At 42.8% G+C, this 57,671-nt stretch carries 30 protein-coding genes (2 of these 30 cut by a window edge); 17 read left to right on the top strand and 13 right to left on the bottom strand.

The features are described from left to right. Positions 1-72, bottom strand: partial view of an HPP family protein gene (locus DXB58_RS01145; protein WP_199487901.1) — the 5' portion only. The gene continues 957 nt to the left of window position 1, outside the view; only the first 72 of its 1,029 coding nucleotides appear in the window; its start codon is at positions 70-72; the stop codon falls past the left edge of the window. 146 nt (positions 73-218) lie between these two features. On the opposite strand from DXB58_RS01145, the gene DXB58_RS01150 reads away from it, so the two are divergent. Continuing rightward, positions 219-1,391, top strand: coding sequence for a MalY/PatB family protein (locus DXB58_RS01150; RefSeq protein ID WP_122135631.1), 1,173 nt, complete (start codon positions 219-221; stop codon positions 1,389-1,391). Between the two features lie 368 nt (positions 1,392-1,759). Here DXB58_RS01150 and DXB58_RS01155 read toward each other — a convergent pair whose 3' ends face one another. The 6 genes from DXB58_RS01155 to DXB58_RS01180 all read right to left on the bottom strand — a co-directional run bounded on the left by DXB58_RS01155 (position 1,760) and on the right by DXB58_RS01180 (position 12,303). Further along, complete coding sequence (locus DXB58_RS01155; protein ID WP_199487900.1) at positions 1,760-4,525, bottom strand: glycosyl hydrolase; 2,766 nt, start codon at positions 4,523-4,525, stop codon at positions 1,760-1,762. Beyond that, the gene (locus DXB58_RS01160) at positions 4,522-5,925 is read right to left on the bottom strand and encodes a glycoside hydrolase family 28 protein (RefSeq protein WP_122135632.1); all 1,404 of its coding nucleotides are present in this window, start codon (positions 5,923-5,925) and stop codon (positions 4,522-4,524) included. Before DXB58_RS01160 ends, DXB58_RS01155 begins: the two co-directional genes overlap by 4 nt. Continuing rightward, complete coding sequence (locus DXB58_RS01165) at positions 5,922-6,524, bottom strand: DUF4450 domain-containing protein (RefSeq protein WP_122135633.1); 603 nt, start codon at positions 6,522-6,524, stop codon at positions 5,922-5,924. Before DXB58_RS01165 ends, DXB58_RS01160 begins: the two co-directional genes overlap by 4 nt. Beyond that, the gene (locus DXB58_RS01170; protein WP_122135634.1) at positions 6,475-8,010 is read right to left on the bottom strand and encodes a glycoside hydrolase family 28 protein; all 1,536 of its coding nucleotides are present in this window, start codon (positions 8,008-8,010) and stop codon (positions 6,475-6,477) included. Before DXB58_RS01170 ends, DXB58_RS01165 begins: the two co-directional genes overlap by 50 nt. Positions 8,011-8,058: 48 nt before the next feature. Beyond that, the gene (locus DXB58_RS01175; RefSeq protein WP_122135635.1) at positions 8,059-9,297 is read right to left on the bottom strand and encodes a rhamnogalacturonan acetylesterase; all 1,239 of its coding nucleotides are present in this window, start codon (positions 9,295-9,297) and stop codon (positions 8,059-8,061) included. Positions 9,298-9,426: 129 nt separating this feature from the next. Beyond that, entirely contained in the window at positions 9,427-12,303 is a 2,877-nt protein-coding gene (locus tag DXB58_RS01180; protein WP_122135636.1) for a sugar-binding domain-containing protein, read from the bottom strand. A 242-nt stretch (positions 12,304-12,545) separates the two neighbouring features. Here DXB58_RS01180 and DXB58_RS01185 point away from each other — a divergent pair, with 242 nt between their 5' ends. From DXB58_RS01185 to DXB58_RS01200, 4 genes are all read left to right on the top strand, one after another. Next, positions 12,546-14,903, top strand: a complete 2,358-nt coding sequence (locus DXB58_RS01185) for a family 43 glycosylhydrolase (RefSeq protein WP_199487899.1) — start codon at positions 12,546-12,548, stop codon at positions 14,901-14,903. Between the two features lie 31 nt (positions 14,904-14,934). Next, positions 14,935-17,082 (top strand): beta-galactosidase, encoded by a 2,148-nt coding sequence (locus DXB58_RS01190; protein WP_122135637.1) that lies wholly within the window; start codon positions 14,935-14,937, stop codon positions 17,080-17,082. Positions 17,083-17,141: 59 nt separating this feature from the next. After that, the gene (locus tag DXB58_RS01195) at positions 17,142-18,524 is read left to right on the top strand and encodes a glycoside hydrolase family 28 protein (protein WP_199487898.1); all 1,383 of its coding nucleotides are present in this window, start codon (positions 17,142-17,144) and stop codon (positions 18,522-18,524) included. Between the two features lie 88 nt (positions 18,525-18,612). Further along, the gene (locus tag DXB58_RS01200) at positions 18,613-19,299 is read left to right on the top strand and encodes an SGNH/GDSL hydrolase family protein (RefSeq protein WP_009000444.1); all 687 of its coding nucleotides are present in this window, start codon (positions 18,613-18,615) and stop codon (positions 19,297-19,299) included. 102 nt (positions 19,300-19,401) lie between these two features. Here the strand turns inward: DXB58_RS01200 and DXB58_RS01205 are convergent, their stop codons facing one another. The 3 genes from DXB58_RS01205 to DXB58_RS01215 all read right to left on the bottom strand — a co-directional run bounded on the left by DXB58_RS01205 (position 19,402) and on the right by DXB58_RS01215 (position 26,321). Next, entirely contained in the window at positions 19,402-21,483 is a 2,082-nt protein-coding gene (locus DXB58_RS01205; RefSeq protein ID WP_122135638.1) for a RagB/SusD family nutrient uptake outer membrane protein, read from the bottom strand. 24 nt (positions 21,484-21,507) lie between these two features. After that, complete coding sequence (locus DXB58_RS01210; protein ID WP_122135639.1) at positions 21,508-24,639, bottom strand: TonB-dependent receptor; 3,132 nt, start codon at positions 24,637-24,639, stop codon at positions 21,508-21,510. Between the two features lie 503 nt (positions 24,640-25,142). Further along, positions 25,143-26,321: a phage integrase SAM-like domain-containing protein gene (locus DXB58_RS01215; protein ID WP_122135705.1), complete on the bottom strand. Its 1,179-nt coding sequence runs from the start codon at positions 26,319-26,321 to the stop codon at positions 25,143-25,145. Between the two features lie 399 nt (positions 26,322-26,720). On the opposite strand from DXB58_RS01215, the gene DXB58_RS01220 reads away from it, so the two are divergent. From DXB58_RS01220 to DXB58_RS01255, 8 genes are all read left to right on the top strand, one after another. After that, the gene (locus DXB58_RS01220) at positions 26,721-27,734 is read left to right on the top strand and encodes a fimbrillin family protein (protein WP_158571540.1); all 1,014 of its coding nucleotides are present in this window, start codon (positions 26,721-26,723) and stop codon (positions 27,732-27,734) included. A 55-nt stretch (positions 27,735-27,789) separates the two neighbouring features. Next, positions 27,790-29,406: a fimbrillin family protein gene (locus tag DXB58_RS01225; protein WP_369906962.1), complete on the top strand. Its 1,617-nt coding sequence runs from the start codon at positions 27,790-27,792 to the stop codon at positions 29,404-29,406. A gap of 60 nt (positions 29,407-29,466) precedes the next feature. Further along, the gene (locus tag DXB58_RS01230) at positions 29,467-32,646 is read left to right on the top strand and encodes a TonB-dependent receptor (RefSeq protein ID WP_117937016.1); all 3,180 of its coding nucleotides are present in this window, start codon (positions 29,467-29,469) and stop codon (positions 32,644-32,646) included. A gap of 21 nt (positions 32,647-32,667) precedes the next feature. Then, a complete protein-coding gene (locus DXB58_RS01235) occupies positions 32,668-34,680 on the top strand; it encodes a RagB/SusD family nutrient uptake outer membrane protein (RefSeq protein ID WP_122135642.1) in 2,013 nt (670 codons plus the stop codon). A 46-nt stretch (positions 34,681-34,726) separates the two neighbouring features. After that, a complete protein-coding gene (locus DXB58_RS01240) occupies positions 34,727-37,777 on the top strand; it encodes a SusC/RagA family TonB-linked outer membrane protein (RefSeq protein ID WP_122135643.1) in 3,051 nt (1,016 codons plus the stop codon). Positions 37,778-37,798: 21 nt separating this feature from the next. Then, entirely contained in the window at positions 37,799-39,520 is a 1,722-nt protein-coding gene (locus DXB58_RS01245) for a RagB/SusD family nutrient uptake outer membrane protein (protein ID WP_122135644.1), read from the top strand. Positions 39,521-39,596: 76 nt separating this feature from the next. Beyond that, positions 39,597-41,732, top strand: coding sequence for a hypothetical protein (locus DXB58_RS01250; RefSeq protein ID WP_122135645.1), 2,136 nt, complete (start codon positions 39,597-39,599; stop codon positions 41,730-41,732). 172 nt (positions 41,733-41,904) lie between these two features. After that, on the top strand, positions 41,905-45,255 hold the full coding sequence (locus tag DXB58_RS01255) for a DUF6250 domain-containing protein (protein ID WP_122135646.1): 3,351 nt from the start codon (positions 41,905-41,907) through the stop codon (positions 45,253-45,255). On the opposite strand, the gene DXB58_RS01260 is transcribed toward DXB58_RS01255, so the two are convergent. The 3 genes from DXB58_RS01260 to DXB58_RS01270 all read right to left on the bottom strand — a co-directional run bounded on the left by DXB58_RS01260 (position 45,236) and on the right by DXB58_RS01270 (position 50,606). After that, entirely contained in the window at positions 45,236-46,996 is a 1,761-nt protein-coding gene (locus tag DXB58_RS01260) for an ATP-binding protein (protein ID WP_122135647.1), read from the bottom strand. The two genes, DXB58_RS01255 and DXB58_RS01260, sit on opposite strands and share 20 nt — an antisense overlap. Positions 46,997-47,698: 702 nt before the next feature. Further along, the gene (locus DXB58_RS01265) at positions 47,699-49,333 is read right to left on the bottom strand and encodes a rhamnogalacturonan acetylesterase (RefSeq protein ID WP_199487897.1); all 1,635 of its coding nucleotides are present in this window, start codon (positions 49,331-49,333) and stop codon (positions 47,699-47,701) included. 130 nt (positions 49,334-49,463) lie between these two features. After that, positions 49,464-50,606 carry a glycoside hydrolase family 88 protein gene (locus DXB58_RS01270; RefSeq protein ID WP_199487896.1) on the bottom strand — a complete coding sequence of 381 codons (1,143 nt, stop codon included), beginning with the start codon at positions 50,604-50,606 and terminating at the stop codon, positions 49,464-49,466. 244 nt (positions 50,607-50,850) lie between these two features. On the opposite strand from DXB58_RS01270, the gene DXB58_RS01275 reads away from it, so the two are divergent. The 4 genes from DXB58_RS01275 to DXB58_RS01290 all read left to right on the top strand — a co-directional run. Beyond that, the gene (locus tag DXB58_RS01275) at positions 50,851-52,692 is read left to right on the top strand and encodes a rhamnogalacturonan lyase (RefSeq protein WP_122135648.1); all 1,842 of its coding nucleotides are present in this window, start codon (positions 50,851-50,853) and stop codon (positions 52,690-52,692) included. A 3-nt stretch (positions 52,693-52,695) separates the two neighbouring features. After that, entirely contained in the window at positions 52,696-54,105 is a 1,410-nt protein-coding gene (locus tag DXB58_RS01280; protein ID WP_122135649.1) for a glycoside hydrolase family 105 protein, read from the top strand. 18 nt (positions 54,106-54,123) lie between these two features. Continuing rightward, on the top strand, positions 54,124-54,438 hold the full coding sequence (gene rhaM, locus DXB58_RS01285; RefSeq protein ID WP_004301580.1) for an L-rhamnose mutarotase: 315 nt from the start codon (positions 54,124-54,126) through the stop codon (positions 54,436-54,438). Positions 54,439-54,527: 89 nt separating this feature from the next. Further along, positions 54,528-57,671, top strand: partial view of a two-component regulator propeller domain-containing protein gene (locus DXB58_RS01290; protein WP_122135650.1) — the 5' portion only. It continues 1,146 nt past the right edge of the window; the window shows 3,144 of its 4,290 coding nt (coding positions 1-3,144); it begins with the start codon at positions 54,528-54,530; the stop codon falls past the right edge of the window.

The raw sequence follows: 57,671 nt of genomic DNA on the forward strand, positions 1-57,671 counted from the left end.
CAATGCACTCAAATATCTCTTTCGTTGTTGAATATCGCTAAATAATGATAGCTTTTCCTCTGTTTTGTTCATTATTCTTTTAATGTTTTTGTCTTAATTATATAGTGAATGCAAATATCAGAAAAAAATAGAACATCCAGTGTTTTTGTGCGATAGAATCCGCACGTATTGGAAAAAATGCTACTTTTGTCTCACATAACATAACAACATTATGCAGTATGAACTATAATTTTGATGAAATAATAAACCGTCATGGTACAGATTCCGTAAAATGGGATGCAGTAGAGAATCGTTGGGGACGCAATGACCTGATTCCAATGTGGGTAGCTGATATGGATTTCCGCACAGCTCCTTTTGTCATAGAGGCTTTGAAAAAACGCCTGGAGCATGAAGTACTCGGATATACATTTGCTTGCAAAGAATGGTCGGAGTCTATTATTAACTGGGTGAAGGAGCGCCATGGTTGGGCGATTCGTGAAGAGATGTTGACTTTCACTCCCGGTATTGTTCGCGGCTTGGCTTTTGTGATCCACTGTTTTACGCAAAAAGGAGATAAGATAATGGTAATGCCCCCTGTTTATCATCCTTTCTTTTTAGTCACTCAAAAGAATGAACGTGAAGTGGTATTCAGCCCGTTAGTCCTGAAAGATGAACAATATTATATTGATTTCGACCGCTTCCGTCAAGATATTCAAGGATGCAAATTGCTTATTCTAAGCAACCCTCATAACCCGGGTGGACGTGTATGGACCAAAGAAGAACTGTCTCAAATAGCCGATATCTGCTATGAAAGCGGCACATTGGTTATCTCTGACGAGATTCATGCTGACTTAACCCTGCCTCCATACAAACATCCTACCTTTGCTTTGATTTCAGAGAAGGCACGGATGAACTCTCTTGTCTTTATGTCTCCCAGCAAAGCATTCAACATGCCGGGATTGGCTAGTTCTTATGCAATTATTGAGAACGACGAACTTCGTCACCATTTCCAGACATATATGGAAGCAAGCGAGTTTAGCGAAGGACATCTCTTTGCTTATTTAAGTGTAGCAGCTGCTTACAGTCATGGTACAGAATGGCTGGACCAAGTGGTAGCATATATTAAAGGAAATGTGGATTTCACTGAAATGTATTTGAAAGAACATATTCCTGCTATCAAGATGATCCGTCCGCAAGCCTCTTACTTGATCTTCCTGGATTGCCGCGCATTGGGACTCAATCAGGAAGAACTGAATCGTCTTTTTGTAGAAGATGCTCATCTGGCGCTGAATGATGGAACAACATTCGGTAAGGAAGGTGAGGGATTTATGCGGTTGAACGTTGCTTGTCCGCGTGCTACGCTGGAAAAAGCATTGAAACAGTTGGAGCAGGCTGTAATGGATTTAAAATAGTCTTTTAAGTCCATTCCCCGGTTCGGAAATAGAATCAATCCGTTCAGGGGATGAAGCTATATTTCCTGTCTCACTCTTGCTTTTTACTATTTAATTTTGTATCTTTAGTGCTTCTCATCTTCCCAAAGACAGGTAATCATATTACAAAGTGACCAATATCATCTTATAAGGTGATATTGGTCACTTTGCAATGTGCCTATTGTCCCATTGTAACGGGACGACTTACCGACTGCATAAAAAACTACTAATCTCTGCACTGAAAACCCTTAATCTCTGCACTGAAAACCCTTAATCTTTGCACTGAAAAGTCTTAAGTACAAGATTGAAAAAATAGTTTGTTGCGGTATGATGATATGACAATGCCTCAACTATGGCATCACATTTACCGGAATCAGCCGTACCTCACTATTCAAGCCGGAGGGCAATGGACTCCAATGTCCATAATTGGCCGGACGATAGTTCAAATCAACAATATTGATTTCTTTGAATTTGCGCCACTGCACTCCCTGCCTGTCTAATTCTGCAATTCGATTCGCAGGGAGATTCGTGACTTCTATCTCGATGTGGTTTTTTCCGGGTTTTAAGAACTGGCCTACCTTTAGTTGATAAGGCACTGCCCATGCGCATCCCGCTTCCTGTCCGTTGATGCGGACACGGGCACTTTCGCGTACATCTCCCAAATCAAGAATCCAGTCGTCAGCCTGCAAAGCCGGTAATTCGATGTCTAAGGAATAAACACCGGTTCCCATGTTCGTTTGGGCTGCCGGATGATCGATATGGGTCCATGAACAGGGGCGATCTATATCAAATGTCCCTTGAATTTCCGGTTTGCTTTCGGCGAAGTGTAACTTCCAACCATGATCCAGACGAAGACTGAAAGGTTGCTCTTTGACATACTTCCACGGTTTGGATGCCTGCAAAGGTTGCTGATATGTTTGCAGAATAATTGATTCACCGGATTTTAATTGCAAATAGACTTGTGTTTTTCCGTCTGCCTGTCTTACTTTAGCTTCACCACATTCTCCGGTCATGGGATTGAAGAGAGCGGCTGCGGTTGCATTCGTTCCCAATGTGATCCAACCGTCCACTCCTTTGTTTTGCAAGGAAGAGATGAAATAGTGGTGTCCCGTATCATTCACTCTCCGGATCGCTTGTAGTCCGAATTTGGTTTTCATTTCTTCGGGAGAGATATTGCAGCTGGCCAATGTGCGTGCATAATCCGTTCCTGTGATAATCTTCCCCTTTCCGATTGGAGTAACGGTTGTTTCCGAGAAAGAAACAGCCGGAAGTTGCCGGAGCGTACGCTGGTAACTTTGGCGTTTTTGTTCCAACTGACCGTATCCCGGTACATCTGTCGGATAATTTTCGAGGAATACGATAGTAGCTCCCTGTTTGGCCAGTTCATAAAGATGTGCCAATACATCACTCGGCATTAGGTGTGCAGCAGGCACTACCAATGCTTTGTAGCCTGTTCCGCCCGAAGTAACCAACTGTCCGTCTTTGAAACGTGTACTGCGAATAAAGTTATCGGAAATATAATCCCCGTCATACCCGCTGTTGTTGATGCGATGGATAGCGTCGATAAACTTAGGAGCCAGTTTATCCATGTGGTGTATCGTGAATAATAACAATCGTCCCGGCTGCTCATTCCACATATCATATACCGGAAGATAAATCAGGAAATCATTATCCGGCCGTCCCATTTGCAGAAAACTCTGGCAACGGGTGATATAGTTGAAGAACGAAGGAGCATCACGCCAAATACTGTTTGTCGGACTCATATTGATAGAAGCGTAGAACAACCATCCGGGCCATTCGGCTTCTTTCGGAGAATACGGAGTGCCGTGGAAAAACATGTGATTGACACCGGAAACAAACATCAGATCCATATCCGGTTTGCATTGCGATAAAGAAGTGCGGAAATGCTCCGTCAGCCACGTGAATGTTTCGGAAGAAGTGTACGTCTTTCCTGCAATATGAGCACCTGAAGAAGCATATTTCAGCATAGACAGGTCCGAATCATTCTTTTTAGTTAAAGAATCCTGACGCAATCCTTCGATATGGAATTGCGACAGTCCGAAACCCTCACATTCGGGAATATCCACGGCAGCATAAATATCAATCAGATTGCCGGGCGAACCATGTGCCTGGTTGCGGGTGATACTGCCGTTCTTATGTGCCCAGTCCGTCCACTGGCAGGTAAAGTTTTCCAATAACAAATCGGAAATCGTTTCCCGGTAATCGGATACAATACGTCTGCTGACTTCCGGACGACTTTCGTCCAGAAATTCGGGGAAATGTTCTTCCAGTTTGTATCCCCGGCGACGGGCGAATTGTTCCAGGAAATCGTCTGTCCAATCTGCCTGATACACTTCGTAAGAGTCGTTGAAGAATGTATGGGGATAGCTCGTCTTGCTGCTTTTGAAAGCACGGTCAAAACGGGAAAGATAGTTCTTTACAGCTTTCTTTGAGAGATGGTTCATTACATATCCCTCACCTCCGGGAGCGGCACGTTTCACTTTCTGTCGTGTCTTACCGATATAAAGAGCTACGATTTTCCATTTGCCCGCAGGTGCTTTCCATTGTAGCTTGTCTTTTTTTACGTGGGCGGTCAGGTTGATACATTTACCTTTCTCATCGTAAGCCATCACCCGGCTTAGTACGGAATAAGCCTGTTGCTTAGGGTCGGTCACGTTGATATCTTGTTCAATCTCTTTGCCTCCCTCTAGGTTATATGTCTGGAAGATAGCCTTAGTGGCTGCATCTTCAATACTGACTTCCGGTCCGCCGAAAGGCCATCCGGTTCCGGTATTCATGTCAATCTCGATACCGGTACGCTTTCCTTCCGCCTGTGTATGTTTGAGAACTTCCATCCAGCGGGGAGAGAGAAATTGAATCTCGTTCGCATCATTGCCCTGCACACCATAGATGGGAGTAATTTCTACCGCCCCCATTCCGGTGCGTGCATATTCTTCCAGATTGTATGTCAGGTTCTTTTCGTCTACGGCACTTCCCAGCCACCACCATCTGGCACCGGGACGTGCTTCCACCGGAGCATCCGGCCATTGCTGTGCTTGCATCACTCCGCCTGCGGCAAGCAGGCAGAAGACTATCATTTGTCTTTTATTCATCATTCTTTCGGCGTATTATAATATTCTATGTTTTCTGTATCATCGGTAACAAAGAGTGGCCGTCCGTCCGGCTGTTCAAAGTGGAAACGAACACCGTCGAAGGTAATGTTCCGTGCATGACGGATATAAAATCCTTTGGCGGGAATCGTGCCGAACATCCACGGTTCGGGATATACTTTTTCCTGTTCGGGCGGAACTCGTTTACCATCTTCTTCGCTGTATCCACCTTTATAATAGAGGTGAATATTACGCAAAGTCACATCCTCGATACAGGCTCCCGGTACACCGCTGATGATAGAAGCATACCGGCTGTCGGCACTCCATACATTGATATCGCTGATAAGAATACGTTTCATGGTGCCCACAGGAGTGCCTTCAGGACTGCGCATACGTGCGCCCAACCGGAGGAAAATAGGTGCGTTGACTATATTTCTCATTGTAATATTACTGATTACAATATCTTCCAGATGTCCTCCGTCTACCGTTTCCAATGCCAATCCACGGCAATGTTCAAAGATACAGTTCGTAATCGCAATATTGCGGAAGCCTCCACTACTCTCTGTGCCGAGCTTGATGCGTCCCGTACGGAAACCATGATCGGGAGCCTGCGGTTCGTCCAGCTGCCAAGTGCCGTCCATTACACTGCCTTTGTCAAAGCCGCTGACATAACAATCACTGATCGTCACATTTTCCGTATCTTGGAAGCGTCCTAATCCATAAGAGGCTTTCAATACAATGGCATCATCCCAGGGGGAGTTCACCGTACATTGGCTGATACGTACGTTCCGGCAGCAATCAATATCGAAGCCGTCCCGGTTGGTGTCTACTTTCAGATTCAGAATCGTCAGATGATCCACTCCGGTAGCCAACAGGGCGAAATGCCCGCAATGCAGCATGGATAAATCTTTCAGGGTCACATTTCTGCAATCTTTCAGGCTGATAGCCTTATTGCCTACCCCCGGTAGGCGACTCTCTTCACGGGTCAAGCCTTTGCCGTAGATTAAGCCGGGACCACTGATCGTAATATTCTCCAGTCCGATTCCCCAAATTAAAGAGTTTTTCCAATGGCTGTGACCGAAATCCTGATACTTATTATGTTCATTCGGTTCGGCGGTATCATATCCTTCCTCTTTTCCGGGAAAGGCGGCAATGATACGGGTGCCCTGTTCCAAATAGATATGAATGTTACTTTTTAACCGGATGGAATAACACGCATATTCTCCCGCAGGTAGATATACTGTGCCTCCTCCGGCCTGTGCGGCCGCTTCAATCGCACGATTGATGGCAGGCGAATCAATCGTTTTCCCATTCGCTTTGGCTCCGAAGTCCATTACATTATAAATGGCTGCATGTAGATAGATGCAACCTATTAACAGACTGAATAATAAATAGATCCTTTTCATTTTTTGTCGATTTTGGCAAAAATATCCGGTAACATATAGTAGTTGTAATCCGCTTTTTCATTCTGTTCGTAGAAACAGAAGTAAAGCCGGAAAGGCTTGCTTCCTTCGTTTCGGGAAGAAGCCGGGGAGAGACTGCAACGTCCGGCCAGTACAGGGCGGTCGGTTCGTTTGCCTGATTCGTAAAGCATCAGGGGAGTTGCATCCTTATGTCCGTCACTCAAGCGAATATCATCGGTAGGAGTGACAGCCTGCAGCGTCCGTAATTGCATACTTTCTCCGTAGTAGCAAGTGAAGGCTTGTCCCTCCACGCTGAATACATTGATGTCCGAATCCGGTTGGCAATCGCCGAAACTCCAAAATAGGGCATCGGCTTCCGGAGCAGAGGCGACTTCTACTTCCAGAATAAATCCACAACTATCGGGTAGTGCTTTCCATTGGAAGGATACTCCCTGTATCTTTTCTTTAGGCTTTAGCCAGTGGCTTTCATTTCCTTTTGATATGCCCAACCGGAAAGTGCCGGCAGGTGGCGTCAGTGCTTGTGCTTGCGCATCAATGAGCAAGATTACCAGCAGTACGATGGTCAGGAGATGTCTTAACATAGTTGAAGTTGATATTACTTTGTTCATTCTCTTTTAGTTCAATGACATTCTTTTCTTCCGTCTTTAATGTGATTTCAGACAAGTTGAAATTCTTCGTATAGCAGATTTTGCCCGGTTTGTCGGTCTGCGCTTCGATGGCATAAAGATAGAAATTTTCCAGACGTAACGAGTCATTCCATCCCGAAGCGGAGATAAATTCGTCCACATTTTCCGCTTTTACCTTTGATACGTAGACATTGCGGAAACGCGGATAACCTTTTTCGGGAGGCGTAACCGGAGTCAGCATGATTCTCCAGTGTTCCGGGATTTCTTTCCCTTCATACTCTTTGGGTAAAGTGCTGTAACTGTAACTGGGGTTCCAGTTCAAGTCCGCCGCCAGCACGTGACGGACGTTTTCCGCTTTTACTTCGGTCATATAAATGTTTTCGATTGTTCCTCCGCGGTTCATGGCGCTTTTCAACCGCAGCACGGCGGAGGTGCCGATTGCTTCCAGATTATATCCCAATACATTCCGTATGCTGCCGGAAGTTTCGCTTCCGCAGGTGATAAGTCCGGCACCTTTGCGGGCGATGCAATTGCGTATGACCACATTTTCCGTAGGAAGGTTCACCCGCAGTCCGTCTGCATCCCGTCCCGATTTGATACAGATATTATCATCGTTGCAGTCTACATCGCAGTTTTCGACCAATATATTGCAGGAAGAATCAATGTCGATACCGTCCGTGCTCGGACCGTGTCCACCTATATTGTTGTTGATGGTCAATCCGTCTATCGTGCAATAATCGGAGTAAAGAATCTGACATCCCCAAAAACCGGTACGCATCAGGGTAAATCCTTTCAATGTAATGTCGGAGCTACGTTCTATGAGGATGCCCCGTACCCGTTTACAGTCGTAATCCACAATCCAGCGCAATCCTTTTGCTTCGTATTCTTTCCGCATTTCCCAATATTTATCCCAAAATACTTTTCCCCGGCAGTCCAGCGTTCCTTCTCCGCTGACGGAAGCGTTCTTTTCATTGACAATGTTGATAACTGCCGCGGGCCATGTCATCTCGATTCCTGCAATCCGCGAACGGAATTCGGGATAATGATGAATGGATGGGCTGGCCAGTAAAGTCACCCCTTTGTCCAGTTGCAGGTTGACACCGCTTTTTATGAACAGTGCGCCAGTCTGATAATATCCCGGCTGGAGAACTACCGTTCCTCCACCGCTGACGGCACAACTGTCAATTGCTTTTTGGATAGCTTCCGTGCTAAGCACCGTGCTGTCTGCTACTGCGCCAAAAGAATTAGCGGATAAAATTACATTGTTTCCGGGCATTTGCCGGCTGCCTACACTGTCGGCCCACGACAAATCCGGTTGCTGCGGAACCTGCCCCCATTCAAAGCTGTTGTTTCCTGCCTGTTTGCCCGTTGGGGTGGCGCAAGCTGCTGTCAAAAGTGTGCCTGCCAATAGGAGCAGGGGAAAGATACCTTTGGTTTTCATATTTATCTAATGCCTAATTCTTAATTCTTAATACCTAATACTTATCTCCTAATTTCCGTCCGGTTTCTCTATTTCCGTGAATGGTGATTCGTTCCAGTGGAAACCATTCACATCGTCCGGCTGTGCCGGATTATAGGACGGGTCTATTTTCAGGTGTTTAGCCAGTTCCGGTACGGCTTTCTTCATTCCTTCAATCACACATTGGGCTATTTGATAGGCTCCGTATGGATTGAAGTGGGTGTTATCCTCAAAAGCTTTGGTCTGTCCCGGATAAGTGCCTGCCGGATAGTGTACGAAAGCACGTTTTGACGTTTCTGTTCCCAAAGCTTCATAAAGTGTACGGGTCATTTCGTTGAGATCGATCAACGGAACATTTTCTTTAGCTGCCAGCCAGCGCATGGCTTCCGGATAATCTTCGTGTGTGTCACGGATATGTCCGGTTGCGTCGAAACTCCGGCGTTGGGTGGGAGTGACCAGTACAGGGTATGCTCCCCGCGCACGGGCTTCATCAATAAATGTTTTCAGGCTGGTCATAAAAGAGTAATAGGCTCCTTTACCCGGCCCTTTTTGCTTTTGGTCGTTATGCCCGAATTCCATGAAAAGATAATCTCTTTTCTTTATCTGGCTCAATGCTTTTTTCAAACGTCCTGCGGCAATAAACGTATTGGCTGATTCGCCCGATTCCGCATAATTGGCGATACAAACGTCCGTACCGAAAAAATGAGGTATCATTTGTCCCCAGCTGGCCCATGGCTCGTTGTCCTGGTCGACTACGGTACTGTTACCGCATAGAAAAACGGTAATCACCGACGGATCGGCAGGCTCGATGCTGATACTCTGGCATACAGGTGCATCGCCGTTAAATTCCAGCGTCAGTTTATCGTCCCAGTTCAGTTTGGCCTTTTCGCGGGGTTTGATTCGTACGGATTCTTTTTCGGAAATGCGGGGATTGCGTTTGTTGATGATAAATGTTTCATCTACGAATTGTCCCTTTTTGGTCGCAAGGTTATCAATGAATAGTCGGCGTGACTCGCCTCTTACAGTGGTCACTCCTGCCTGTTTCTTGCTTCCTAGGCGAACGGTTACTTGGTAGTTACCGTCCGGCACACGGACAGAAAAGAAGAAGGGTGCCTTACTGCCTTTTTCGGGAGTAGCGACGAGATCATATCCATATCCCGTCTCCTCACTGTAGCGGGGAGCATCTGCCAACTGGTATGTTTGGGCTTTCTCCTGTGCATGGATATTTGCCGTAGCCAAGAGTAGCAAGCCTATGACCGTAGTTTTCATGTGAATAATATTAATGTATATTGTTTATGAAATTTAGGCACGGATTACACGGATTTCACGGTTTTTAGAATTACGCTTTCTATAGAGCAACAGCGTAATCCGTGTAATCCGTGCCTGATAAATTTCCATTTAGTTAATTTTCGGTTTGAGCTCGTCAGGTGAATCTTTGGTATAAGATTTCACATCTCCCGCCACTTTGGTGAATAATGCCTGAATCAACTCCGGAGCTATCTTCTCTGTCGGACGGAAAGCATCCGAATTCATATAATCCAGTATTGCTTTGTGCATCTGTCGGGCAACGATTCGTTTTTCCGGTTGGGAAGTAATGTCCATACTGGTCATCATCAATTTACCGTTCAAGACCTTTGCTTCGAACAACATGCCGATTTTCCGGCTGATAAACCAGGTATCAATACTTTGAACCGTTGGCTGGAATGTTGCCGGGAAGTCGGTGAATTGCATCACCTGCGCTTTGTTCAGCAGTTCCCACCATTGAAGGTTACTATGATATTCGGTAGGGAATTCGCGGAAAAGAGGGTGATATTCATTCAGGAAAATACCGGTTGTGTGCGGCGGACGCATCTTAAACCAGGAAGTGTTCCAGAATACGGGAGTGAAGTATTGTTTGACTTCTTTGCCGTATTGTATCTTTCCGGCAGCCGTAATCAGCACATTTCCTCCGTCTTGCAACACTGCCAATGCCTTGGCATCCAAGGTGTCGGTGGTATATACTGTTCCTTGTACCAGTTCCACTTGTGCCGGATATACCCAGAAATCCCAGTCGTTTACGGCATCACTGCCTTCGATACGTACTTCCAGATTTAGTTTCTGCGGTGTATTGATTCCTTCCAGAGTCATATCTACACTACCCAGAGAATAAAGATTTCCAATGGGAATGTGATGGGTACCGACAGTTCCATGAGCATATATTTTTCCGAATTTATCCTTAATGGTATATACTGTTTTTGCACTTTTCAAGGGAGCAGCTCCGAAATGAGATACTTCAATGTCGGCATGGAATGTTTCATTGTTGGCATATACAAATTTAGGAATACGGGCCAAAGGTACGGTCGGACTGCAAAAGCGTCTGAACTGTTCTGCGTTGATATATCCTTTTTCTTCAAAGAACACGTCCAGTACACCGACTAATGCAGTTCCCTGGCCGGAATAATCATTGAGAGCCAGCAACTGGAATCCCGCATAGTCCGGAGTACGCAAGGTCTTTTCAATCTCATGTTTGTAGCAGAGTGCCTGCAATTTGCCCGAAGCTATCATAAAGTCGTGACTCTGGCTTCCCATGTGGTTATCGTTCAGAATATCCCGGAAGATTTCAAAGTTCTTCGCTTTGTTGACTCCGGTATATTTACGGATCTCATTGAAATTCGGGAATACGCACCATTGACCTGTTTCGTGTGATACATACGGTTGTTTCACCGTGTCGATTCTTGCACGATAATCCGATTCACTTTCCGGTTGCGCACCTGCCCAACTAAGTCCGCGTGCGCCGGCTTTCACATGATACTCATTGTGAGGTTGCCATTGCCAGCTGTTTCCAACGGAGGCTCCTGTGTATACACGACGCGGATCGGTTGCTTTCCAATAATCTACGAACTTGCTGACCCATGCCACCCAACGACCGGAAGGCTCATTGCCGCAAGCCAGCATGCAGTAAGAAGCGTAATTCCCATATTCCTTGGTCAGTGCAATGGTTTCGTCCATCAGGTATTTGTCAATCGGTTGTCCGTTACCCAGTCTCGGACCGTGGTTCGGCCAGCTCGGTCCTTCCGGTTGCAGATAGAAACCGACCAGATCGGCAGCGATGAAAGCTGCTTCCGGCGGACAGAAAGAGTGGAAGCGCATGTGATTCAGGCCATAGTTACGACAAATGCGGAACACCCGTTCCCAAGAAGCTACATCCATCGGCGCATAGCCTGTCAATGGGAAATCACAGTTTTCCACCGTACCGCGAAGCATCGTTTTGCGACCATTTACATAGAACCATTTCCCTTCTATCTTGAAATCACGCATACCAAACTGTACTTGTCGCGTGTCAGTTTGCTTGCCGTTGGTCAATTTTGCCGTCAGTTTATAAAGTGCCGGACTGAATTCATCCCACGTCAGAAACTCTTTTCCCATCGGAAGTTCCATTTCCACCGGATTATCTCCCGGACGGATGTTGAAACTTTGATGTACGGGAGCCACTTTGTGCTGAATGTCCGTGTTAAAGCTCTCGGCGGAAAGGGTGATCTCTCCCTTGGTGGAAGAAGCAGACTGTATATTCATGCGAACCAGCGCTTTCTGATTGCTCAAATTGGGATATACCTGAATGTCTTCTAAATGGACTTTGGGAGTAGCTTGTAATTCGATTCGTCCGACGATACCGTTCCAGTTACCTTGTGTCTGGTCAGTGATGCTGTGAGAATCTGGACCTACATTGATTTCTTTGATTCTATTATCGATACGGATGGTAATCAGGTACGTTTTTCCGGGGGTGGTTGCAGCAGTCAGGTCATAGACATGGGGAACACAAAGACTGTTTTGCATACCAAGCTCCTGCTGATTTACCCATACAGTAGTTTCGATGTGCGGACGTTCCAGAAAAAGAGTGATTCTTTCTCCTTTCCAGTCAGCCGGAATTGTCACTTTCTTTTGATACCAGGCCACACCTACATAATGTTTGTCGGGAGTCAGAAAGAAGGGTAGCTTTACTTGTCCCTCTATCCTGTATTTTTCCATATATGGGTTGAAGTAGTAAGAACTGTCGTAGAGGCTTCCGGTCCATTGGGTACGGACGGTCACTTCATCTCCTTTCAGTTTTTCGGGCATGGAGCCGGGCAGGTTGATAGAATCGTCGAGGGATTTTTTGAACCATTGTTCCTTGACGCCGGTATCTTCCCGGTCTATCCGGAAATTCCATTTGCCGGATAAGCTGAAAGAGTGATTTTGTCCCGCTACGGTCAGTATGGAGATAAATACGATAGCAATACTTACTAAAAGTCGTTTCATGATATATAGAGTTGATATGTTTTTCATTCTTTTTAAAATCTGCCGCTAAAGTAGAGCTTTTTAAGGGTTTAGTAAATAGAAAGATGTACAGATACATAGAATATTGTATCAAAATGGACTTATAAAAGCGTTCGTGTACAAAACTACATGGATTTGAAATATTGTCCATGCTCTTTATCTTTGAGGAGGGGCGGAGATGCCTTATCTTTGCAAGGTAAACTTTTTAATCTTAATAAGGAACCATGAAAAAAGTAGTAATCTGGATAGCTCTAAGTCTTTGGTCGGTGATGACAGTCTTTGCCGGTGAGACAGCTTACCTCTTTTCTTATTTTATCAATGACAGTAAAGACGGACTGCATTTAGCATATAGTTATGATGGATTGAACTGGCTGCCTTTACATGGCGGACGTTCTTATCTTACCCCTGCGGTTGGTAAAGATAAATTAATGCGTGACCCCAGCATTTGCCAGTCGCCGGACGGAACTTTTCACATGGTCTGGACTTCCAGTTGGACGGACCGGATTATCGGATATGCCTCTTCACGCGATTTGGTTCATTGGAGTGAGCAACAAGCAATCCCTGTGATGATGTACGAGTCGGATGCACATAACTGTTGGGCTCCCGAACTGTTTTATGATGAACCTTCACAAACCTATTATATCTTTTGGGCAACTACGATTCCCGGCCGTCACAAAGAAGTGGCTACCAGTGAAAGTGAGAAGGGACTGAATCATCGTATTTATTATGTAACAACGAAGAATTTTCGTACTTTTTCAAAGACGAAGATGTTCTTCAATCCAGATTTCAGTGTGATTGATGCCGCTATTGTGAAAGACCCGAAGCGGGAAGACCTGATAATGGTAGTCAAGAATGAAAATTCCAATCCGCCGGAAAAGAATTTGCGTGTGACGCGTACAAAGAAGATGGAAAAAGGATTCCCGACCAAAGTATCGGCACCTATTACAGGAAAATATTGGGCGGAAGGTCCGGCTCCTCTTTTTGTAGGTGATACGCTTTATGTCTATTTTGATAAATACCGTGACCATCGTTATGGAGCTGTTCGTTCTTTGGACTATGGTGAAACATGGGAAGATGTGTCCGATCAGGTCTTTTTTCCGAGGGGGATTCGTCATGGAACGGCGTTTGCAGTGGATGCCTCCATTGTGGAGTCACTGATTGCCGACCGGAACTATAATCCGCTTATTCCCGATAATCTGGCGGATCCGTCTGTCTCCAAATTTGGTGATACCTATTATCTTTATGGCACTACCGATCTGGATTACGGACTTGGACGTGCCGGAACTCCTGTCGTATGGAAATCGAAAGATTTTGTGAACTGGAGTTTCGAAGGTTCCCATATCAGCGGGTTCGACTGGTCGAAAGGATATGACTACACGAATGATAAAGGTGAAAAGAAAAAGGGCTATTTCCGGTATTGGGCGCCTGGAAAAGTGATTGAGCAGGACGGCAAGTTTTATTTATACGTTACGTTTGTGAAACCGGATGACAAGATGGGAACTTATGTGCTTGTAGCTGATCGCCCGGACGGTCCTTTCCATTTTACTGCGGGACAGGGGCTTTTGCCTCCCGGAGAAGAAGGAACAGATAGCCCCGCTGTCGTTGATGATATTGACGGAGAACCTTTTATTGATGACGACGGTTCAGGATATATCTTCTGGCGTCGCCGGAATGCGGGACGGCTTTCTGCGGACAGGCTTCATCTGGATGGTGAGCCGGTAACTCTGGCAACAGCCCGCCAGGGGTATTCCGAAGGTCCGGTGATGTTTAAGCGTAAAGGTATCTATTACTATATTTATACGTTGAGTGGTCATCAGAATTATGTCAATGCTTATATGATGAGCCGCGAGTCTCCTTTGACGGGTTTTGTAAAGCCGGAGGGGAACGACATTTTTTTATTCTCTTCTCCTGAAAATCAAGTGTGGGGACCGGGACATGGCAACGTGTTTTATGACGAGGGAACGGGTGAATATATTTTTCTCTATCTGGAATACGGAGATGGCGGAACTACCCGTCAAGTGTATGCTAACCGGATGGAATTTAATGACGATGGAACGATAAAGACATTAATCCCCGATATGCGTGGTGTAGGTTATCTGGCTGCTTCCCAAGAGACCCGGCCGAATCTGGCATTACAGTCGCATTTTTATGCTTCCAGTGAGAAATCTCCCCGTACTTCCGTGGTCAATATCGAAACGCAACCCAATCAACCGTTGCCGGAAAAAGGTTCGGTGAAGAGCTATACCCGCACGCATACTTATCAGGCTACCCATGTAGCTGACGAATCGAATGGAACCCGTTGGATGGCGGCTGATACGGATAGCAGTCCGTTTATTACAGTCGATTTAAAGGAAATCCGTAAGGTCGGGGAGTGCCAGTTCTATTTTACCCGTCCTACTGAAGGACATACCTGGCGATTGGAGAAGTCTATCGACGGAAAACATTGGCAGACATGTGCCGAACAAGGCAAAGTGCAAGTATGCTCTCCACACATTGCTAGGGAAATAGGAGAGACACGTTATCTCCGTCTTCATATTCACAGGGGAGATGCCGGTTTGTGGGAATGGAAAATATATGAATAACGTTTTATAACGCTAATAATCAATCGAATTTATGAAGTATATGGTAAAAAGTAAAATTCTGGCTACTTTCTGTGCCGGTCTATTAACCGTTTCTACCGGAATACAGGCAGCAGAGAGACTGGCAACCGGAACTCGACAGAAGCAAGCTCAAAAGACTGTAATTGAAACTTCTCCCTGGTTTGATGATAAAGACCTGACTTTGACGGGTGTCTATTATTATCCCGAACACTGGGATGAGAGCCAGTGGGAACGTGACTTCAAGAAAATGCATGAACTGGGATTTGAATTTACCCATTTTGCCGAGTTTGCCTGGGCGCAACTGGAACCGGAAGAGGGACGCTATGATTTTGCATGGTTGGACAGGGCTGTAGCTTTGGCAGCCAAGTATGATTTGAAAGTTATCATGTGTACTTCTACTGCCACTCCTCCTGTATGGATGAGCCGGAAATATCCCGAAATTCTATTGAAGAATGAGGATGGAACGATACTTGACCACGGTGCTCGCCAGCATGCTTCATTTGCTTCGCCTCTTTACAGGGAATTATCATACAAGATGATTGAAAAACTGGCGCAACATTATGGCAATGACTCCCGTATTATCGGATGGCAACTCGACAACGAACCTGCTGTACAGTTTGATTATAATCTGAAAGCAGAGCTTGCTTTCCGTGATTTTCTCCGTGCCAAATACAATAATGACATTCAATTTTTAAATAATGCATGGGGCACTGCTTTCTGGAGTGAGGCTTATTCGTCTTTTGATGAAATAACGCTTCCCAAGCGCGTACAGATGTTTATGAATCATCATCAAATTTTGGATTACCGCCGTTTTGCTGCATCACAAACCAATGATTTCCTGAACGAACAATGTCTGTTGATAAAGAAATATGCAAAGAACCAATGGGTGACTACGAATTATATACCGAATTATGATGAAGGTCACATCGGTGGTAGTCCCTCGCTTGATTTTCAAAGTTATACCCGTTATATGGTATATGGTGATAATGAGGGGATTGGTCGTCGAGGCTACCGGGTAGGTAATCCGTTGCGGATAGCCTGGGCAAATGACTTTTTCCGTCCGATACAGGGAACTTATGGTGTGATGGAATTACAGCCGGGACAGGTGAACTGGGGCAGTATTAATCCCCAACCTCTTCCGGGCGCAGTTCGTCTGTGGATGTGGAGTGTGTTTGCCGGTGGAAGTGATTTTATCTGCACCTATCGTTATCGCCAACCTCTTTACGGCACGGAACAATATCATTACGGAATTGTCGGCACGGACGGAGTGACTGTTACTCCCGGCGGAAGAGAATATGAGACATTTATAAAGGAGATTCGTGAACTTCGTAAACATAGCTCTTCCCGTGAAACCAAACCTGCCGATTACCTTGCCCGTCGTACTGCAATTCTTTTCAATCATGAAAATTCCTGGAGTATTGAGCGGCAGAAGCAGAATCGTACATGGGACACCTTTGCACACATCGAAAAGTACTATCGTACCCTAAAATCATTCGGAGCTCCTGTCGATTTTATATCAGAGACAAAGAATTTATCCGATTATCCGGTGGTCGTAATACCGGCTTATCAATTGGCTGATAAAGAACTGGTGGATAAATGGATTGCATACGTGAAGAATGGCGGAAATCTAATCTTAACCTGCCGTACGGCACAAAAGGATCGTTATGGCCGTCTTCCTGAAGCTCCTTTCGGTTCCATGATCGCTCCTTTGACAGGAAACGAAATGAACTTTTACGATTTACTTCTTCCTGAAGATCCCGGTACTGTAGTGATGAATGGAAAGGAGTATGCCTGGAATACATGGGGAGAAATACTGAATCCTCCCACTGATGCACAGGTCTGGGCTACTTATAAAAACGAATTCTATGAAGGAAGTCCGGCTGTCACTTTCCGTAAATTAGGAAAGGGAACAATCACTTATGTTGGAGTGGACAGTCATGATGGAGCATTGGAAAAAGATATATTGAAGAAACTATATGCACAACTGAATATCCCGGTGATGGATCTGCCTTATGGTGTGACAATGGAATACCGTAATGGATTGGGAATTGTTTTGAATTATTCGGATCGTCCTTATACATTCAACTTGCCGAAAGGGGGCAAGGTACTGATAGGAACTGCGGAAATTCCTACGGCAGGGGTATTGGTCTTTTCAATGTAACAATAAAAGGATATTTTTATCTTTGCAGGACTTGAATGAATTAAAAATAGAATCATACGATGAAGACGAACTTATTGAAATATATGGCAGGTATCTGCTTTGGTCTGTTGACAGTTTCTTTGGCTTTTGCCGGTGATAATTATAAGACGGTAAAGGTGAAAGCGCCTTTTCCCATGCAGCCTATTAAAATCTTTATTTATCCCGATAAAGACTTTCCGATAACGGATTACGGTGCACAACCGGGAGGTGAGGCGGATAATACAAAAGCCATTGCTGCTGCTATTGAAGCATGTAATCAAGCGGGAGGTGGACGTGTGGTTGTTCCGGCTGGTACATGGCTGACCGGGCCTATTCATTTCAAGAGTAATGTAAACCTCTGTTTGGAAGAGAATGCGGTTTTGAATTTCACGGATAATCCTTCTGATTATCTTCCAGCAGTGATGACTTCCTGGGAAGGCTTGGAATGTTATAACTATTCTCCTTTACTTTATGCTTTTGAATGTGAGAATGTGGCGATTACGGGTAAAGGAACTCTCCAGCCGAAAATGGATGCCTGGAGAGTTTGGTTCAAACGTCCCCAGCCTCATTTGGAAGCGTTGAAGGAGTTGTATACAAAAGCTTCGACTAATGTCCCTGTAATCGAACGTCAGATGGCAATAGGGGAGAATCATCTTCGTCCGCATCTGATTCATTTCAATCGTTGCAAGAATGTGCTGTTGGATGGATTTAAGATACGTGAAAGTCCGTTTTGGACCATTCACCTTTATATGTGTGATGGGGGAGTGGTACGTAATCTGGATGTGAAAGCTCATGGACATAATAACGATGGTATCGACTTTGAAATGAGTCGTAACTTTCTGGTGGAGGATTGTTCTTTCGATCAGGGGGATGATGCGGTAGTTATCAAGGCCGGACGCAATCAGGATGCCTGGAGATTGAATACTCCTTGTGAAAATATTGTTATCCGTCGTTGTCAAATTCTTAAAGGGCATACTTTGCTTGGCATCGGAAGTGAAATATCCGGAGGCATACGGAATATCTATATGCACGATTGCACGGCTCCTAATTCGGTAATGCGTCTTTTCTTCGTGAAGACCAATCATCGTCGGGGTGGATTTATAGAAAACGTTTACATGAAAAATGTACAGGCAGGCACGGCTCAACGGGTGCTTGAAATAGATACGGAAGTATTGTATCAATGGAAAGATCTAGTACCTACTTATGAGGAACGGATTACCCGTATTGATGGCATTTATATGGATAAGGTGACTTGTGAGTCGGCAGATGCCATCTATGAATTGAAGGGGAATGCCAAATTACCGGTTAAGAATGTAACGATTGAGAATGTGAAAGTAGGTGGGGTGAAAGAGTTTGTGAAGAAAGTGAATAATGTAGAGAATGTAGTGGAAAAGAATGTGACTTATGATAGGAAAGGGAAATAACCCTTTCCTGAAAGTAACAGAAAATTTCATGCTATAATTTTAGTATAATGTAGTATCTTAGCAGCAAAATTGAAAACTTTATGCTAAGATGAAGAAATCCTTTTATTTATTACTGCTAATCACTTTATATAGCAGTATCAGCTTTGCTCAAAGCCTGAAATCTATATCTATTTTAGGCGATTCGTATTCAACATTTGAAGGATACCTGCAACCCGATACCAATAGCATTTGGTATTATGTTTCTCCGCGGCAGCAAACGGATGTAACTTCCGTAAAGCAGACCTGGTGGCATAAATTCATCAAAGAGAATAACTACCGCCTTTGTGTCAACAACTCTTTTTCCGGTGCAACGATTTGTAATACCGGTTATAATCAGGCTGATTATTCGGATCGTTCTTTTATTACCCGTATGGATAAGCTGGGATGTCCGGATATCATCTTTATTTTCGGTGCAACGAATGATTGTTGGGCCGGCTCACCGCTTGGGGATTACAAGTATGAAGGGTGGACCAAGGAAGATTTATATACATTCCGTCCGGCCATGGCATATCTGCTCGACCACATGATTGATCGTTATCCTAATGTTGAGATCTATTTTCTGCTGAATTCAGGTTTAAAGGAAGAGTTTAACGAGTCGGTCAGAGCTATCTGTCATCACTATAATATTGATTGTATTGAACTGCATGATATTGATAAAAAGAGCGGTCATCCTTCGATAAAGGGGATGGAGCAGATTAGCGATCAGATTAAGATGTTTATGAAGAAGACGAAGTGAAAAAACAACGGAAATATAAGAAATGATATTGCCACTTGCTACTCTTTGATTAGGAATACTATTTCAAAGAGTGCCAAGTGGCAATAAGATTAGTTGTTTATCTTAATATCCCGGATTCTGTATTGCTTTCTTTTCTTCATTGCTTAGTGCAGAACCATTTGAATTGGTGATACCGTCCAAGAAGGCTTGGGGGATCGGGCGATAGTAATGTTTCTCCGATTTGAATTCGCCAAGACCTCTGCTGGCGCCATCGTTGAATTTATGCCAGCGGGCGTCTAACGTCTTGGTACGTGCCAGATCTTCCCAGCGTTGCAATTCGCCACAAAGCTCACGGGTACGTTCATTTAATAGGAAGCACATCATTTTGTCAGCATTGGATGTACAGCCCAGTTCGTTGTAGATAGGAGTGTCGACTGTAGAGTTATAAACATCTGCCACACTATTTAATTTCATTGTAGTTTTGGTAGAAGCAGTAGTCTCCTGTTCGATATTGTTTGACTCATAATAGGTGTTTTCTTCCCAGTAAATAGCACCTTCGGAGGAGTGACCACCTCCTTTCCCGGAACAATAAGGATTATTCTTATAGGCTTGTCCACCATCTATGTTTTTACTACGGTCTTCACCTGTTTTATAACCGGCACGTTCACGCAGTTTGTTCATCCATTCGACAGCTTTATCATAATTGGCTTCACCCTTACGAATATATGCTTCGGCAACCATTAGTACATCATCTGCCGAACGGGCGATGATAGCATCGCGAGTACCGAATTGCGATGCTATGGAAACACGATAACCATCACGGAATTTAGATAAAGCTACTGAACGCTTGTGAGGTATGATATCGTAATAATTACCTGTTTTCTCATTTATATTCCAGCTGTGTTCCTGTCCTTTGAAATAGCGTACATATGTATACGTGTTACACATTTTTCCATCTTTTAAAACAGTATATGCCGGAGCGTTGGAATATTTCTCATAGCGGTTGTCTCCCGGGTCATTAACGATGTATTTCATACCGAGTTCACCTCCACTGAAACGTTTGTCACCTTCTTTTACACCTGCCGGAGCGTATGGCATATCTTCTGCTGTCCAGGTGGGAGCACTTTTGGTTTCGTTGGCTCCATAACAGGTAATGAATGATTTCCAGAAACGAGAGTCATTGACACGGTCAAATACCTGCATGGTATACTCTGTGGCACTTACGTATGAGAATTCACGTCCTCCGGAGATGTCACGTTTACATCCACCTATATCATTACCTTGGTATACGGCCGGATAATAAAGATGCATCTGATTTCCATAACGTCCCCATGTTGATTCATCATTAGAGAATTGAGCTGCCAGAATCACTTCACTTACTTTTTCATTGGCTCCGTTCGGCTGTTCATAGTCCCAAAGTTCTACATAATCATTACACAATGGATGTGCGTCTACAACTTCCGAACCATATTGAATAACAGCATCGAGGTCGGATGCTACATAATTACTATTCCAATCGCTATACAATTCGGAGGCACGGAATAAATGTGCTTTTGCAAGGAAATGGGCAGCAGCATATTTGTTAATTCGTCCGATTGATTCACCTTTATCCGGAAGTAGTCTGTAGGCTTCTCCAAAATCAGCTATGACCTGTGTGTATATTTCTTCAGCAGAATTCCGTGTGAAGTATGTTTCCGCGCTTGTAGATGGAACTAATTTCAACGGCACACCACCAAATTGCTTCACTAATTCAAAATAAGCATAGGCTCTTAGAAAGTGTGCTTCTCCCAAGCGTGTGTTATATGTGGGTGAACTTTGGTTATAATATTGAGGTATGTTTTGGATCAATATGTTTGCGGGTTCAACCAGTCCGTAGTAATTGTCCCAGATAGGTTGGTTGGCGGCATTTTCAGATGAATTTAAATCTTGACTATAGTGATTCCATGCTGGAATAACATTATTAGCATCAGTAAATTCATCTACTCCCATGTTGTAGCACTGAATCCCCCATATATAGTTGAATTTGAATTTCAGTTTCTGATAGGCTCCAGTTACTAATTCATCAAGACCTTCTTGTGTCTTAAAGCGGTCGGTACTATATTGAGTTGTTAAATTCTCATCAAGGAAAGATTCACTGCACGAAGTGATCGAGCTTCCTGTTACGCTGGCCATTAAAGCAGCAAATAATATTCTATTTAATTTCATAATGTCTTTACTTTAATTTGTTTATTAGAATCCGATGTTGACACCTATTACAAAACTCTTCAAAGTGGTAGGTGAACCAAATGTCTTGGCATTATTGTCATAGTTTACCAAGTCTGTATCCAAAAAGTCACATGCCTTATAGATATTGAATGGATTCATGGCTTGAACATACAACTTCAGATTACTGATACCCAAGTTCTTTAATTGTTGTGGGGTAAAGTTATAACCCAATGAGATATTACGAACTTTGATGTACGAACCATCCTGATAGTTCATTGCGCTGTTAAAGGCATCGGCTCCTTCACCGTTGGAACCGGGTGAATAGTATTTTGCATTCTCATTGGTACCGGCTACCCAATAGTCTATTTTACGTTGCATATAGCGACCGTCAAGAGTAACAGCTCCCTGTGGAACAGTAAATCCCCAACGTGATAAAATAAAGAAGGATAGCTCAAAATTCTTATAGCTGAAAGTGTTACTCCATCCACCTGTCCAGCGTGGACGTGTATGCCCTACAATTTTCTTATCGTCATTGGCATCTATTGTATCGTCATTATTTAAATCTTTCACTTTGATTTGTCCCGGTTTACGTCCGTATTTGGCAGCTTCTTCAGCTTCTTCTGTTTTCCAGATGCCATCATATACCCAGTCGTAATAAACACCGATTTCCTCACCGACAAACCATTTGTTGTTCACATCTTCTGTTCTACCATTAGACAATTCGTCGATTCGGTTTCTATCCATTGACCATGTTAAAGTAGTGCTCCAAGAAAAATCTTTTGTTTGTATAGGTATTGCATTTACTTGTAGGTCAATTCCATATCCGGATGTTTTACCCACATTGGCATAAGTAGAAACATAGCCCGTTAGTGAAGGAATTGACATTTCCAGTAACAAATCATCAGTTTTCGTTTTGTATGCATCGATACTACCAGTAAGTCGGTTATTAAAGAAACCGTAGTCAACACCGACATCGTATTGTGTAGTTCTTTCCCAGCCTAGAGTTGGATTAGCCATTTTGGCGGGTTCCTTCTGTGAAGGATCTGAAGGTACATAGCCCAAAGATGACTCATTCTGTCCCCAGTTATAGTATAAGCCTGTGATAGCGCCTTTAGTTGCATATGCTTTGATTGCCGCATTACCTGTAACACCCATACCTATACGAAGTTTCAACTGATTCAGCCAACTGATGTCTTTCAGGAAATCTTCCTGATCCATTCTCCATGCGATAGCAGCAGAAGGGAAACTTGCCCATTTGTGCCCTTCGGCTAATTGAGAGGCGCCGTCCCAACGCATAGATGCTGTCAATAAGTATTTATCTTTATAACCATAGTTTAGGCGAATCATATAAGATGCCATTTGAGTTTCGGTCAGACCTGTGCCAAAAGAGTTTAGTGTACCCGCAGATCCTATATTATACCAAAGCTCATCCGATGAGGCTACATTAGTAGCTCTCATATCTCCCATCTCGTAATGGTAGGCCGAAGCGGATTGCATCAATGTCATGCCTAAATTATGTTGACCCAGGGCTTTGTTATAATAGATCAGGTTATCCAATGTCCATGCACGTTTTTGTTCGTTCTTGTATTGTGCACCATTGTTACCATCTCCATTAATACCATCTGCTGCATTAGCAACTCCTAAAGTGTAGAATTGGAATTCAGGGCCAAACTGAAGACGATAAGATAAGCCTTCCAGGGGTTTCCAGATTTTGCCGAAATCAATTTGCGAATACAAACTGGCAGAAGCACGGAAAGTGCGGCGTTGGTTGGTGTTGTAGTCTAATTCACGAATAGGGTTGATGATATTTACATCCCCACTCGGATAACGGACATATTCACCGTTTTCGTCATAAGGTACTGTCCATGGAATCATACTTCTTAATGCGCTATAGAAATCACCCGAACCGGTTACAGACTTGGAGAAACTATATCCATAGTCTTGAGTGGAATAAGATGCATTAATTGAAGATCCCATTTTGAACCAATTGACAGGAGTTACATCAAATGAGGTCTTTAATGTATAACGTTCATATGCTTGCCCTGGTTGTGTACCTTTCTGGTCCAAATAACCGAATGAGGCATAGCCTTGGAATTTGTCAGACCCTCCGGATGCGCTTAAGGTATGTTCGTGTGTAATCCCCGTCTGTTTACCGTGCGAAGCCCAGTCGTATGATCCTACTAAAGATGGATCGTAGACTCCATTTACCCATGCCTTTTCGATGTTTTTCCATGAAGCGGTTACGCTACCAAATGCAGCTTTATCTGCTTCATAAGTTGGAGTGGCAGAAGCATAAGAACCTGCATTATATTTAGCTAAGCGGGCATAATCCAACCATTCAGCGGCAGACATCATTTCTGTAACATCGTGTAACGTTTCAAAAGTGACAGTACCGGAATAGTTTAGGGTCACTTTACCTTCTTTTCCTTTTTTGGTAGTTACAAGAATCACACCGTTGGCACCACGTGAGCCATAAATAGCTGTGGCTGAAGCATCTTTTAAAATGTCAATAGCTTCAATGTCGGAAGGATTGATATTTTCAATGCCTCCATTTTGAATTACCATACCGTCTACCACATACAGTGGACCCTGTTCCGCATTAATAGAGCGTTGTCCACGGATATTAATGTTGCCCACCTCTCCGGGACGCTGACTGGATGTAATATCTACACCGGCTGTTTTACCTTGCATCCCTTCTAGCGCATTTCTTACAGGCATTGCTTTCAGTTCTTTTTCACCTACGCGAGCCATAGCACCGGTTACGTCACTTTTTTTCTGTACTCCATAGCCTACAACTACTACTTCGTCTAAGGTCTCGGTATCTTCTTGAAGAGTAATTTTAAAGTTGGTATTTCCTGCTACGGATACTTCTTGTTTTTTATATCCTATATAAGTGATAGTGATTGTACCTTTTATTGGCACATTGGAAAGAGAAAACTTGCCATTTAAATCAGTAATTGTACCATTAGTAGTACCATTAACCAATACACTGGCACCAATAACCGGTTCTCCGGTGAAATCTGTAACTGTGCCCGAAATTGTCTTATTCTGGGCATAAGATTCTACTATTAAAAAAGAAAACAAAGTGAGGAGAAATAGCCGTCGGATAGTATCCTTATAGGCGTACAGGTGATTACCTTTTTTGTTGCTTTTCATACTTTAATTATTAAGTTATAAATATTGGTTTATAGATCCTTTATTGTTGATTTATCTTTTTATCTTCTAATGAAGACTCTTTGTTTCTTTTTATATGGATATTCCTGTAACGTAGTACTTTATAGAGGTTTAGTAGTATAATATATTGTATGATATTAATATATTTACATAGCATATTTATTATAGAGTTAAACAAAAGTTAGATTCTCTTTTTAAACATAACTTCCTGCGCATCAAACGACTACATGCAGCTAGCAATCAATTGAGGATAGGATTTGAACAATTAGCACCATTAATATCTTTTTTACCTATTATGAGTTATCCGGTATGCGAATCTTTTTTCGTTCCACTATAGTTATCTTTGCGTTTGACTATAGTTATCCGCAAGGGTAACTATAGTGTACTTTGCGGATAACTATAGTGGAACGAAAAAAGGATAGCGATCGGAATGAAATCGATTAGCAAAAGAAGGAAATAAAAATAGCAGTGAAAAACTATCTATACTATAGCAATTGGTCAAGTACGGCACGGAACACCTTATCGGCATGTTCTTGCATAATCTTAATATAATTAAAGATAGGACGGTTATTTTTCATACTGTGTCCGATACAGTATTCTATTTTTTCAATTTGAATGCCTAAATCATATCCGTGTTGTGCAAATGTCTTTCGAACGGAATAGTAAGTAACCTTTTTCTTTACCCCCGAAAGTTCTGTTACCTTATTTATATGTCGGAAGACTAAACTATATATTTGTTTATAAGATGAATATTTACCAAACTGCAAATGCCCATTTCTCGACATATATTTATCTATGAGCACTTTTGCTTCAGGCTGCAAAGTAAATACAATTTCATTTTTTCCTTTCTTGCTATTACGTGTTTTGTGACGCACATAACGCATATCGTTCTTATTTTTAAAATCATATACTAATAAATCTCTCAGGTTAATACCGCCTAAATAATAGGTAAGCATAAAAATATCTCTCACCATGGATAAAGAAGGCTTTAAAAGCCGGATATCACGTATTCTCTTCAGTTCATCTATTGACAAATCAAGTTCCCGCACATTACTTGCCGGCATCTTAAAGAGGACAAAAGGATGAATGGAGTAAGATACATAATTCATCTTACCGGCATAATTTAATATCACCTTTATTAAAGTCAGATATATTCTGATAGTTGTATCTGCCAGATTCTCCTCGTGAAGAACTTTGGCAAATTCTTGGATATGTATAGGTGTCAATTGAATTAAAGGAAAATCCCCTTTCATATATTTGACTAATCTTTCGGAAGCTATCTTATAAAGTTTATAAGATTTCTCCCGCTCTTCTCCTTTCATGAAATTCATGTATTCTTTTGCAACAGCTTGAAAGGTTATACCTTTTTTCTTTTGTTCATAAGTAATTATACGTATAAGTTCGGTACATGAAATTGCTGGTAAATAGCTGATCGATGTAACAATTTCTTCATACTCATTGATTAGTTTCCGAAGACAGGCATTCATATTCGCTGCATTCTCATGCCTTACTACTCGACCATTTTTTAGTTGACTGGCAGAATCCAAAGTAAATTGGGTAGATATATATCTGGTTTGAGAATGATGTGCTACGGCTATCCTTATTCGATGTCTGCCATTTGATAATTTTTTAGTTGGAACAACTACAATTGAAAAATTCGCCATATCATTTTTAGGTTTATAAATTACTATTTTCCATACAATAAAATAGAAACAAAAAGGTTCATAGTCATTAGGAACTAATCGAATATCGCTCCCACAGCATGGAATATCGTGCAAAAGACGGTATTTTCCATGCATTTGTACGATTCTGCATTGCTATATCTTGATTAAGTCGTTATGTTTGCAACACTTTTTCACAGGTAGAGTGTGAAAAATTGCTTTTAAAAAGAGAATCTAACTTTTGTTTAACTTAACAGATATAGCTAATAGATATGGAAAACAACAAAAAAAATGCTTCATTTATTTCAATTGCTGGTTGGAAAAGAATGCAGCCATTGTCTTTTTTACTTTACGACGATTTTACTAATCAACAAAAATATGTTTAACTTTAAAAAACATGGTATGAAAAAAAACTATGTCACAACTGCTGTTGCCTTACTACTTTTAGCAGGATGTAGCAACGATATTAAAGAAACTGATATTCAGTTTACCGGTGACACGGGAGCGAAAGTTTCTTTTAGTGCAGTAATAAACAATCATGAGGCTAGCAATCTTGTTACAAGAGCTACGGAAACAAACTGGGAGGCAGAAGACTCGGTAGGAATCACTTGTGGTACGGAACAAGTGAATATCCATTACAAATACAAAGGCAATGGTCTTTTTGCTGCAAAAGGAGGAAATGCAGAAGAAATCTGGGTATTAGGTTCCGGAGAGTATGATGTAGTGGCATATGCTCCATTTTCTGGTACATCAGGTGAAGAACAACCTGTATTGGAAGTGACTACAGCCAGTGACAATCAAGCTACAGCAAAAGAACGTGCGAAGATAGACTTTCTTTTTGCCAAAGGGAAGGCTACATCACAAACCCCGAATGTGACATTAGCATTCAATCATGTGATGAGCCGTATTAGATTGGAGTTTCAAGCTGGCGAAGGTGTGGACTTGGCAGATATAACCTGTTATCTTATTGGGCTTAAGAATAATGGTACATTTAATCCTAAAACAGGGGAGACAACAGTAAGTGAAGACCCTGTTACGGATGAAGATGATATATATTGGGATAAAATAGGAGAACAGGATAATTATACAGTACAAGCTATTTTACTGCCACAGAAGGTGCAAGGCAAGGTAACTATCCAAGCTAGAATGAACGGTTATCTTTATGAAGCCGAGTTTGCTAACCTGACAGAATTGAAATCGGGATTTTCTTATAATTATATCATCAAGACAAATAAATACGAGGACAATAATTATGTGTTGACAATTACAGAACAAACGCAAATAATAGGATGGGAAGATGAAAACCACGATCCTATAACATCCGACCCTAGTATAGCTGAAACTGGAACAGAGATAACCAACCCTAGTTGGAATATTACAGAAGAAACCGTAACTCCACAGCCTATTGTGAAGTGATCTGTTTACCAATCTAGTATAGACAAAAAATGCTAAAAATATAAACATGAGATTTATGAAAGTATATAATTATATATCAATGCTTTTTCTGGCTGGCGCAGCCATAGTTGCGTCTTGCTCGCAAAATGAAGAACTCACCGGAGAAACGCCGGATTCTTTGCAGGGATTTCAGATTAGTGTGTCTGATGAAGGATTTATGGATGAAAGTGGCAAGACACGTGCTACAGAGAATGGATATACTACCCGATTTTCTAACGGAGATGCTATCGGTATATTTGCGGTAAGAGGAGAAACGGTGGTAGAGGATATCAAGAATCGGAAATTCACACTGACAGATGGTTATTGGGAATTGACCGATGGGGGAGATCCTATTGAATACAAAGGTTCACAATTTCAGCGGATGACTTTTTATGCATACTATCCGTATAATGCAAATGTAACTTTTGATCCGACTAAAGTAGACCCTTTTGAAACGTATGTCAACAATTGGAAAATTGGTGATGAACAAAATGAAGGAAATTATACGCAATATGATTTGATGACGAGTACGGGTAGTGTTCAGGGGGACCGTTTGAAAGGACAGATCGCTTTTACTATGCAACATCGGATGGCTCTTGCGGTAGTGAAGATGCCTAATTTGACCTATAGCTTTACAAATGGCGGTATAGATGATTATTTGTTACCATTAACAGCCGGTTCGTTTACAGTGAACAATACTCAAGCAACTCCTTATTATCAGGAAAGTACGGATACATATCGTTTTTTGGTTAATCCGAGTAAGGAATTCTCAATCAAGGGTACTTATACAGGCGTGGGTGAAATGGAATATGAAGCTAAAGGTACTCTGGAAGGAGGAACAGCGAAGATGTATGCCATCGAAGATAAAAGTAAGATTAACCATACTTTGCAGGTCGGGGATTATTTCTGTGCAGATGGAAAAATAGTTTCTGTAGATGCGGAAACAGTACCGGAAAATGTGATTGGTATTGTATGTTATGTAGGTAATTCACAGCCTAGCGTAACACATCCCGAACTTTATTCTGCAGAGATTGATGCTTTGCGTCGTGACTTTCCTACTTGTACACACGGGGTAGTACTATCTGTAAAGAATTCATTAGTAAAAGATGATGAACAAAACGATATTGCCATGCAAATGTTCCATACCAGCAAGGCCGGCTATTATTCAGACTGGTTCACTTCAGATGAGGATTGGGCAGGTAAATTTGTAGGTTGCAATACAGAGAGTGATGCCAACAAGAATGATGCCTCATTAGTTTTTCCTGCACTAATGGGATATAATAACACACAGATACTTACTATGTGTTACGAAGAGAAGGGAAGTCCCTCTACTTGCGACCATGCTTATGAGTATATCAAGACTTATCGCGAATCGGAAGCCGTTCCGACAAGTGTGACTCCTTGGTATCTGCCTTCTATAATGTGCTGGGATACAGTTGCTAAGAATTTGAGTGTTATCAACCGTAGTCTCAAGAATGTAAATGGTGATGAAATGACCTCTGTTGATTCAGGAACTAATAGTGGACACTATTGGAGCAGCACGCAACGTTCTGCTGCCAACCAATGGACGCACGGTATGGCTGGTGGAAGATATCACATTATTTGTGAGCGTGGTTCACGCGCCGGCTATTTCCGTATGATGCTCGCATTCTAAAATAAATAGGACGGTATATAAAGTCCGTCAACTATACTTATATCATGAACATATACATATATGAATAAGAAAAACTTTATAAAGGGGACAACCTTACCTGTCGCTCTGTTTTTCACTATAGCAACTTTTGCACCTGCATGGGGATTGCAAACAGCTTCGGCAGCCGTCGAAGTTGTACAGCAGCAAAGTACTATAAAAGGAACAGTAGTAGATAGCCAAGGAGAACCGATAATTGGAGCAAGTGTACTTGCGGAAGGAACATCTAACGGTACAATTACCGATATTGACGGTGTATTTAGAATAAATGTACGTCCCGGTACGAAACTGAAAGTATCTTTTATAGGTTATACCGATAAAAAAGTCGTAGCAAAGAATGACATGAAAGTCATTTTGGTAGAGGATGTGACTGCTCTTGAGGAGGTGGAAATTGTAGCCTATGGTACCCAGAAGAAAGTGACCATGACAGGAGCTATCGCTAGTGTGAAAGGAGAAGAATTGACCCGTGTATCTGTAGGTTCGGTTTCCAATGTATTAGGAGGGCAGATGACAGGTTTGACTACTGTGCAATATTCTGGTGAGCCGGGAGCGGATGCCGCTGAAATTTTTATTCGTGGTAAAGCTACTTGGGAGAATTCTTCACCGTTAATTCAGGTAGACGGTGTGGATCGTGAAAGTATGAGTGATATCGACCCGAATGAAATTGAATCCATTTCTATCTTGAAAGATGCTTCGGCAACAGCCGTATTTGGTATTCGTGGAGCAAATGGGGTCATTCTGATTACAACTAAACGAGGAAAGGAAGGAAAGGCGAAAATTTCGTTTACTACTTCTGCTTCTGTGTTGATGCCTACAAAAATGGTAGAACAGGCAAGTTCTTATGATTATGCCCGTTTTCATAATCAAATGATGTCCGGTGATGGTAAATCTGCCTTATTTAGTGGTGATGTGATTCAAAAATTTGCGGATGGTTCCGATCCTATTCGTTTCCCCAATATACAATGGGCTGACTATATTATGAAAAGCTCTACGCTTCAGAGCCAGCATAACTTGAATATCTCGGGAGGAACAGATAAAGTACGTTATTTTATCTCTGCAGGTGCCTATACGCAAGGAGGACTTTTTAGTGAATTTGATCTTCCTTATAATTTAAGCTACCAGTACCGTCGGTTCAACTATCGTACAAATTTGGATATGGATGTCACCAAAACTACTACTTTGTCATTCAATATTAGTGGTAATGTGAATAATTCAGATCAACCGCGTACGAGTCAGGGATCTTCCGGATTGATTAAAAATATGTATTATGCTACTCCTTTCTCCAGTCCGGGAATCATAGACGGGAAATTGGTAAATTCGAGCGATGAAACTTATTCAGACGGACTGAAATTACCATTTACAGGAGGCACTGGTATGGGATATTATGGAAATGGATTCAGCCAGACTAGCAATAATTCGCTGAATGTGGATGTGATTCTGGACCAGAAAATGGACTTTTTGACTAAAGGACTTTCTTTTAAAGTGAAGGGATCTTATAACAGCTCGTTTACAGTTAATAAAGTCGGTTCTGGTGGGTCTATCGCTACATACACTCCTGTATTGATGGATGACGGTAGTATTGCTTATCGTAAGTTTGGAGAAAATACAGATGTGAAGTATTCGTATACTACAGGCAAAGCACGTAATTGGTATATGGAAGCCAGCTTTAATTATAATCGTACTTTTGGTGATCATACAGTGACAGCCTTGGTTTTGTATAATCAACAGAAAGAATATTATCCGAAAGTATATTCGGACATTCCTCATGGATATGTCGGATTAGTCGGACGTGTCACTTATGATTGGAAGAGTCGCTATATGGCAGAGTTTAATGTGGGTTATAACGGTTCGGAGAACTTTGCGTCTGATTTGCGCTTTTCTTATTTTCCGGCTGGTTCTATAGGTTGGGTGATGAGTGAAGAGAAGTTTTTCCGTCCTTTGAAATCGGTGGTTAGCTTTTTGAAATTACGTGCCAGTGTCGGTTTAGTAGGTAACGATAATATTGGGGGATCGCGGTTTATGTACATGGCTGATCCATATAATGTCGGTTTAGGTGATTTGGCTAACCGTGTAACAGCAAGTGGAGGAGCGACTAACGCTTGGGGATATGGGTTTGGAGTAGATAATGGTACTGTTAGTCTGGGTGCGCGTGAGGTAGCTAAGAATAATGCTGCTGTGACATGGGAAAAAGCCCTGAAGCGGAACTATGGTGTTGATATTAATTTCCTTGACGACCGTCTGAAAGCAACCTTTGAATATTATAAAGAACGTCGTAATGATATCCTTTTGCGTGATGGTACAGCTCCGGGAATGTTGGGGTTCATTACTCCATATTCAAATTTAGGAAGTGTAGACAGTTGGGGTTGGGAACTTTCTTTAAAATGGAACGATAAGATTGGTGATAATTTCCGTTATTGGGCGGGTATTAACCTTTCTTATAATCAGAATGAGATTCTTGAAAAGAAGGAAGCCCCGCAGAATAATTTATATCAATACCAGAAAGGACACCGTATCGGTTCGCGTAGCCAATATGTTTTCTGGCGCTTCTATGATGAGGAGACACCTGCCTTATATGAACAGACATTTAATCGTCCGTTCCCCACTCACGAGAGTATTCTTCAAAATGGAGATGCAGTATATGTTGACTTGAATGGTGACCGTAAGATTGATGCAAATGATGCAAGTTATGACTATGGCTTTACAGACGATCCTGAATATATGCTAGGTATTAATTTAGGATTCAGTTGGAAGAATCTGGAAATAAGTACTCAATGGACAGGGGCCTGGAACGTAAGTCGTATGATTTCGGATGTATTTCGTCAGCCGTTTTATTCATCTTCCAATAGCGAGCAGGGAGGATTGTTGGCATACCATTTGGACCACACATGGACACCGGAAAATCCGTCACAATCTTCGGAGTATCCGAGAGCTACCATTGATAATGCGAAGAATAATTATGCTACCTCCACTTTATATGAGAAAGATGCAAAATACTTGCGTTTGAAAACTCTTCAGGTGGCATACAATTTTCACTTCCCATTGATGAAGAAACTTGGACTGAATACATGTCAGTTGGCTTTTGCGGGATATAATTTGTGGACTATAACACCTTATTTGTGGGGTGATCCGGAGGCAAGAGCTACTAATGCACCTTCTTATCCATTGTCCAAGACTTATACGTTGAGCTTGAAATTAGGATTCTAAAATAGATAAAGGAAAGATACAATGAAATTACAAAATAAATGGTTCATCGGTGCGATGTTGGGAGCGGCGGTTTGTTTGGTTTCCACTTCATGTGTGGACGAAATTAAATTCGGAAACTCTTTTTTGGATAAGGCACCGGGCGGAAATGCTACTATTGACACAGTGTTCAATAGTGCTGAATATACGCGCCAATTTTTGAATACCTGCTACAGTAGACAGTATTACGGATTACCTTATAATACAGACAGTAACGGTAATATTCCTGATTCTTCCAGCCCTTATTTAGGAAAGAAGGATGCGCTAACAGACTGCTGGTCACTTTATTTTAGTGATGCGACTGTATATCAGCAGTATTATTTGGGTTCTCTCAATGCCAACTATGGCACGCGTGGTAATATCTTCCCATATACACGGGAAATGGTATGGGAAGTAGTGCGTTGGTGTTGGTTGTTAATGGAAAACATCGATAGAGTACCGGGCATGGATGACACTGAAAAAACACAGTTGGTGGCAGAAGCTAAATGTCTGATTGCGGCGCGTTATTTTGATATGTTCCGTCATTATGGAGGTCTTCCATTATTATACGCTTCATTCACCGGTACGGAGTCAGGTTATGAAATCCCCCGTGCTACGGTAGAGGAGACTGTTAACTACATGATAAAGATGTTGGATGATGCTATCAATTCCGGTGGATTGGTGTGGGCTTATGCTGATGCCGATCTTGCTAGCAAGGCCGGACACTGGACAAAGGCCGGTGCTATGGCATTGAAATGTAAAATCTGGCAATTTGCCGCTTCTCCGTTGTTTAATGATGTCAACGGATATGCAGGAGGAAATTCAGAGGCTGAACAGCAACGTCTGGTATGGTACGGCGGCTATCATGCGGAACTTTGGGATAACTGTTTGAAGGCTTGTGAGGCATTCTTTAAAGAGCTGGAGAGTCAAGGCGGGTACAGTCTGAATAAGGCTTCGGAAGAAACACCGGAGCAGTATCGTCAGGCATATCGTATGGGATATATTCGTCAGAACAGCAAGGAGGTCTTGCATTCTGTCCGCACGAATATGTCGGACGCTTTCAATTCAAGTTCTTATATGTGGCATTCCTGGGCTGTTCCGTCACTTTGCCGTACTGAATATCCGCCTACACAGGAATATGTGGAGATGTTCCCATGGGCCGACGGCACTCCATTTGACTGGAAAAAGGCAGAAACAGAAGGTAAGTTGGATGAAATGTTCTTGACCGGAACATTTAAAAATGGAGAACAACTATTGTCGGAAATTGTATTAACCCGTGACCCTCGTCTGTATGAGCATTGCATGGTGAATGGATTGCCAAAGATGTTAGACTGGAGTGCCGGAACAATGTCCGGTTTACCTTATGAATTGTGGGTCGGAGGATACGATGAAGGACAAAATGCAGCACTTGAATCAGGTAACTATGCGACTGGTTATAAAAATATGAAATATTATTTGGGAACAGAGTACCAACGTCAGTATACGCATTGGGTATATCTTCGTTTGTCTGACATTTATTTGACCTATGCAGAGGCCTTGCTTCAAGCCAAGAACGATTACCGGGGCGCTATTAACCAAATGAATATAGTACGTGCCCGCGTGGGATTAAAGAAAGATTTGGCGGAGTGTGTTACAGATAAGAATTTACTTTCTGACAAAGCTGCCTTATTGGAAGAATTGCTGTGTGAACGTGTTCGGGAATTGGGGCTTGAAGATAGCCGTTACTTTGATCTTATCCGTTACAAACGTGCCGATCGTTTCGAGAAGCGCCTGCACGGGTTACTCGCCTATCGTTTGGATGATACTGGTAATCGTATAACAGGGAATGCTAAATGGAATGAAGGAGATAAAAACAAGGGAGCATTGCAGCCTACTCGTTTTGAATATGAAAGGTTTGAGTTATCCAAGCCGGTTCGTCGGTGGTGGACATACGGATTTGATTCTAAATGGTATCTTTCTCCATTCCCGCAAACGGAAATTAACAAAGGATATGGACTAATTCAGAATCCGGGTTGGTAATGTGAGACAGCGAAATAGATTAAAACAATATTGAATATTGATTTATATGAGAAAAAATAAGATTCTGATACTGGCTTTACTGGTTTGTTTGAGCATTCCGGTCAGAGCGCAGAATACAGACAACAACATTATAGGTATTGTTGTTGATAAATCGGGAAATCCAGTCTATGGAGCGTCCGTTAATGTGGAAGGTGGCGCAGTGGAGACTCGGGTTGAAACTGATAAAGACGGTAAATTCGAGATTGCGGTCGAGAAAGGACAACGCTTGAGTGTCGTTTCTGTCGACAAAGGCTCTACCACCGTTGTGGCAAAGACTGATGGTCCGATGACCATTGTGATGGGATATGCAGCTCAGACTATTGATGTGGGAGCTAACCGGACATTTAATCGTCATGAATCAACGGCAGCAGTTTCTACCACCTATAATGAAGAGTTTAATAAGCGGTCTTCCCGGAATATATCCAATTCTCTATATGGATATGGATTGGGCCTTACCACTTTGCAGAATGCGGCTAGTACCGGGCTAATGGCAGATCCTACCTTCTATGTGCGTGGTTTGCAGAGCTTGTCAAGTAGTACACCGCTCGTGCTGGTTGACGGTTTGGAACGAGACATGAGTTTGGTAAGTCCGGAAGAAGTAGAATCCGTTTCCATCCTGAAAGATGCCGCGGCTGTGGCATTGTACGGATACAAAGGAGTGAACGGTGCGATCTTGATAACGACGAAGCGTGGTAAGTACAAAACAAAAGAGATAACGTTTACGTATGATCATATCATTAACACTCAGTCTCGACGTCCGGAATTTGTAGATGCGGCTACGTATGCTTCTGCAGTGAATGAAGCACGTGGATATGAAGGTTTGGGAGCTCGATATACTCCGGAAGAAGTCGATGCTTTTCGTAATGGAGTAGGCAGTGGTGGGGCTTCCCGTATGTACCCTTATCTTTATCCTAATGTGAACTGGATTGATGAAACTTTTAAAGACAGAGGAGTTTCTAATAAATATACGATCGAATTCCGCGGAGGAGGGGCAAAGTTCCGCTACTATACTATGGCGAATTTATTAACAGACAAAGGTTTTATCAAAACCCCGAATGCAAATGACGGATATTCTACACAGAATATGTATTCGCGTGCTAATTTGCGTACGAATCTGGATATTGATTTAACAGCTACTACCAAATTAAAGTTGAACCTTCTCGGTACATTGTCCGAATCCCGACTTCCGGGAGCTTCGGTTAACTTATGGGATATGATTTATTCGGTTCCTTCTGCAGCTTTTCCGGTTCGTACGGAAGATGGCAGTTGGGGAGGAAGCACTACTTGGGCGGGGACGTCGAATCCAGTCGCACAATCGCAGGGAGCTTCTTATTCTAAAGGACATTCCCGTAGTTTGTTCGCCGACCTTACCTTATCACAAGATTTGTCTGGTCTGCTGAAAGGATTGGGAGCTAATTTTCGTTTAGCTTATGACAACTATTCCAATATTCTGGAAGACCATAGCAAGACTTATAAGTATGCCGGTTATGCAACAAGCTGGACAACTAACGGTCCGTTTTATACTGCTATTTCTGGTGGCGAATCCAGTGAAATGGGTTCGGGTGCGGGGATTGACAATTGGGCACGCCAATTTAACTTTGCAGGTAGTGTTGATTACAATCGTTCGTTCCAAAAGTGGGATGTGTATTCTCAATTGAAATGGGAGTATGAATATCGTGATTCTTACGGTCTGAACACTACTATCTATCGGCAAAATGTTTCTTGGTATAATCATGTAGGCTTCTCTAATCGCTACTATTTGGATCTGGCATTGGTAGGTTCGGCCTCCAGTTTATTGGCACCGGGACATAAATGGTCTTTCTCTCCTACCATTTCTGCTGCTTGGGTGCTTTCGGAAGAAAAATGGTTGAAAGAGGTGTCTTGGGTGAATTTCTTGAAATTGCGTGCTTCGTTTGGCGTGATCAATGTTGATTATCTGCCTAAAGACGGAGACGACACCGTCTACGATTATTGGGACCAGATTTATACGACTACCGGTACACAATATAAGTTTAACAGTAGTTATGACTCCGAATTCGGGAGTACTATTATCGGCCGTTTGGCAACTGCTAATTCGACACATGAGAAAGCGTATAAATATAATGTTGGTGTTGATGCTGTGTTGTTCAATGGACTGAATGTGACGGCAGAAGGCTATTATCAACGGAGAAAAGATATTTGGGTATCTTCCGAAGGTAAATATACCAATGTATTGGGAGTGGATGCTCCGTTCGAGAATGCCGGGATCGTTGATAGTTATGGCATGGAACTAGGGCTTAACTATACGAAACGGTTAGGAGATGTAGTGTTCAACCTTGGCGGTAATTTTGCTTGGAATAAGAATGAAATTAAGGAGCAACTGGAAGAACCGCGTTTATATAATAATCTTGTGCAAACAGGAAATCGGTTGGGACAAGTGTATGGAATGATAGCTGAAGGTTTCTTCAAAGATGAAGAGGATATAGCAAACAGTCTTACGCAAAACTTTAGTACGGTAGTGCCGGGAGATATAAAATATAAAGATGTGAATGGAGACGGAATCATTGATGCCAATGATAAAACAGCTATCGGTTATAGTACGACAGCCCCGGAAATTTATTATTCTTTCCATTTGGGAGCGGAATGGAAAGGGATTGGAGTAGATGTAATGTTCCAGGGGACAGGTAACTATTCTGCTGTATTGAATACGAAGAGTATGTTTTGGCCGTTGATAAATAATACGACACTCTCTACTCATTATTATGAGAATCGTTGGACACCGGAAAATCAAAATGCCAAATATCCTCGTTTGAGTTCACAGAGTAATGCCAATAACTATCAGGCTAATACGGTTTGGTTGGCAGACCGGTCATTTTTGAAGTTACGTAATGCGGAGGTGTATTACAGATTTCCGAAAGAATTGATGAAGAAGACTAAGATATTAGGGAGTGCCAAGTTATATGTCAGAGGAACAGACTTGTTCTGTTCAGATCATATTGATGTGGCAGATCCGGAATGTTATGGTGTAGCGACTCCGCTGAATAAGAGTGTAGTAGTCGGTGTTACGATTGGTTTTTAATCATAAAAACAAAGCGAAAGAATGAAACTGAAAAACATTATCTACGGAATGATGTGTGTAGCCACACTCGGTTCCTGCTCAGATAAGATGGAATATCATGAGTACAATAACTATGATGAGGATTTTGTGAAGCTCAACTTCGGTAATGTGGGAGGGCTGATAACAAATATCTATTTGTCCATGGATGTGGACTTTGGAAATTATAGCGGGGCAATTCTTGGTTCTGCTACAGATGAGTCCGAATATGCGTATACGGGAAATCAGATTGAAGACTTTTACAATGGCTCTTGGAGTCCGTCGAATGCTAAAAGTAGCATGTGGACGTCCTGTTATGAAGGGATAGCCAATTGTAATTTATATCTGGAGAAGTTTACCGGACTGACATTTCCCGAGTTGGCTTTGAACAGTGATTATGCACAACAGATGTTCCGTTATACCAATTACCAGTATGAGGTGCGTTTCCTTCGTGCGTATTTCTACTTTAACTTGGTACGGCAATATGGAGATGTGCCGTTTAGTGACCATATATTAACGGCCGAAGAATCGAATACATTATCGCGCAGACCGGCACAGGAAATTTTTGATTATATCATAGCCGAATGTGATGATATAAAGGATAAGATTATTGTCGATTACAGTAAACTGGGGGATATGGCATTACCTAGTAGCCCGGCGGAAACTGGACGTGCCAACCGTAAAACGGTATTGGCCTTGAAAGCTCGTGCAGCATTGTATGCGGCAAGTCCTTTGTTTAACCCGACTGATGATAAAGAGCTGTGGTATCGTGCAGCTAAGGCCAATAAGGAAATTTTGGATGACAGTAATGGATTTGCTGAAAAGGCAAAACTCTTAGTGGATGATTATTCGTCACTTTGGAGTAAGGACAGTTACAATGACGCTACTAGTGAATTGATTTTTCTCCGTCGTGCCACTACTACCACTAATTCTTTTGAGGGATATAACTTCCCGGTCGGGCTGGAAAATTGTAAAGGTGGAAACTGTCCCACACAGACATTGGTAGATGCGTATGAGATGAAGGATACAGGGATGCGTCCGGACGAGTTGGATAACTATGATCCTGCTAATCCCTATTATACCAACCGCGACCCTCGTTTCTATCTGACTATTGCCAAGAATGGAGACGAAAAGTGGCCTAACTGGAATACTGTTCCTCTGCAAACTTATCAGGGCGGACTAAATGCGGAACCTTTGAGTGGCGGTACTCCGACAGGCTATTACCTGAAGAAGTATTGTCAGACGGCAGTGGACTTGCGTGCCGGTACAGCTTCAAAGACCTACCATTCATGGATTACGTTCCGTTTTGGGGAGTTCTATTTGAATTATGCGGAGGCTGTATATAAGTATCTGGGGAGTCCGTATGCAACGGATAGTGAATTTACGACTTCGGCTGTAGATGCTATCAAAGTAGTTCGTACGCGTGCCGAAATGCCGGGATTCCCTCAAGGGATGGCCAATGACGCTTTCTGGAAGAAATATCAGAATGAACGTATGGTAGAATTAGCTTTTGAAGGACATCGTTTTTGGGATGTACGCCGTTGGAAGGAGGGTGACAAACATTTCAAGAACATTGTTGAAATGAAGATTACGAAGAATGGGGATGATACTTATACGTATGAGCGTAAGGTAAAAGAAAGAAGTTGGGATGATAAAATGTATTTCTTCCCGATTCCTCAGAGTGAGAAATCGAAAAATCCTAATTTGGAGCAGAATCCGGGGTGGTAATCCACAACTGGAATGCTGACAAATAGTGATAATGTTCTTGCATAGAACAGATGTTAATGTTTAAAAAACGAAAGAAATGAAGAAACATTATATAGTATTGGGGTTGTTTTGTTTGTTGGCGATAGTTGCCTGTTCAGATAATGACCCCGTCGTTGAAGTGAACAATGACAACCCGACAGAAGAATTGCCTCCTCTGCCGACCGAGGTCATAACGGGTAGTCGTGCCATGTGGGTGAGTTATGATCCTATTTCAGCTTCTGATTCCAATAATTCATCGGGGATTTCATCCGCATTGATTAGCTGGAGATTATTGAAGACTGATCCGTCTAATGTTGCTTTTGATATTTATAAGTCGGTAGACGGCGAGGCGGAAGTGAAATTGAATGAGGAACCTATTTCAAATACGACTTCCTGGGTGGATGCAGATATTGATGTATCAAAAACGAATGTATATCGGGTCACTCTTGCCAATCAGACTGAAACGCTTTGCGATTATACGTTTACCTCTGAAATGGCAGAAAAGTTTTATCATGAGATTAGATTAAACTTGAATGTACCTGATGCATCGATTACATATTCTCCTGATGATATTCAGCTAGGTGATTTGGATGGCGACGGTGAACTGGAGATTGTGGTAAAGAGAGAACCATATGACGGGGCGAATATGGGAGTTTGGTTTAATGGTACTACTTTATTGGAAGCCTATAAAATGGACGGGACTTTCTTGTGGCAAATAGATTTAGGTATTAATATTCGCTCAGGGTCACACTATACTTCTTATATTTTGTATGATTTTGACGGTGACGGTTTGTGCGAAATAGCTTTCCGTTCGTCCGAAGGTACCAAGTTTGCTGATGGAAAGATCATAACTGATGCAAACGGTAAGATAAATGATTATCGTAACCGCCAAACAGATGGTAAAGGTTGGTACTCCGGAGCGGCTATTGCGAGAGATCCGAATGACCCGTCTACAGCTACTACTTGCGGTTTGATAATGGAAGGTCCTGAATATATTTCTATTTGCAGGGGATATGACGGACGTGAAATAACTCGTATAGATAATATTCCACGTGGAGGAGAAGGATCGAAAGTGTCACGTGCCAAGTATTGGAGCGAATATTGGGGAGATGATTTTGGCAATCGTATGGACCGTTTCTTTATCGGAGTTGCTTATCTGGATGGTATTCCTGATGAAGCAACCGGAGTGAGAACTACTAATCCAAGTTTGATAATCAGTAGGGGGATCTATAAAAACTGGCAAGTATGGGCACTTGATTTGAAAGGTAATGAGTTGGTCCCACGTTGGAAATTTGATACGGCGGATCATGCATCCAAATGGAAGGGTATGTGTTCACACTGTTTTCGTGTAGCCGATTTGGATGGTGACGGTAAGGATGAAATTTTATACGGTTCGGCAGCAATTGATGATGATGGAAGCGAATTATGGTGTAACGGAAATGGACATGGAGATATATTGCATGTCGGAAAATTCATTAAAGACCGTTCCGGATTGCAGATTGTTGCTTCTTTTGAAGAAGCAAAAGATTATGAAGGGCAGGGAAATGGATATGCTTGTCAGGTAATTAATGCAAGAGATGGTAGTATGATTACTGGTCATGGTAGAAATTTGCCGGTAGATGCAAGTGATGTCGGGCGTTGTATAGTAGCGGATGTTGACCCGGATAGTCCGGATTTTGAATATTGGTCTTCTACGCAAGAAGGTATGTTCAGTTGTAATGGTACCGGATTGGTTTCTACTACATATCCTACTGGAATTGGTAGTGGAGTTATGTATAATGTGGCTATTTATTGGAGTGGCCAGTCTACTAGGGAAATGTTAGACCGCGGTTGTATTGTGAGCTATAAAGCTAATCCTGATGTAAACAAGTCAAATAAGAATCGTCTGATATCTTTTGACCTTTATGGCAGTAATCAGGGAAATCATACTTCAAAATACAATCCTTGTTATTATGGAGATTTTTTGGGTGACTATCGTGAAGAGGTTATTTTAGGTTCAAGTGATTATAAATCAATTTATATATTTTCTACGAATCATCCTACCACTCACCGTCTACCGCACTTGATGACAGACCATAACTATGATATGTCTCAGGCTATGCAGAACATGGGATATAATCAGGGAACTAACCTTGGTTATTATGTAGGCGCCGAAACTTTGAAGAAATCCGAAACGGAAGAACCGAAAGAATAGGAAAAGTCTTATTCTATTTAGTATAAGTTTATTAAGGAAAGAACAATCTGGTTATAGTATCGGGTTGTTCTTTTTTTTGCATTTGCACGAATCGCCATATAAATGGATGATATTCCATTTCTTTATTAATCGGCTCTCCTTATTTTTGCAGTGTGACATAGCTTATTGACGTATGAAGAACATATTTCCTCTTTTGTTCCTTTTCATCACTTTGGGAATGAACATGAATGCACAAGACAATCAAGTTTCCGGGCTCAACGTCCGCCAGTTTCATAAATATTGGAAGGTCGAATCGGAGTCTCCTGATTATAAAGTGACATTTATCGGTGATACGGCCGAAATCGTTTCTCCCAAAGGGCTTACTCTCTGGCGAAAAGAAAAGATGAATGGACGGGTAACGATTGAATATGACGCGTGCGTAGTTGTAGAAAAAGAAGGAGACCGATTGAGTGATTTGAATTGTTTCTGGATGGCTTCGGATCCTGCCTATCCTGATAATATCTGGAAACGTGAAAAGTGGCGTAACGGAATCTTTCTGAATTGTTATTCCCTGCAACTCTACTATATGGGATATGGCGGGAATTATAACTCCACTACGCGCTTCCGCCGTTATGACGGTAATGAAGCAGGGATTACAGATCTTAAAGCGCGTCCTGCTATATGGAAAGAATATACGGATGCCGATCATTTACTAAAGGCAAATCACTGGTATCACATCAAGATAACCAATGAAGATAATAGGATTAGTTATTACATAGACGGCAAGCAACTGGTGGACTTCCGCGATGCCGAACCTCTGACTGAAGGATGGTTCGGCTTTCGTACCACCTTATCGCGTACCCGCATTACGAACTTTCGTTATGAATGTTCACCGCAACAGACATCTGCCGTTCCTTTGCATTGGATAGGTGATACCCCTGAACAGGATAAAGCGGTAAGTTTCGGAGTTCCTTTTGATGAAGGAGATGTATTTCCTACAACTCCGTTACAGCTAAAAGTGAATGAATATCAAGATATTCCGGTGGATACCTGGCCGTTGGCCTATTGGTCGGATGGTTCTGTGAAATGGAGCGGAGTTGCCGGAGTCATTCCTGCCGGGACGGAAAGATTGACATTAGAAAAAGCCTCTAAGAAAGTAAAAACTACTAATAAACAGCCTAAGGCTCCTATCTCTATCACTGAAACCCCTGAAAATATTCAGGTAGAAACAGGAGTGATTTCCGTTTTTATCCCTCGATACGGAGATTTCCTGATTGATAGTCTGTTATATAAAGGGACTAAAGTAGGAGAGAAAGCACATCTTATTTGTAGCACTCAAAGCAAACCGATTCAAGAAAATACATCTCAAATATCTTTTGCTCGTTACATAGGAGAAATAAAATCAGTAACCGTAGAACGTCTGGGTTCAGTACGGGCACTTATAAAGTTGGAAGGCGTGCATCGGAACAGAAATAAGGAGATTGATACGAACTACTCTGAAGGGAACTACGCGAATGGCTCTGATGAGAACAGTCAGAATAATCGTGAGTGGCTTCCTTTTGTTGTCCGCCTCTATTTTTATGCTGGTAGTGAACAAATAAAAATGGTGCATAGCTTTATCTATGACGGCGATCAGAAGATGGATTTCATCCGTAGTCTGGGCATTCGTTTCGATGTTCCGATGCGTGAAGCCCTGTATAACCGTCACATCGCTTTTTCGTGTGCGGATGGAGGAGTCTGGAGTGAACCGGTGCAACCTTTAGTGGGACGACGTATGCTTACCATGCCACAGGTACAAGATGATCTATCTTTGCAACAGCAACAGATGGAGGGAAAACGTATTCCTCCTTATGAAGCTTTTGACGAGAAAAACCGGGAATTGCTTAATGATTGGGCTTCATGGAATGACTACCGCCTGTCTCAACTCACGGCTGACGCATTCTCCATTCGTAAACGCACTAATGGTGATGCTCCCTGGATAGGGACTTTCTCCGGTACCCGTAGTGACGGTTATGCTTTTGCCGGTGATATAACAGGTGGACTGGGACTTTGCCTGCATGACTTCTGGCAATCTTATCCGTCTTCTATCGAAATTTCAGATGCAAGAACTCCGGTTGCCACGCTTACTGCCTGGCTGTGGAGTCCGGATGCAGAACCGATGGACTTACGCCACTATGATAATGTGGCTCACGGCCTGAATGCCAGCTATGAAGATGTGCAGGAAGGAATGAGTACTCCCTATGGTATTGCCCGCACCACCACGCTCACTCTCGTTCCGCAAGGAGGTTACACAGGAAAGAAAACTTTTGCGGATGACGCCCGACAGCTCTCTGCCACCAGCATATTAATGCCAACTCCGGAATACCTGCATAACCGCCGCGCCTTTGGAATATGGAGCCTCCCCGATCGTAGTACTTCTTTTCGTACCCGTGTGGAAGAGCGTCTGGACGCTTACATCCACTTCTACCAGAAAGCCATTGAACAGAACAAATGGTATGGCTTCTGGAATTATGGTGATGTGATGCACGCTTATGATCCTGTCCGTCATACCTGGCGTTATGATGTCGGAGGCTTTGCCTGGGATAATACGGAACTTGCTTCCAATATGTGGCTTTGGTATAATTTTCTCCGTACCGGCCGTGCCGACATCTGGCGTATGGCTGAAGCCATGACCCGGCATACGGGTGAGGTCGACGTTTACCACATCGGTCCGAATGCCGGATTGGGTAGCCGTCATAATGTGAGTCATTGGGGATGTGGTGCAAAAGAAGCACGAATCAGTCAGGCCGCCTGGAACCGTTTCTACCATTATCTCACCACTGACGAACGCTCTGGAGACTTAATGACCGAAGTCAAAGATGCCGACCATAAACTCTATGAACTAGACCCTATGCGTCTGGCTCAACCTCGCAGTGAATATCCTTGCACTGCACCTGCCCGTTTGCGTATCGGTCCCGACTGGCTGGCCTATGCAGGTAATTGGATGACAGAGTGGGAGCGTACAGGTAACACGGCTTATCGTGATAAAATCATAGCAGGAATGAAGAGTATTTCCGCCTTACCCAACCGCCTGTTTACCGGTCCAAAAGCTCTGGGATTTGATCCGGAAACAGGCATCATCACAACCGAATGTGATCCGAAATTGGAATCGACTAATCATTTAATGACGATCATGGGTGGATTTGAGATTGCCAATGAAATGATGCGTATGATTGATATACCCGAATGGAAAGACGCCTGGCTTGACCATGCCGCACGTTACAAGAAGAAAGCATGGGAACTTAGTCACAGTCGTTTCCGTATATCCCGCCTGATGGCTTATGCGGCTTATCATCTGCGTGATAGACAAATGGCGGAAGAAGCATGGACGGACTTATTCACTCGTTTGGAACATACACCTGCGCCATTCTTCCGTATCACGACCATCCTTCCACCGGAAGTTCCGGCTCCATTAGATGAATGTACAAGCATCAGCACGAATGATGCTGCCCTTTGGAGTCTCGACGCTATTTATATGCAGGAAGTTATTCCGAGGGATGAATAACAGAACCGTTGATTTCCTCGCACTTCACCATGTCCCAGCCTTGGAACTGGAGTAACAGCAGGTGGAGTGTCGTACCGGTAGCCAGTTTCTGTACGATTTTATCTTTACTGTACTGCAGTAATTGCTTTCTTCCTTCTTCTGCTTGAATTTCAAGTTCTTCAGCGGTAGCTGTACGTGGGGCATATTTCAGTTCCAGGATATAGCTGTGTTCTATATCGGAATAACGTGCTTTGTCCGGCAATAGGAAGAAGTCACAATAACCATAATTCATTTCCAGTTCCGGTTGTACGAGATAGTAGGAAGCGATTGCCAGATAAGCTTTCAGGAAGCCTTGCAGATTTCTTTCCCCCTCTATGGCATCGCGAATGGAAGAATTTTCACGATAGGCGCGGGCAATGGTTTCAAAGAATGGTTTCCAGTGACCATCGAAAGCGAAATCATCTATCAAGTCTTTCAGGTGTGAAAGATTCAGGCTATGAGCCTGTTGATAGTAGTCGCGTAAGAATCCTAAATATTGCTCGCGTACACAATTGTTAGGTATACACATTTTCAGACGGTCGCCACGAGTGCCGCACATGGTGAGTAAACCATAATAATAGAGCAGACTTCGGAAGTTTTCAATATCCGCTATTTTTTCTGACGGGAACGAAGTGTGCAAGTCTACCAATATTTCGCCTTTTGCCGCAATTTCCTCGATAGTGCTCATACGGCTTCCTTCATGGGTGGTGTCGTGGTCAATGCGTGCCAGCATTTTCAATTTGCTGTAATCCGTACGGATATTTTTGTCTACCATGTTTTCGGGCGGGCGGTGAAAGTCGATTTGGTTACGCAGATAATATAAAGTCATATCACAATTGAACACACGGTCGTTGTCCAAAGACATTCTGGCAAAGCAATAATTGTTGTACCATGGCTTCATTTCCGTAATCATTGCTTCTATATCACCGACCAGCAAACCGTTTTGCTGATAGTAACATAGCATTTCACGTACTTCTGTCTCATCAAATCCCATCATGGCATTGAAACGGGAATCGGTCGATATATTCCAATCGATATTATATCCACTGGATAAGTCATCCAAAGTGATAGGACTGACTCCCATTAGGAAAATCCGGTTGAACATACCTTTGAATTGCTTGAAGTATTCACGGTAAAAACCGCTGGCATGAGTCAGGTCATGGAACATTTTCTGCCCGTGTTCGCTCAATATGACGTTGGTAAAGTTGTCATATTCGTCGATTATCAGATAAAGAGGATATCCCTTTTCTTTTGCTTTTATCTCGATATAAGCGAGTTTGGCTTTGGCGCTTTCGATGTTTTCAACCGTTTCCTTAAAATCTGCATCATAGAAAGGTGCATATTGGTGTGCAAATTGATTGATGATGATGCTGCAATATTCATTAAAGCTACTCATCAAGTCTGCTCCAGGCAGTGAACAACCGGCTTTTGAGAAGTCAAAGAAAAGGACTTGGAAACTGTTGCGTTGTTCAGTCGGGTGACTTCCTATCCATAAGTCGCCGAAATATTTGTCGAAATTATCTTTCTGTAATATGTCGTAATAGGTATGCATCATGCTTAGAAACAGGCTTTTACCAAAACGTCTCGGACGGATCATGAAAAGGTAGCTAGGCATTTCCTCAATAAGGGGGAGATACATGGTTTTATCGACGAAATAGAAGTTTCCGTTTCTCATCCGGCTAAAGTCGGATATTCCGTATGGTATTCCTTTCACTTGGCTCATATTGGCAGACTTTTAATTAGTATAGGCAAAGTTAATCTATTCTGTGGAATAAATCAATGATTTGCGGCCGTATTTGTGGAGGATAGCTGTTTGCCTCTTTTTGAAAAGAAGACAATTCTATCCTAGCTCGATGTTCTGTTTTTAAGATTAAACTGAAGAATAATCGTTTTAGGATTGGTAAATTGGAGGAAAAACTGCATAAATAGGTGCAATAATATGCGGGAATACAGGCGAAAAGTGAATGATAACCGATAGAATATACTGTTTTTCTAATAGATAAATGGTTCATTGGGTTTAAACCAACGAGGTGCTCCTCGGTGAGGAACGCTGTCTTCCTCACCGAGGAGCCTATCCTTCATCGGTGAGGAAGCTGTAAGTGTGCTCTTTTAGGGGTGGTATTTCTCTAATTGGCTCGAAAACAAAAAAAGAATCTAAATGCTATTATGAATAGTGTTTTACTAAAATGATACCTATCTGCAAGAGGCGGGGGTATAATATTTCCTATTTGACAGCTAACGGCAGTGAAAAGTGAAATGAAGAAATAAGATGTTGGCAAATGCCGGAATTATTTTCATCCTCCCTTATCCGTTCATGTAATTAGCCTTCTCTGCAACGCTTAAATATTCTTTTTTTAAGATTGAATATGTAAGCATTCTATATAGTCGATATTTCTTCCTTGCCTTTATTGTATTTTCCTTTGTACTACTTCAAACACTCTTTCAATGGGCAATCAGTACTTTTCAGTCCTTCGGCAATGCTTTTCGCATTCATGTGTGCTCCCTTCAGGGAAGTATGCGTATGGTCGTGGTTATAGTAAGCAGCCGCTTTCTTGATACCCACCTTTTCTAGTTTATCGGCACTAATCTTATTTAGATCAATGAAATAAGCCCCGGTAGCTTCGGCTGCTTCACGTGTCCATTTACCGAAAGATTCCGTGTTGCGTTCTATCTTTCCATCTTTCCATTTGTTGCGTGGAGTATGGCTTAGAACGATAGGAACGGCTCCTTTCTCCTGAACGTCCATAATGAATTTCCGAAGATACCAGCCGAATGTATAAATCACCTGATATTTCCCTGTTTTCTCCATCAAAAAGACTTTGCTCTCGTCACCGGAACCACGCAGTTCGGCACGGGCTTTGCCTACATTAATGTCTCCCGCATCATTATGTCCGAACTGAATCAGCACAAAATCTCCCGGCTGCAAGGCATTATAAACCTTATCCCAACGACCTTCGTCCAGGAAAGTGCGGGCACTGCGTCCTGCCATGGCACGGTTTTCTACAGAAATTTTATCCAGATTGAACTCATCGGCAATTACGCTTCCCCAACCCCACATACCGTTTTTGTCTTTATCTTCATTTCGGACTGTACTGTCTCCGATAGTAAACAATACCGGACGTCCATCTTTACGACTGGAGCCTGTCACAGTATCCTTCTCAACGGGCTTCAGATAATTGGCCAATTCCAGTCCCTCATAAGCACGTATTCCATCCGCAGCAGATTCCGCATTGACTTTAGCGCCGAAAGCACTTGTGTGTATACGGTCGATGTAGAACATATATTTCACCTTATTCTTACCGAACTTCTCGAATTTGCGGGCACTGATATCATTCAAATCAATAAAAGGAACCTCCTGTTCTTCGGCTACTTGTTTTGCCCACAATCCGAAAGTCTTGTTGACACGTGTGATGATGGTGCTGTCTTTATCTTCCCAGGCATTGCGGGGAGTAAGCGAGAATAGGATCGGATGAGCACCTTTTGCTTTTACATCCTGAATAAAACGGCGCATATATTCCCCGTATGTATATACGGTTTCTTTCACTCCGGTCTCTTTGATGGTTACGTTCAGCGTATCTTTGCCAATTCCCGGAATAGAGGCGCGGGCACGTCCGCTGTCATAAGGACCATTGTCATTGTGTCCCAATTCGATGATAACCCAGTCTCCGGGGCGTACACCTTTGATTACATCCGGCCAAAGACGGTTGTAGAAAGTACGGCTGCTGGTACCTCCCAATGCATGATTCTCAACAGTAATCCGGTTGGAATCGAAATATTCACCAGCAAAATAGCCCCATCCCCATTGTCCGTTGTTGCCATTGCCTAAAGTTCCGGTACGCATGGTCGAATTACCTACCAGAAACAGAACAGGGTTGTCACCTTTCCGGCTGGAACCGGCTTCCGGTCGCGAGGTACGTGCTTTATTCAGGCTATCCAGCGTGTTGTCAACCACCTGATTGACATCTGCCATGGGAGCGGAAACTTTATTTTGCGCTTGCAGTTGCAAACTGCATACAATGATTATCAGTCCGCACGTATATTGAAACAATTTATTTTTCATGTTCGTTTTCTTTTTTAGGCACGGATTACACGGATTTCACGGTTTTAGTGCTATGATTACGTAAAACAACCGTGTTAATCCGTGTAATCCGTGCCTTATTATTCTCTTATACCTTATCGAAAACTGTATGTTATTTTAATTTATAAACTTCTGTTCCGGCAAGCAGGAAACAACCGACTCCGTAGTCTTCAAAATCGGGTACACTCTTGTAAGTAACTGGCTGTCCGTCTTTAGGCTCCTTGCCTGTTCCCTGCACATATCCCAGAAATCCGTTCGGGTGTACGGCATCTTTCACCATAGCGTTCCATGCTTTTAAAAGGACGGGAAGATACTCTTTACGGTCGAGCAATCCGTTGCGGACTCCCCAAGCCATACCATAAACAAATAAGGCTGTACCGGAAGTCTCTTTTCCTCCGAAGTTCGTCGGGTCGTGAAGACTGACATTCCAGAAACCATCTTCACGCTGACATTTCTTCAAAGCCTTGCTCATGGTCAGGAAATCATTGATATAGTCCTGACGGTGTTTCTCGTCAGAAGGAATTTCATCCAATACACGTACCAAAGCAGCATATACCCATCCGTTTCCACGACTCCAATAGCAATCTTCGCCATTCGGCTCTTTATATGGAGGATTAAAATCCTGATCACGCCACCACAGACCGTCTTTAGGGTTGAACATACCCGTTTCATCGTGTTGGCTGCGTGTGTAGTAGTACATATCCCACATCTTATCGTAGTATTTCTGTTCTCCGGTCATTTTTCCGAATTTAGCGAAGATAGGCATTGCCATTTGTACGGCATCAATCCACCACCAGTCGTTCACCTGCGGCGTATTCACCACCATATCGATGCTCGCTTTGATATTCCGGATCATGTTCGGGTCTGACGGGCAGATTTTATAGATATCAATGTACGCCTGTCCGCAACAATGGTCGTCGGCATTACGAGTAGTATTGCCGTTGCGCATTCCCCATTTGTGGAAATCGGCCCAGTCGTAAGTATACTTATAATAATCCTCACGCGGATAAATAGAATAGAGAGCCATCAATCCTTCATAATATACACCACGCGTCCAGATATTACTGGGACGTACACGACCGTAAAAACTGGGAGTAGTGTAATCGGCATACTTTTTCATAAAGTAGTCATTAACCTTTATGATATTCTCTAAAGTTTCTTTTTGTGTCGGAAGCTCTTGTGCTGTGATCGTATTGACCGGTATCAGACAAGAAAGAAGCAATCCTGTAAAGAGTAAGAATAGTGGTTTCTTCATGGTAAAATAGTTCTGTTTTATTAATTTGCAGTTTATAATGATTTCTATTGCAAAGGTAAGAGACGTTCCTTTCTTTTTCAATGGATTTCCGTGCAAATGTCTTTAAATTCGTTCACAAGGCAGCAAGAAATGGCGTTAAAAGGATACCTAATGATGATTTCTACATATATCTGTACAATATTCTATTTCATTAATGGGTTGCGTCCTTTACTTTTGTGTTGTAATTTGATTAATCGATAAAACTATGAAGTACATAACTCTTTTTTTTAGTCTCTGCCTGATAGCTATCTCCTTGATAGCCCAGCCAAACTATGACTTTTCGAAGTTGAAACGCGAACGTTTGGGACGTGGTGTAATTGCTATCCGGGAGAATCCGTCTACTGTCACTGTTTCCTGGCGTTATTTGTCTTCCGACCCGATGAATGAATCTTTTGATATTTATAGGAACGATGAAAAGATAAACAAACATCCATTGAAGGATGCCACTTTCTTTCAGGATGCTTATGCAGGGACAGAACCTGTACTTTATACCGTGAAAGCAAGAGAAGGGAAAACGGAAAGTAGCTATCAATTACCGGTAAATGCCCCGTCGGGTTATCTGAATATTCCGTTGAATCGTCCTGAAGAGGGTACGACTCCGGCAGGACAAAACTATTTTTATACTCCGAATGATGCCAGTATCGGTGATGTGGACGGTGATGGCGAATATGAGATTATTCTGAAATGGGACCCGAGTAATGCACATGATAATTCACATGACGGCTATACGGGAGAAGTATATGTTGATTGCTATAAGTTGAGCGGAAAACTGTTATGGCGTATTAATCTGGGACGTAACATACGTGCCGGTGCACACTACACCCAGTTTATGGTGTTCGATTTCGATGGTGACGGAAAAGCGGAAGTAGTGATGAAGACCGCGGACGGAACGGTGGATGGAACAGGAAAAGTGATTGGGGATGCGCAGACTGACTATCGGAATGAACAAGGACGTATCCTGACCGGACCGGAATATCTGACAGTTTTTAACGGATTGACAGGAGAAGCGATGCAAACAATTGATTATGTGCCCGAAAGAGGAGACTTGATGGGTTGGGGAGACAATCGTGGTAATCGCAGCGACCGTTTTTTGGCCTGCGTTGCCTATCTCGACGGCATACACCCAAGCGTAGTGATGTGTCGTGGATATTATACACGTACTGTTTTGGCTGCTTTTGACTGGGATGGAAAGGAGCTGAAACAACGTTGGGTATTCGACAGTAATAATCCCGGTTGTGAAGATTATGCCGGACAAGGAAACCATAACCTGCGGGTAGGTGACGTGGACGGTGACGGATGCGATGAGATCATCTACGGTTCATGCGCCATAGACCATAACGGTAAAGGACTCTACACCACGAAAATGGGACACGGCGATGCCATTCATCTGACTCATTTCGACCCCTCTCGTAAAGGGCTGCAAGTATGGGATTGTCATGAAAATAAACGTGATGGTTCTACCTATCGGGATGCAGCTACCGGAGAAGTTCTATTTCAGATTAAAGACAATACAGATGTAGGGCGTTGTATGGCAGCTGATATTGACCCGACTCAACCGGGTGTTGAAATGTGGTCTGTTGCTTCCGGAGGAATAAGGAATGTGAAAGGAGAAGTGGTAAAAGACCGGGTAAGAGGTTTATCCTGTAATATGGCTGTCTGGTGGGATGGAGATTTGTTGCGTGAATTGTTGGATAGAAATATGGTCAGCAAATATAATTGGGAAAAAGGAGTGTGTGAGCGCATAGCCATTTTTGAGGGAACTCTTTCCAATAATGGAACCAAAGCAAATCCTTGCCTTCAGGGAGATATCGTAGGTGACTGGCGCGAAGAAGTACTGATGCGTACAGCTGATAATACAGCTTTACGGCTTTACGTCTCCACTATTCCTACCGACTATCGTTTTCATACTTTCCTCGAAGATCCGATTTATCGTATAAGTATCGCTACCCAGAATGTGGCTTATAATCAGCCTACACAGCCCGGATTCTATTTCGGACCGGAGCTTCAGGGCACTGTATTCAGAGGATGTAAAATACCTAAAAAATAGATTATGAATATTCGTATCATAACCATTGCTTTATTGCTGGCAACTTTGCCGGTTAGTGCACAGAAAAAGAAAACGGTAGTGAATGATTCAAATACTCCTTTGCATTTGCTGCAACCTGCTTATCAGGGCACTTATGGTGACCTGACACCCGGACAGATCAAGAAAGATATAGACCGTGTATTTGCTTATATTGATAAGGAGACTCCGGCACGTGTGGTAGATAAGAACACTGGTAAACTGATTACCGACTACACTACGATGGGAGAGGAAGCGCAACTGGAACGTGGTGCTTTCCGTCTGGCAAGTTACGAATGGGGAGTAACCTATTCTGCCTTGATAGCAGCTGCCGAAGCCACGGGCGATCAACGTTACATGGACTATGTGCAGAACCGTTTCCGCTTTCTGGCGGAAGTGGCGCCTCATTTTAAACGTGTGTACGAAGAGAAAGGTACAACAGACCCTCAACTGCTGCAAATCCTCACTCCTCATGCCCTGGATGATGCCGGGGCTGTGTGTGCAGCGATGGTGAAAGTCCGTGTGAAAGACCGCTCACTTCCTGTAGACGGATTAATTGAGAACTATTTTGATTTTATTCAGAATAAAGAATACCGGCTGGCAGATGGTACTTTTGCCCGCAATCGTCCGCAACATAATACACTTTGGCTGGACGACATGTTTATGGGGATTCCCGCAGTAGCCCAGATGAGCCGTTATGACAAGGCTCAAAAAGAGATATATCTGGCGGAGGCTGTCAGACAATTCCTGCAATTTGCCGACCGTATGTTTATCCCTGAAAAAGGATTGTATCGTCATGGATGGGTAGAAAGCAGTACCGATCATCCTGCCTTTTGTTGGGCGCGTGCCAATGGGTGGGCTATGCTGACAGCATGTGAATTGCTCGATGTATTGCCGGAAGATTACCCCCAACGTGCGAAAGTGATGGATTATTTCCGGGCTCATGTACGCGGAGTGACTGCCTTGCAAAGTGGAGAAGGGTTTTGGCATCAATTGCTCGACCGGAATGATTCTTATCTGGAGACGTCTGCTACGGCTATTTACGTATACTGTTTGGCGCATGCTATCAATAAAGGCTGGATTGATGCCATTGCTTATGGACCTGTCGCTCATTTGGGATGGCATGCCGTGGCCGGTAAGATCAATGCGGCAGGCCAGGTGGAAGGCACTTGTGTGGGTACGGGGATGGCTTTCGATCCTGCTTTTTATTACTATCGTCCGGTCAATGTATATGCGGCACATGGATACGGACCAGTGCTTTGGGCAGGTGCGGAAATGATCTCTCTATTGAAGAATCAGTACCCGCAGATGAATGACAGTGCTGTTCAGTATTATCAGGTGAAACAGAAGACGACTGCACCTATTTTTGCCATCGATACAGAAGAAAAGAAAGATTAACTTTAAATAGATAGAACCATGAAACGAGAAGCTTTTAAAATGTATTTAAAACCCGGATGTGAAGCCGAATATGAGAAAAGACACGCTGCCATCTGGCCTGAATTGAAAGCATTGCTTTCCAAAAACGGAGTGTCGGACTATTCGATTTATTGGGATAAGGAGACCAATATCCTGTTTGCTTTCCAGAAAACGGAAGGTGAGGCCGGGTCGCAGGACTTGGGTAATACGGAGATTGTGCAGAAATGGTGGGACTATATGGCGGATATCATGGAAGTGAATCCGGACAACTCACCGGTGTCCATTCCTTTGCCGGAAGTATTCCACATGGATTGATTTTTAGTAATTAGGTTGGCCATTTCTTTTATTATCTCAACTATCTTGACTATTTTTGTCCAACATTTATTATTAATCTTGGAATCTGTATGATGCAAAGACACCTTTTAATCTTTACCTTCCTTGTTGGTTTAGTGTTGAATGCCAATAGTGCAATCGAGCTTCGTTCTACACAAATGAGAACGAGTGACGGCCTTCCCAATAACTCTATTCGATATATTTATCAGGATAGTAAAGGTTTTTTGTGGCTGGCTACCTTAAACGGGTTGAGTCGTTATGATGGCAACTCTTTTCTCACTTTCCGTCCGGAAATCGGTGATGAGGTATCTTTGGCAGACAACCGTATTTACGATCTGACAGAAGATAAAGATGGCTTTTTGTGGATTTCTACTACACCTGAATTATATAGTTGCTACGATTTGCAGCGTGCCCGTTTTGTGGACTATACCGGTTGTGGCGAGTTAAGACAGAATTATTCAACGGTTTTTGTCGCTGCTAACGGAGATGTCTGGCTTTCCCATTCGGGAAATGGCTGCCGGAGGATGGTACATCAGAAAAATGGTGAGATGACATCTACCGTATTCAGGACCGAACGTGGAAACCTGCCGGATAACCGGGTGAAATTTGTGAATGAGGATGCCAGTGGCCGTATCTGGATCGGCACTCAATGCGGACTGGTTTCTGTCTCCAACGGACAATATCGGATAGAAGACCGATTAATCCACTTCACTTCTTCGCTGGCCTATAAGGACGATATGTATTTCCTTGCAGCAGATGGAGATATCTATTATTATCAGGAGGCTACTCAAAAGATGCAAAAGTTGGCTTCTCTTGCCACTGTGGCAGGGGCGACATCGCCAACCGGAAATTTCCTGTTGAAAGATAAGTGGGTGATCCTGACTACTACCGGAGTATATACTTATAAGTTTGCTACCGGAGAGATGGCCGCAGATCCTCGTTTGAATATTAAAAAGGGAGAATTGATACGTGATAATCGTGGAGATTATTGGATATACAATCATACGGGACGGCTTACGTACGTGCTTGCCGAAACCGGAGAAAGTAAGGATTTCCAGTTGATTCCCCAGGATAAGATAAGTTATATCGACTTTGAACGTTATCATATCGTCCATGATTCCCGGGGAATTATTTGGATTTCGACCTATGGAAATGGGCTTTTCGCTTATAATACCGCCGAAGATAAATTGGAGCATTTTGTGGCGAACATTAATGACCAGAGTCATATCAGTTCGGATTTCCTGCAATATGTGATGGAAGATCGTGCCGGTGGTATTTGGGTAGCTTCGGAATATTCAGGCTTGTCCCGTATTTCCGTATTGAATGAAGGAACTTCCCGTATCTATCCCGAATCCCGTGATTTGTTCGACCGGTCGAATACCATCCGTATGCTTACCAGAATGTCTAATGGGGATATCTGTGTAGGTACGCGTAAGGGGGGATTATACACCTTTGATTCAAGTCTTCATTCGAAAATGACCAATCAATATTTCCATTCTAATATCTATGCTCTCACCGAAGACAAGCAGGGACGAATGTGGATGGGAACTCGTGGAAATGGTCTCAAAGTGGGAGATACCTGGTATTATAATAATCCTTCTGACCTGACAGCCTTATCCGATAATAACGTTTTTGCCATTTATCGCGACCGTAAAGACCGCATGTGGATAGGAACATTTGGCGGTGGGCTGGAACTGGCTGAACCTACTCCCGATGGTAAATATAAATTCCGTCATTTCTTCCAGCAAACATTCGGGATGAGGATGGTGCGTGTGATAGAAGAAGACGCAAATGGGATGGTGTGGGTAGGAACCAGTGAGGGTATTTGTATTTTTCATCCGGATTCATTGATTGCAGATGCTGATAATTATCATCTTTTCAGTTATACAAACGGAAAGTTTTGCAGTAATGAAATCAAGTGTATCTATCGGGATACGGAAGGGCGGATGTGGATTGGTACGTCCGGTTCGGGACTGAATCTTTGTGAGCCGCAGGATAACTATTGCTCTTTGAAATATGAACATTACGGAACTTCCGAAGGATTGGTTAACGATGTAATCCAGTCCATTCTGGGAGATAAAAAGGGGAATCTCTGGGTTGCCACCGAATATGGTATCTCCAAATTTAATCCGGCTACCCATTCTTTTGAAAACTATTTCTTTTCTTCCTATACACTGGGAAATGTGTATAGTGAGAATAGTGCCTGTATGCGCGAAGATGGAAAACTGCTTTTTGGCACAAACTACGGATTAATAGTGATCGATCCTGAAAAGATACAGGATAACGAAACTTTCTCCCCGGTTGTTTTCACGGATTTATATGTCAATGGAACCCAGATGAATCCGCAGATGGAGGACTCTCCGTTAAAGCAATCGTTGGCTTATTCGGACGAAATAACCCTGAAGTTTTTTCAGAACTCATTCCTGATAGATTTCTCTACTTTTGATTATTCGGATAGCGGTCATACCAAATATATGTATTGGCTGGAAAATTACGATCAGGGATGGAGTGCTCCTTCTCCTCTGAATTTTGCTTCGTTTAAGTATCTTAATCCGGGAACTTATATACTTCACGTCAAGTCGAGCAATGGATCAGGTGTTTGGAATGATAGCGAGACTACACTGAAAATTGTAATTGTCCCTCCATTCTGGAAAACTACTTGGGCAATGCTGGGTTATGTGTTGCTATTAATCATAGCCTTGTACTTTGCTTTCCGTATCGTTCGTAACTTTAACGGCTTGCGTAACCGCATCAATGTAGAAAAGCAGTTGACAGAATATAAACTGGTGTTTTTTACCAATATCTCTCATGAGTTCCGTACTCCGCTTACCTTGATTCAGGGAGCATTGGAGAAGATTCAACGGGTGACTGATATCCCGCGTGAATTGATATATCCGCTGAAAACAATGGATAAGAGCACGCAGCGTATGTTGAGGCTTATCAATCAGTTGCTGGAATTTAGAAAGATGCAGAATAATAAGCTGGCACTCTCTTTAGAGGAAACGGATGTCATCTCTTTCCTTTATGAAATATTTTTGAGCTTCGGAGATGTAGCGGAACAAAAGAATATGAATTTCCGTTTCCTGCCTTCGGTGCCGTCCTATAAAATGTTTATTGATAAAGGAAATTTGGATAAGGTGACTTATAACCTGCTTTCAAATGCCTTTAAATATACTCCTTCGAACGGAACAATTATTCTCTCGGTGAATGTGGAC

The sequence above is a fragment of the Bacteroides sp. OM05-10AA genome (genome assembly GCF_003439055.1).
Taxonomy (GTDB): domain Bacteria; phylum Bacteroidota; class Bacteroidia; order Bacteroidales; family Bacteroidaceae; genus Bacteroides; species Bacteroides intestinigallinarum.

What these genes read in the sequence shown, in the direction of transcription:
- DXB58_RS01275 (WP_122135648.1), top strand. Translation starts at nt 50,851, where the DNA reads ATGAAGTACATAACTCTTTTTTTTAGTCTCTGCCTGATAGCTATCTCC.
- DXB58_RS01165 (WP_122135633.1), bottom strand. Translation starts at nt 6,524, where the DNA reads ATGTTAAGACATCTCCTGACCATCGTACTGCTGGTAATCTTGCTCATT.
- DXB58_RS01190 (WP_122135637.1), top strand. Translation starts at nt 14,935, where the DNA reads ATGAAGTATATGGTAAAAAGTAAAATTCTGGCTACTTTCTGTGCCGGT.
- DXB58_RS01185 (WP_199487899.1), top strand. Translation starts at nt 12,546, where the DNA reads ATGAAAAAAGTAGTAATCTGGATAGCTCTAAGTCTTTGGTCGGTGATG.
- DXB58_RS01235 (WP_122135642.1), top strand. Translation starts at nt 32,668, where the DNA reads ATGAAATTACAAAATAAATGGTTCATCGGTGCGATGTTGGGAGCGGCG.
- DXB58_RS01215 (WP_122135705.1), bottom strand. Translation starts at nt 26,321, where the DNA reads ATGGCGAATTTTTCAATTGTAGTTGTTCCAACTAAAAAATTATCAAAT.
- DXB58_RS01175 (WP_122135635.1), bottom strand. Translation starts at nt 9,297, where the DNA reads ATGAAAACTACGGTCATAGGCTTGCTACTCTTGGCTACGGCAAATATC.
- DXB58_RS01200 (WP_009000444.1), top strand. Translation starts at nt 18,613, where the DNA reads ATGAAGAAATCCTTTTATTTATTACTGCTAATCACTTTATATAGCAGT.
- DXB58_RS01195 (WP_199487898.1), top strand. Translation starts at nt 17,142, where the DNA reads ATGAAGACGAACTTATTGAAATATATGGCAGGTATCTGCTTTGGTCTG.
- DXB58_RS01225 (WP_369906962.1), top strand. Translation starts at nt 27,790, where the DNA reads ATGAAAGTATATAATTATATATCAATGCTTTTTCTGGCTGGCGCAGCC.
- DXB58_RS01245 (WP_122135644.1), top strand. Translation starts at nt 37,799, where the DNA reads ATGAAACTGAAAAACATTATCTACGGAATGATGTGTGTAGCCACACTC.
- DXB58_RS01220 (WP_158571540.1), top strand. Translation starts at nt 26,721, where the DNA reads ATGAAAAAAAACTATGTCACAACTGCTGTTGCCTTACTACTTTTAGCA.
- DXB58_RS01170 (WP_122135634.1), bottom strand. Translation starts at nt 8,010, where the DNA reads ATGAAAACCAAAGGTATCTTTCCCCTGCTCCTATTGGCAGGCACACTT.
- DXB58_RS01210 (WP_122135639.1), bottom strand. Translation starts at nt 24,639, where the DNA reads ATGAAAAGCAACAAAAAAGGTAATCACCTGTACGCCTATAAGGATACT.
- DXB58_RS01180 (WP_122135636.1), bottom strand. Translation starts at nt 12,303, where the DNA reads ATGAAACGACTTTTAGTAAGTATTGCTATCGTATTTATCTCCATACTG.
- DXB58_RS01260 (WP_122135647.1), bottom strand. Translation starts at nt 46,996, where the DNA reads ATGAGCCAAGTGAAAGGAATACCATACGGAATATCCGACTTTAGCCGG.
- DXB58_RS01255 (WP_122135646.1), top strand. Translation starts at nt 41,905, where the DNA reads ATGAAGAACATATTTCCTCTTTTGTTCCTTTTCATCACTTTGGGAATG.
- DXB58_RS01155 (WP_199487900.1), bottom strand. Translation starts at nt 4,525, where the DNA reads ATGATGAATAAAAGACAAATGATAGTCTTCTGCCTGCTTGCCGCAGGC.
- DXB58_RS01250 (WP_122135645.1), top strand. Translation starts at nt 39,597, where the DNA reads ATGAAGAAACATTATATAGTATTGGGGTTGTTTTGTTTGTTGGCGATA.
- DXB58_RS01240 (WP_122135643.1), top strand. Translation starts at nt 34,727, where the DNA reads ATGAGAAAAAATAAGATTCTGATACTGGCTTTACTGGTTTGTTTGAGC.
- DXB58_RS01280 (WP_122135649.1), top strand. Translation starts at nt 52,696, where the DNA reads ATGAATATTCGTATCATAACCATTGCTTTATTGCTGGCAACTTTGCCG.
- rhaM (WP_004301580.1), top strand. Translation starts at nt 54,124, where the DNA reads ATGAAACGAGAAGCTTTTAAAATGTATTTAAAACCCGGATGTGAAGCC.
- DXB58_RS01230 (WP_117937016.1), top strand. Translation starts at nt 29,467, where the DNA reads ATGAATAAGAAAAACTTTATAAAGGGGACAACCTTACCTGTCGCTCTG.
- DXB58_RS01205 (WP_122135638.1), bottom strand. Translation starts at nt 21,483, where the DNA reads ATGAAATTAAATAGAATATTATTTGCTGCTTTAATGGCCAGCGTAACA.
- DXB58_RS01270 (WP_199487896.1), bottom strand. Translation starts at nt 50,606, where the DNA reads ATGAAGAAACCACTATTCTTACTCTTTACAGGATTGCTTCTTTCTTGT.
- DXB58_RS01160 (WP_122135632.1), bottom strand. Translation starts at nt 5,925, where the DNA reads ATGAAAAGGATCTATTTATTATTCAGTCTGTTAATAGGTTGCATCTAT.
- DXB58_RS01265 (WP_199487897.1), bottom strand. Translation starts at nt 49,333, where the DNA reads ATGAAAAATAAATTGTTTCAATATACGTGCGGACTGATAATCATTGTA.
- DXB58_RS01150 (WP_122135631.1), top strand. Translation starts at nt 219, where the DNA reads ATGAACTATAATTTTGATGAAATAATAAACCGTCATGGTACAGATTCC.